This is a genomic window from Parabacteroides sp. AF14-59 (assembly GCF_003479515.1).
GTDB lineage: Bacteria > Bacteroidota > Bacteroidia > Bacteroidales > Tannerellaceae > Parabacteroides > Parabacteroides faecis.
This window is the reverse complement of the sequence record NZ_QUHH01000022.1, coordinates 57672-115342: the sequence shown is the minus strand read 5'-3', so window position 1 is coordinate 115342 and position 57671 is coordinate 57672. Positions and strand designations below refer to the sequence as shown.

Below are 57671 nucleotides of genomic sequence, written 5' to 3'. Positions count from 1 at the left end.
GGCGTCGAGCATTTTCAGCATGACAGCAGCGTTACATTCAACGGGCATACCCAATGTCTTACGGGCTTCACGCAGGTAATTCTTGAACCGCAGCCGCAGCGTGTCGTGATGCGGGTAGGAACACTCGGACAGAATGGTGCAAACCGTCCGCAGTTCATCGACACAACAGTAGCCGAAATACCACGTTACAAGACGCTCGACGTAATGGACGACATGAAATTCCTCCGAAAGCATCAGAAGAAGCAGGAACGGGGTGAAATCCTGGTATTCCCTCGTTATGGGACGGGGTGCTTCGTCAAGCAAGGAGGCGATGTCCCGCATCAGCAGAGAATCTCCCGAGTACGCTTTTATTTGTTCGGAACTGCGGGCATAATCCCGGTAACGCGATATGACCGCCGACAAAGCATTGAACTTCACGGCGTGAACGCCTTCTATAAAGGAAGGGCGAAGACTGTTGTAAATGGATAAGTCGGTTTGCATAAGTCATTTCTATAAAACGGAGCCGCATCCCCTTGTTGCCAAAACTCCGCAAGTCGTTACTTATGAACCGCTTGGAACACGGTACGAATCCTAATTACAAATATATCGCATCTGATAATCCGGAACAAATATCAGCAGGTAAAAATGAAAATAAACCTCGTTATTTTTGATTATTACCTGCAATAATATTATATTTGCAAACAAATAAGAGTTGTTTGACAGCATGAGAAATATAGTGTATCAAAGCACTTTACCAATTTCTTATCCGTTGCCCATTCTCATGCGAGTTTCTTTTAATCTATTTGTAGTCAATTAAATACCTTCAGACTACATCAAATATACGAAAAAAAGGGGGATATTTCTGTCTGTTTAATTATTTTTGTCAGTCTTGGTAGGGGTATTTCTCAAAATTCCGTCTAAAGAATATAAATCAATAGAAGATAGATGGAAAAAGTATTCCAGGGAAGGCTGTTTGCCCCTGTAGCCTTGGCAGCAATGATGATGATTTTAATTTTGTCCGGCATTCAGGCACAGACAAACAGAGTGGATGAAATACGAAAAGTGACGTTGAACAGACAGAAAGTTTCTGTGCGAGAGGTCCTGGATGAGATACAGCAACAGGTTGGGGTGAGCTTTTCTTACGAATCTTCGTTGTTGGACGGATTTCCGAAAGTTACGTTCCGTGCGAACGATGAAACGCTGGAAGATTGTTTGGGACGTTTGTTCGTGCATCTTCCGATAGCATACAGTATGACGGGAAAAATAGTCGTTCTGAAGTATAAACCCAGACAGGTACAAGTCACAGTCAGTGGCTTTGTACGCGACAAGCGGTCTGCCGAATCTCTGATCGGAGCTTCGGTTTATGAGGTGAACAGCCGCGCCGGTACAGCATCTAATAATTTCGGTTTTTTCAGTCTGACGTTGCCTGCCGGAAAAATGAAGATACAAGCTTCCTATATTGGTTATGGTACCCAGGTATATGATTTGAAAGAATTGAACCGGGATACGACTTTGGCAATCGATCTGACGCCAACTGCATCCTTGCAGGAAGTGGTCGTGACCGGTACTTCGGGCAGTAAGCAATCGGTACTTAGCACGCAGATGGGCGCTTTGGAGATTAATCGGAAAACGATAAATGAAATGCCTGTCATGTTCGGTGAGGCGGATATAATCAAAACTCTCCAACTGACTCCTGGTGTCATGGCCGGGACGGAAGGAACCGCCGGTATGTATGTGCGTGGCGGGAATGTGGATGAAAACTTGTTTCTTATCGACGGTAATCCTGTGTATCAGATCAATCATATCGGTGGCCTTTTTTCAGCTTTCAATGGGGAGGCGATTAGTGGAATAGACTTTTTCAAGGCTGGTTTTCCTGCACGTTACGGTGGGCGTTTGTCTTCGGTAGCTGATGTACATACCAGGGAAGGGAATATGCGCGAATACCATGGAAGTGCAACGATCGGGTTAATCTCCGGTAATCTGAATTTAGAAGGACCGATTATAAAAGATCGTACCTCTTTCAATATCGCATTACGCCGTACATGGCTTGATGTATTGACGGCACCGGCTATCGGTATCACTAACCGTATTATAAAGAAAGATGGTTCGAAAGTACGTGGCCGTTATGCTTTTCACGATCTGAATCTGAAGATAAATCACAGTTTTAATGACCGTAGCCGTCTATACCTGAGTGTTTATAACGGTAATGATGTCCTGAAAGGGGGAGGTTCGGAGTTTTCAACTCCGGATGAGGAAGATTACTATAAAGACGATACGGATATCAATCTTCGCTGGGGGAACCTGATGGCAACAGCCGGATGGACGTATGTTTTCAATAACCAGTTATTTGGCAAAGTTTCGGGAGTTTTTACCCGTTATCATTCCAGGTTGAAACATTTGGAAAACAAGGTGAGCGGCGATGAGGAGAGCGAAGACTATTACAATACATTCAATGAAACCTCTACCCAAACGGGAATTATGGATGTGGGGTTACGTACCTCCTTCGATTATCTGCCGTTGGCATCTCATCATGTCCGGTTCGGAGGTGATTACCTGTTACACCGTTTTCGCCCGGAGTATAACCGGGCCGCTTCTTCCGAGACAAATGTTTCCGATACAACGAACATCGGGAAAGTTTTAGCCGATGATTTGTTTTGGGCACATGAAGCCGGAATCTTTGCAGAAGACGACTGGTGCCTTTCGCCAGCCGTCAAGTTAAATGCCGGTCTGCGTATCAGTTTGTTCAATGTACAGAGCAAAACTTATATTGACTGGGAGCCTCGTGCTTCACTTCGCTGGCTGATAAAGAATAACTTAAGTTTTAAAGCCTCTTACGCCTGGATGACTCAGTATGTTCATCTGATAAGTAACAGTTTTATCAGCCTGCCTACCGATGCCTGGATGCCGGTAACAAGTAAGCTGAAACCGTTGGAAAGTGATCAGATGTCGGCGGGATTCTATTATGCATTGAATAAAGAATATAACTTTTCCTTGGAAGGTTATTACAAACGGATGAATAACCTGCTGGAATATCGTGACGGACAGAGTTTTGCTCCTTCGTATGTGAATTGGGAAAAGAAAATGACGACTGGTAAAGGACGTTCTTACGGTGCCGAGTTTATGGTGAGCAAGGAAACCGGACGACTGACCGGCTGGATCGGATATACACTTTCCTGGTCTGATCGTAAATTCCCTGAATTGAACGGAGGTGAACGTTATCCGGCCCGGTATGATAACCGCCATAAACTGAATATTGTAGGCGTTTACAAACTGTCTCACAAAGTGGAATTGTCGGCTGCATGGACATATGCCTCGGGTAATCATGCCACGCTTTCTTTAGAGAATTATGACCAGGCGGCACCTCCGGAGTTAGACCTGCCTTCCGATAATAATTACGATCCGGGTTCTCACGATTATGTTACTGACTGGGGAAATATAGATTATTATGACATCCGCAATAATTACCAACTGCCTGCTTATCATCGCCTGGATCTGGCAATAAAAATCTTTCGTCCGAAGAAAAGCGGAAGATTGGGAATCTGGACGGTGAGTATCTATAATGTTTATTCCCGTATGAATCCATTTATGATCTATAAGTCGGAAAGAAAAGTTCCTGATCCGGACAGTTCCTGGGGCAAATCAGTCCCCGCATTCAAACAGCTAGGAATTATCCCGGTTGTTCCTTCTATCTCTTATACTTATAAATTCTAATTATTAATGAGATCTTTTATGAAATACTGTATTCTGTTTATCTTGTTATCGACACTATTCCCTTCTTGTGTTAAGTATGTCGACCTGGAACATTTGCGACCGGAATCCAAGCTGGTCCTGAACAGCGTGGTGCAGACCGGTTATCCTCTCACTGCCACGGTTACACGTACCTGGTTTTATACAGATAATAATCCGAATGTGACTATTAAAGATGCAAAGGTCAGCCTGTATGTAAACGGACAGTATCTTGAAGATATGCTATGGTATGGGGGGATAAGTGAATATAATTCAATCGGTTATTATTGTTCGGGTTATATTCCTTCCGAAGGTGATAAGGTTCGTCTTGAGGTTAGGAAAGAGGGGTTTAAGGAGGTGTCGGCTGAATGCGAATTACCGGTTAAACCTGAACTCCTGAAAGTCGAAATCGTATCGGAAAGGTCGAATGACGACTTATATGGCTCCAGTTATAATTACCGGACTATTTGTAAGACAACATTCAAAGATGATCCGGAAGAGGGCGATTGCTATTTGGTTCGTGTTGCACGTGGTTCGCCTGAAAGAGAGTATGATTTTGAAAAAGAGGAGTGGGGGTATCCCGGAACATATAGTTGGAGAGAAATTTCAGTAGATTATGTTTATGAACCTGTTTTCAAGGATAAAATAACGATATTAGATGAATTGTTCGGTAATGCGGATTGGCTGTCAGGATACAATGGACGACCTTTTTCCGATGAATTGATCAATGGTATGGAATATTCATTGAAGTTAGGTATCGGCCATAGCGATTATCCCTCTTCCCAGTCTCCGGATAAAGATTCGGACAATACTCCTCCTTCTTATATGAAAGTTTATTTATATACCCTTTCGAAACCTTATTATCAATATCTGATGGCATTGGCGGAGTTGGATGATCATTCTGTGAATAACGACCTGATGGATGCCGGATTAGCCGAACCCGTGCGTGTTACCAGTAACATTATAGGCGGAAGCGGAATATTGGGCGCTGCCAGTGTGGATACTGTTACTGTGGAAATTCCATACGGATTGTGATCTTTCACTTTCTTGCAGGAGAATAAATGTAAAATATGTTTCTTCATTTTATTATTTTTGTCTAGCCCAATAGGGGTATTTAAAAAAAATATGTCTAGTAAATAGATATCAACAAATAACAAGATGGAGAAAGTATACCCTGCAAAACAGTTTGCCCGTGTTACCTTGGTAGTAATGATGATGATTTTTAGTTTGTCCGGCCTTCAGGCACAGACAAGCAGAGTGGATGAAACACGGAAGGTTACGTTGAATATGCAAAAAGCATCTGTCCGGGAGATCCTGGATGAGATACAGAAACAGACCGGAGTAACCTTTTCCTACGAATCATCTTTGTTGAGTGGACTTCCGAAAACTACATTCCGTGCGGATGATGAAGCACTGGAGGATTGTCTGACACGTTTGTTTGTCAATCTCCCGGTTGTGTATAAGATGACAGGAAAGATAGTTGTTCTGAAGCGTAAACCCAAGCAGGTAACGGTCAGTGGTTTTGTGCGCGACAAACGGTCCGCCGAATCCCTGATCGGGGCCTCGGTTTATGAAGCTCATAGCCGTGTGGGAACGGCATCCAATAATTTCGGTTTTTTCAGTCTGACACTGCCGGGAGGGGATATTACGGTCCGTGCCTCTTATATCGGTTATACCAGTCGGCTGTATAATTTTACTGATCTTGACCGTGATACGGTATTGACAATAGAGTTGGATCCTTCAGCATTCTTACAGGAGGTGGTTGTGACCGGGCAAAGTACCAGTAAACAATCTGTATTAAGTACCCAGATGGGGGCGTTGGAAATTAATCAGCAGACAATTCGCTCTACACCTGTAATGTTCGGAGAGGCGGATATTATCAAGACATTGCAGTTGACACCGGGTGTGTCGTCCGGAACAGAAGGTACGGCAGGTATGTATGTTCGTGGAGGTAATGTGGATGAGAATTTATTCCTGATCGATGGTAATCCTGTGTATCAAATCAATCATATCGGCGGTATTTTTTCGGCTTTCAATCCGGAGGCTATCAGTGGAATGGATTTTTTCAAATCCGGTTTTCCTTCACGTTATGGAGGCCGGCTTTCCTCGGTGGTAGATGTGCACATGAAAGAAGGGAATATGAAAGAATATCATGGGAGCGCTACGCTAGGTCTGATATCCGGTAATTTGAATTTCGAAGGACCAATAGTAAAAGACCGTACCTCTTTTAATATATCTCTGCGTCGTACCTGGCTTGATGTACTGTCGGCTCCGGCTCTTGCCATAGCTAACAAGATTACGAAGAAAGATGGAACCCGTACCCGTGCACGTTATGCCTTTCATGATCTAAATCTGAAATTGAATCATATATTTAACGATCGTAGTCGTCTGTATTTCAGTTTGTATAATGGAAATGACGTACTAAAAGGAGGATCAACCGATTTCCCTTCTAAACATGAAGTGGACAATGATTATAATTATGATACGGATGTTTCTTTACGTTGGGGAAATATTATGGCAACTACTGGCTGGACCTATGTATTCAATAACCGTTTGTTTGGAAAATTTTCTGGTGTCTTTACCCGCTATCATTCCAAATTGAGGAGTACAGAACATGATATCGAAGGTCAAGAAGGAGAGAGTGACTATTATGAAAGATTCAGTGAAAGCTCTACGAATACCGGTATTATGGATCTGGGGGTACGTACTTCGTTCGACTATCTTCCGGTTTCTTCGCATCATATCCGTTTCGGTGGAGATTATTTGGTGCATCGTTTCCGGCCGGAATATAACCATTCTTCAGCTTTTGATAAAAGCCAGGATTTTATATCAGAAATCAATAAGGAATATGCCAACGATCTGTTGTGGGGACATGAGGCCGGTGTGTTTGCTGAAGATGACTGGAGTTTATCTCCTTCCGTTCGTATCAATGCAGGGTTGCGTTTAAGTTTGTTCAATGTGCAGGGAAAGACTTATACCGGACTTGAACCTCGTGTATCTTTTCGTTGGTTACTGGATGAAAATTTAAGTTTCAAAGCCTCTTATTCACGCATGAATCAGTATGTACACCTGATTAGCAACAGTTTTATCAGCTTGCCTACCGATGCGTGGATGCCGGTGACACGTAAGTTGAAGCCGTTGCTCAGTGATCAGGTCTCTGCCGGTTTTTATTATGATCTTAATAAGACTTATAGTTTCTCTGTTGAAGGATATTATAAGACAATGGAAAACTTACTGGAATATCGTGATGGGCATACATTTACCCCATCTTATTTGAATTGGGAAAATAAACTGACTGCAGGAGAAGGGCGTTCTTATGGTGCCGAGTTTATGGTACGCAAAGAATCCGGGCGCACAACGGGATGGATCGGTTATGGTCTTTCCTGGGCCGACCGCCAGTTCGATGAGTTGAATCTGGGTAAACGTTTCCCGGCTCGTTTTGATAACCGGCATAAATTGAATATTGTAGTAATGCATAAGATATCCCCGAAAGTAGAGATATCCGCTGCCTGGTCGTATGCTTCGGGTAATCATGTAACCTTGTCTCTTGAGAATTATTTGGAAAACGGTTCTCCGAATTATGTACATAGCGATGGATATAACATGCCTTATAGTGGTTCGTGGGGAATAGATTATTACGAAGGGCGTAATAATTACCAGTTACCGGCTTACCATCGCCTTGATCTGGGAATTAAGATCTATCGTCCCAAGAAAAAAGGGCGTATGGGTATTTGGACGGTCAGTATCTATAATGTGTATTCGCGTATGAATCCGTTTATGATCCATAAAACTGATAAAGAAGTGCGTGATCCGAACAGTGATTACGGATATAAATTTGTGCCTGTATTTAAGACTGTCGGTATTATGCCTATTATCCCATCGATTTCTTATACATATAAATTCTGATAGTTATGAAAGCTGATATGAAATATATTCTTTTTTTTAGTATTCTTTTGCTGATAACTTCCTGTATGAAAGAAGTGGATCTGGAATATTTACGTCCTGATTCTAAATTAGTATTGAATAGTGTTGCTTCCGTAGGGGAACCGTTGAAAGCTTCTTTATCGCGAACCTGGTTTTATACGGAGGATTATCCTAATGTTACTATAGGAGATGCAAAAGTGGAACTGTATGTGAATGATCGTTTACTTGGCGAAATGAGCTGGAATGTAGAAGAGATCGACTATTATGCTGTTGGTAATTATGTTTCATCTTACATTCCGGTGCCGGGTGATAAAGTGCGGATTGAAGCGAAAAGAGAGGGTTTTAAACAGGTCATGGGGGAGGATATAGTTCCGGATAAACCAGCTTTACTTAATCTGTATGCAGAAAGTCACGAGGAAAATTCTTATGGCTATTCGTATACTAAGCGGCGTTTTAAAGTAACGTTCCGGGATAAGCCGTCTGAACAAAACTGTTATCTTATTTCTTTTGCGTATGGCTCTCCCCATTATGAATATGATTATGACGATTGGGAAAAACCTCCTGTTTTTTCCGGTATTTATTCTTGGCGTCCCGAACCGATTGATTATACTTCTGATCCGGTATTTAGTAATAAAGTTTCTGCTTTGGATAAAGTGTTAGGGAATGACTGGCTTTCAGGATATAATGGTCGCCCCTTTTCGGATGAGTTGTTCGATGGGAAGGAATATACAATGACTTTGGATGGTAATTCTTCTTATGGTTATAATCCTGGTTTCACTCAACCGGAGAACAGGCTTCCCGACTCGGCACGGGTTTATCTATATGCCATATCCGAACCTTATTATAAATATTTGTTAGCTTTGGCTAATTTATCAGATGACTCTTTTAATAATAATCTGGCCGATATTGGACTGGCTGAGCCAGTCCGTGTATTTAATAATATCGAAGGCGGTCTCGGAATATTGGGGACAGCTTGTGTGGACAGCCTTACGGTTGCCATTCAGGAATTAAACTGATTCGATGATGATCGAATATCCCTAATCTCCTGATTTATTCCTTGAAAGAGAATCTAAAGAGTCTTTTATTTTGTTGATCCGGTGAATGTCATAACGCATTTAGCCGGTATATTGACAATATACTGACCTTTTTTATCTATTGAATAGTTTTGTGGAGACCAACGATTGTTTTTATCGGTCAGATAACTGATCAGAGTACCTGAGTCTCCCGTCTCTGTTGGCTTTATCCCGGTACGAATGGACCGGGATGAATTGTTGACAGCTACGATAGTATAATTTTTCTCGTTTTTATAAGCTGAAACCAGTAAGCTGTCTGTTGGATTACTGATTTGTGTGCCGATACGCAGACTCCCAGTTGCGATGTAACGGGTGTAATTACCGAAGGTTTCATATCGTTTGGTAAGCGAATAGCCTACACGATCACTGTTCAAAACGATCAAACTTTCATTGTTGCTTGTCGGCATGGCTCCAGCCCACCAAACGAAAGCATTGGCATTAGCTTCTGTCAGAAAAGCGTGGTAGGTGCTTGCCCATTTCAAACCGTCATTGATCGTTGTATCCAAAGGATTTATGTCGCTGATCTCTGTGACCCAGACAGGTATATTGTTTTTTTCAGCCAGTTCGAGCGGAACGATCGGCGTCAGCAAGCTGTCTTTCGGTGCAGGATATGAATCCGGCAGCGTATAGCCATGTCCGGCTGCGATCAGGTTGAAATCTTTGATCTCAGGATATTTTTCCAGTATTGTATTAGTAAAATAGAGGGAGGAAGCAAAATCAGCTTGTGGACTGACGGCAGACCACAACGGGTTTTCTCCGAAAATGATCCGTGCCGGTATTTGCATACGTCTGAAAGTCGGTCCCAGATATCGGGTAATGAATTCTCCCATTTTCTCGGGTGTCCAGAGGCTGGAATTCCAGGGAGCAGCATAACCCGGTTCGTTGGAAGGAGAGAGAGCATAGGGCTCGAGTCCGACAGATGTGTATGCTTTGTAGAATGAAGCCAGGTAATCGGCGTATTCCTGATAGCATTCCGGCTTTAATTCCCCTTGCGACACTTTGCCGTTTGTTTTCATATAAGCCGGTGCACTCCAGGCGGAAAAGAAAAGTTTATCTACATGATATTTGTTTTTAGCCAGTAAGGTCAGCCATAGTTGTCCACGGCGCAGACGGTCGTCAGACTTGCCTTCGAAGAACGGATCATCCAGATCTATCTCCAGATCATCTGTCAGATTAAAGTCTTTATCATTTTTGTTTTCCCAGTAATGAGGAAATATTTCTCCCCGGAGAATATTCAGGCGTAAACCGTCCGGACCAAACATCTCATCCATGACTTTTTCCCTGTTTTTGTGGGAGTATAATTCATCCGCCCATCCGGCCTGTGCTACACCGAAACCGTCGATCGGTTGTTTAATGTCGTTCCATAAAAGTTGTATGGAAATTTCCGGTTGTTTACTTGCTTCTTTATCCCCGATACAACCGGAGATTATGAGTGTGAGAAAAGAGAAGCTCAGGAACAGATATCTATGTATTTTCATATTATAAACATGATTGTGTAAAACGAACGTTTTTATTCTCTTTTGTATTGTTTGTTCCTATCAATCAATTTATTGATTTTAGCAACGGATGCAGCAGACCTGAGTCCGTCTTCCGGGGTGTTCATACAGTAATCTACCAGTATCTCTACGGTAGAAACTGCGACATGCATACGTGTGTCGCTGGATGCGTAGTAAATGAAAACCTTACCGTCCTCGTCTGCAATCCACCCGTTAGAAAACAACACGTTAGATACATCTCCGACTCGTTCGTCCCCTATAGGTGCCAGGAAATAGCCTCCGGGCTGTACAATCACTTTTGTTGGGTCTTCCAGAGCCGTCATGTACAGATAAAGTACATAACGTAATCCTGCAGCACATGCCCTGACTCCGTGAGCCAAATGCAACCAGCCTTTCGGTGTCTTGATAGGATGCGGACCTTCCCCGTTCTTAACCTCCTTGATTGTATGGTAGTAGCGTTTATCTATAATTAGTTCGGAGGAAACTACGGCATTTGTCAAATCTTCAATTAAAGTCCAACCTATACCTCCACCACTGCCGGTATCGATGAATCCATCCTGAGGCCGGGTATATAATGCATATTTCCCGTTCACAAACTCTGGATGTAAAACAACGTTGCGCTGCTGGCTTTTTGTTATCAGGTCCGGAAGTCTTTCCCACCTGATCAGGTCTTTTGTCCGAACAATACCTGCTTTAGCTACAGCGGAGGATAAATCGCCGGGTTTAGCTTCGGGATCGTGCCGTTCACTACAAAAAATACCGTATACCCATCCATCTTCATGGGCTGTCAGGCGCATATCATATACATTTGTTTCATCCGGATCGATATCCGGTAAATTGACCGGTCGTTCCCAGAAGCGAAAATTATCTATACCATTCGGACTTTCGGCAATGGCAAAAAATGATTTCCGATCACAGCCTTCCACACGAACTATTAACAGGTATTTGCCGTTCCATTTAATCGCCCCTGAATTCATGGTTGCATTGACACCAATACGCTCCAGGCAATACGGATTGGTGTCCGGATTCATATCGTATCTCCATTCTAATGGAATGTGATTGGCTGTTATGACCGGATAAATATACCGGGTTATTATTCCATTATCTTCAACTATCGGTTGATTGGGGCGTTCCAGTAGATTCTTTTGTTTCTTACACAGAACATCAAGTCTATTTTGAAAGTTAATTTCCATGAATTGCATAATTTCGTTTGACTGTCGCTATTTGATGCAAAGGTAGGGAGTTGATGAAGGAGAAAACAAGTAGTTTTTTTGCGACATATAATGAATCTATATCAATTTTACAGGAAGATATGGCCTTTTTTAGAATCGTATGCAGAAATAAGGCGGTAATATTTCATCAGAAAGATAAGCAGAGTTAAATGTAAAATCAAAATATTATTAGTTTGTGATAAATTTGTATTGTATTTTATAACGCATGTCAGTGGTATTCTAATGAACGACAATGCCTCCCTACCCGATATATATTCCAGGTGAGGAGGCATTATTATGTTAACTAATTTATGATTCTGATTATTTGACTAGCTGAAACGTTGCCAATACGGCTTTATGGTCGGTAGGCCAGATCCCTGCCGGGGTAATGATCGGATCGGCAGTTTCTTCCGTGACACGTTCTCCGCGGAGGATATCCCCTTTAGGGCCAATGATGGTAACATCTGTCAGGCTTAGTCCGTTGAATGGAGAATACATGATGAAGTCGATGCGATCGCGATCGTCAGCTTCCGGTGACCAGACCAATTTTTTCAATGCAATATCCGGGCAGTCTGCCGGGCAGGTAAATCCGGGGTGAGTGACCGGATCGGGGTATTTTTCGCGATAAGAATCTTTGTAACCTGCTTTTTCAAGTATAACGGATACATCCCAGGGTACAATGAGACCGTAGTGATCGCGCATATCTTTTGTCGCTTCCGTCCAATCCAGATGTGAAGGCTCATTAAAGTCGCCTCCCAGAATAACAATACGTCCGGCTGCTTTATCTTTTTCGGCTTCATTTACAAAACGTATAATAGCGTCATCTCTTACGGATGCGCGGTTCAGGATCAGCAAAGAGTCGAGATTGTTAACTCGTTCTATTTTCTCCCAGTTATTACCATCGTATCCACGGGCATCATAATAAGCACAATTGCGATAATCCAGATGTGCTGTGTAAATGGCAAATTCCTGCCCGCCCTTCTTTGTAACCAGACGATAAATGCTACCTCTATCATCATTCAAAGGATAAACAGTAGTGCTGTCGCTGATCGGATAGCGGCTTAATAGACCTGAGTCTTCCGTATAAAAGGAATAATAAGTCTGTCCTCGTTTTTTCAGAGCTTCGACGATTCTGTCACAAAAGCGGGTATCGTGATAGTTGCGTACTTCACTCAGTGTTACAAAATCCGCATCGCTGCGAATAATTTCATCAGCTACTGCATCAAATCCATTCTTTACTACGGTTCCTTCCTGCCAGATGTTGAATTGCAGGACTTTGAATGTATCAGTTTTCTGACAGGCAGAGAAACTGATGATAATTAACAGCAAGAGTGCTGTAAATAACCCTTTTTTCATGATGGTTGTGTTTTTTATGAGATTTTTTAGTCCCGCGAAATTAGCCAATTTTTCAAGGCGGAACTAAACAATCACCTTCTTTTTTCTATAGTTTTCTCTGAATTCTGTCGGTGGCATTCCTTTTTTCTTCTTGAATATGCGGTTAAAATTCGACAGGTTATTGAAACCGCATGCATATCCGATCTCTGCGACTGATTGGGTGGAATCGATGAGGGCGCGGATGGCAAATCCTAAACGTATATCCGTCAGGAAATCGACAAAACTTTTAGATGTACGTTGCTTGATATATCGGCAGAAGGAGGGTTCACTCATGTTGATCAGGTCGGCAACATCCGAGAGGCGTACCTGTTTATTGTAATTTACGTTCAGATAATCTATGACTTTCCTTATACGTAAATCTTCTTCATGGGTTCTTTCCTGACGGATGAAAGAGTGGCTGGCCAGTTCCCGGAAATCTTCGGAGAGAGACAGTTCATGTAAAATCATCATCAGTTTCATGACCGAATAGAAGCCATCTGTCTCGCAGGTGATCGTTTTTAGCAACGGACGGACTTTCTCTATTGCCTGTACGCCGAAGGCAACTCCTTTCTGTGCACGTTCGAAAAGTGTTTTTATACTTTGAAACTGGTTTCTTTCCAGTAGTTCTTCAGGGAAGGATGAACGGTGAAATTGTATGGTTACCTCATGGATAGCCTGTGACTTGCATTCATGGTTAACCCAGGCATGTTCCAAAGTCGGATTCGTTACTAAAACCAGTTCATCGTCTCCAATCGTTTCAACTGAATCACCGACTATACGTTGGGCTCCTTTTGCATGTTCAATGAAATTCAATTCATATTCAGGGTGTACATGAATGGGGAAATTGAATGTTGATTTAAGGCGCTCTATTACGATGAAGCAGTCTTTTGAAGATAATGGCGATACTTCTTTAAACAATGCGGTTCCAATCATACTTTTTGTATTTCTGTACGCAAATATAGTCAAAGTTTTTATTTAGTTAATGTTACAGATGTTTTACAAGAGTCTTTTGTTATCTTTGCAACAGATAATCAGACACAAAACAGAATATGGACGGTAAGAGAGTATTTGTTACCGGTGGTGCTAAGGGTATTGGTGCTGCCATTGTAACCGCATTTTGCAATGTGGGAGCGCGCGTCGCTTTTTGTGATACAGATGAGAAGGCAGCTTTGCGTCTTTGCGATTTATTGCCTACTTTTGTCCAGTTTTTTCAGACTGATGCCAGTGATCCGGAAGCTCTTCAAAAAGTTTTCAACAAACTTATCAACATGTGGGGAGATGTAGATGTGATTGTTAATAATGTAGGTATCAGTGAATTTACGCCACTGGTTGATACAAGTATTGAACAGTTCGACAAGATCCTTTCAACAAACCTTCGTCCGGTGTTTATAACTTCAAGGGCATTGGCTATTCATCGGAACAATGAAGAAGGAAAACAACGTTACGGACGGATTATCAATATTGCTTCCAGCCGTTATCTGCAGAGTGAACCCGGGTCGGAGGGATATGCCGCTTCCAAAGGAGGCATTGTATCATTGACACATGCACTTGCACTTTCTTTCAGCGATTATAATATTACTGTAAACTGTATCAGCCCCGGCTGGATACAGAATGAGAACTATCAACTATTGAAACGTTCAGATCATAAACAGCATCCTTCAGGACGTGTGGGGCAGCCTTCGGACATTGCCAATGCCTGTCTTTTCCTTGCTGCTCCCGAAAATGACTTCATCAACGGACAAAATATTGTTGTTGACGGCGGAATGACTAAAAAAATGATTTATAATGAATAACATGCCATCGGCATATTTGCCAGTTATTTAGTTGAAACCGATCCTTATATTCTTGTTGTTGAATGCCGGATAGACTAAGAACTGGCGATCCATCCGTCTGTTCCAGGGATTATACTCGTAGTTGATCCCTACACCAACGCGGAACCCTTCTGCTACTTTAACTTCAAAGGCACCTCCTACACTGGTGTGATTATAATATGGGTTCAACAGCATATGCGGATTTGTACGTTCTCCTTTCTGATAAAACGCATATTGTCCCCAGCCTCTCAATGTCAGCCAATCGGAGGCTTCAAAGCTGACAGAAGCATTGACCCCTCCCATGAAATCGGGGCTATAATTGAATGGGGTAAAATACCGTCCTGCAAAAGCTCCTCCTGTAAGTGTCCATCGATCCTGTTGCCATACAAGGGATGAACTTACCCTTGTAAGTCCGCCTACACCGGGCCAGGTGAACTGTTCTCCGACAGTCAGCAAACCGGTTGTTTCACTGATCGGAGTAAAATCGAATTCCTGAAAATCGAGTGCCATAGGAGATATGCGACGTATCATCGGCGTAAATACATTAAAAAACGGACGATAAGCTTGTGACAGAACCTGCATATCCATCGGCCGTTCGTCATGGATTTGCGGAAAGTCTGGGGTAAACTCTCTGAGTTTCTTTTCAAACTCGGTTAGTTTGGATGGGGTATACGTTTTGTAAGATAACTCCGGTATATTGAAATCAAGCGCTTTGAACTTGGGTACGGCCGTAAGTTTCCCTTCACGATTCAGAACAAAATCAAATACAGACTGCGCATGACTATATGATACACACGCCAATAGTGCTATTATTATAAAATATCCCCGCTTCATACACAACATCATTTTATTGACGCTAAGATAGATTATTTGCTTAAAATAAGCTATTTATTCTTCTTGTTTTTACTTAAATAACATATATTTGTCTTATATCTGTTATCAGATAGACCATTTCTTTTACAAATAAAAAAAATATTTTCAATTTTCTCTATCAGCCTGCAACATTGAAAGGACCTTTTTCATCATACAGATAGAGAGTAATATTACCTATGGACGAACAGCTGTTAATTGCCGGATGCAAACGTGGGGAGTCATGGGCTCGTAAAGAGATATACGAGCTGTATGCTCCTGCCATGATGAGTGTGTGTATGCGGTATGTAAATAACAGGGAAACTGCTCGTGATTTGTTGCAGGATGGATTTATCAAGATATTCACGAAAATAGGAAGTTATACGGGGAGCGGTGCATTTCCCGGTTGGGTTCGCAGGGTATTTGTTACTACAGCTCTTGAATATCTGAGAAAAAACGATGCGATCCGGTTAAGCGTTAATTTTGATGATTGCGGGGAATTGGCGGATGAAGTGGATGTATCGGCATTAGAACGTTTATCTGCCGATGATCTGCATGCCTGTATTGCCCGTTTGCCGAATGGCTACCGGACGGTATTCAACCTCTATGCGATAGAGGGATATTCTCATAGTGAGATAGCAGAAATGCTACATATCAGTGAAGTAACCTCGCGAACACAGTTTATTCGGGCGCGGAAGGTGTTACAAAAAAGTGTTCAATCATTAATCAAGCATGAAAATGCGCAGTGATACGGATCATAGAGAACAATTGGATGATTTCAGCGAATTCATGAAACGGAAACTGGAGAACCACCGGTTACCCGTCGATGATCTTTGCTGGGAAGGGATCGAGCCTCGTATGAGACCCCGCGGACAGAAATGGCTGTGGTGGGCCGGAAGTTCTGTGGCTGCAGCTGTCATTGCATTATTATTTTTATTTGCACCTTTTCGGACAGGAGAGATACCCGACGGAAGTCAAAAATTACCGGTGGCTGTTACTGATGATAATAGAGAGAATGTATATGAGGAGAGTCCGGAAGATGTTCGGGAGGAAACAACTTCATTTGTGGGACAACCAGTTCCAAAGGAAAAACTGATTGCTGCTGTTGTTTCTGACGAATCTTCCACTGTTCTGATTGCTGAAAAAGAAATACCGGAAATAGCCGATAGTGTAGAGATACAGGATGAAACTGTTCAGTTAGCCGATGAAGGGAAGAAGGTATCTTCACCTGACCTGTATAGTTATGAGTCAAAAAAACAGACGTATTCTTCAGCTGGCAAGAATAGAAAGGCAGAAGGAAAGTGGTCTGTAAATGCGGGATTCGGAACAGGTGGTCATGTGTCATTAGGGTTAGGATACGATTATGCCGTAGAGGCACCCAATGACCATTTTAATCCAAGTTATCCCGGGACGATTCCGCCTCCGGTTAAACCTCCCTTTTTCGGAAATTCAACTGTTTTGTCATCCGATGAATATACGAGTGTAGATGCAGCCTTGCCTTTGTCTTTCGGCCTGACTGTGCGTAGAGATTTCAATCGTTATATCGGGTTGGAAACCGGATTGGTCTATACCTATCTGGCATCGAATCTGGATAAGTGGGATAACATTCACTACAAGTCGCGGTTAGAGCTTCATTATTTGGGTATTCCGGTAAATCTGGTAGTATCCCTTTGGCAAAATTCTCGGTGGAAAATCTATTTATCCGGTGGTTTTATGGTTGAAAAAGGATTAAGAGCCAAACAGACAGAAACCCGGTATTGGCAGACAGATGTGAAGACTCTGGTAGACAAGGGGGGGATAAACGGCTTGCAATGGTCATTGAATGCGTCTGCCGGTGTTTCCTATCGTTTTTACAAGGATTGGAATATTTATTTTGAACCGCGTATTTCACATTATTTTGATAATAACCAACCGGTAAGCATCCGCACGGAACATTCTGTACTCGTCGGATTGGGGGCTGGTATCCGTTTTGATTTTTAATTAAGAGAGTTAGCATATTAATCCACTAAATTTATTGAAGATGAAAAAACTAATGAGTCTGTTCTGTCTGTCGTTGATCTGTTTGTTTTGCGGATGTAATGATGATATGAAGGTAAAAGAGACAGTTACCTATACGGTGAATAAACCTGTGTATATGTCAGCCAATGCGTTCCGTTCTTCTGTGAAGGTGAATGCGTTGCCGGAAGAAATTACGCAGCAGGGAAAGATTTGTTTCTATGAAGGTTATCTGTATATGTCAGAACCCGGAAAAGGAATCCATATTATCGATAACCGAAATCCTTCGTCACCAGCTTTGGTCGGTTTTATAGAATTAATGGGAAATGCCGACCTGGCTATCCGTAACAATCTGTTATATGCGGATTCGTATGTCGACCTGGTGTGGTTCGATATCACTAATCCGGCTTTACCGATGTTGAAGAGTCGGTTGGAAAATGTTTTTCCACAGAGTTTCCCTCCGATTGAGGATGGTATAATAGATTCCGAAGTTTTTTCCGAAGCAGGAAAAGCCAAAGGTATCGTTATAGGCTGGACACAGGAAGAAGTAACGGAAACCTATGAGTATTATAAAGATGAAATCTACTATAATGATATGGCGACAAATTCCGGTAACAGTAGCGGTGGTTCTTCCACGGGAGTGAATGGTTCTATGTCCCGCTTTGGTCTTTATAAGGATTATCTGTATGTCGTTTTGAATAATCAGATGGATATTTTCGATCTTTCCGGTGAAGAACCGGTTGTTGCAACTGAAACTATTCCTGTCGGATGGAACGTCGAAACGATTTTCAGTTATAAGGAATATATGTTCATGGGAACGCCTACCGGTATGCTGATCTATTCGGTAAAAGACCCGGTAAAGCCGGAGTATCAGTCGGCAATGGTTCATGTGTATGGTTGTGATCCGGTAGTTGTGGAAGATGATATTGCTTATGTGACTGTCCATTCCGGTAATAATTGCGGGCAAAACTTTAACGAACTGATCATTTTAGATGTCAGTGATGTAAAAAGTCCGCAGCCGATCGTAGCTTACACCATGACAAAGCCTAAAGGACTGGGTATCGATAACGGGACTCTTTTCCTTTGTGACGACGGCCTGAAGATTTATAACGCATCAGATCCGCAAACATTGATGGCCAACCGGCTGGCTCATTATTCCGGCATGGAAGGATATGATGTGATTCCACACGGGAATGTCTTGATGATGATGGCTGAAGACGGTATTTATCAGTATGACTACTCTGATCTGAAAGAGATCAGGTTGTTGAGTAAGTTGGCTGTGAAGAAATAAAATAAATATAATGAATAAAAGAGACTTAAAATAGAAATTTGAAAATCTTATAATTCCTGTTTAAGAGAAATCCCCTTGTTCTTGCCTTATGTTGTGCTAAATTAGGGCAAAACAAGGGGATTATAATATTTCAACTTACGAGTTATAAGTAAGGTTGTCTCATTTTTATATGGTAAAACAGACTCTTTTAGTTTTATTTCCAGCCAGTGGGTTGGCTAATATTCGAATTAGCTGTAACTTCATCCTGAGGAAGAGGCCATGAGTCATTTTTAGGGAAAATGCAATTACGTTCTTCGATTGTTACAAACGAATTTGTGTTTGGATTCCATGCTCCCTGGATGGAACCAGACATTGTTTGCGCTCCAATATTCCAACGACGAATATCATCGTATCGTTTCCCTTCGAAACCTAATTCAACACGACGTTCGCGACGGTACAATTCACGAACTTTCTCCTGCGTATTATACACACTTTTGTCCATATTCGGCATTCCAGCACGATTGCGAATCATGTTTATATACTTTTCAACGTCTGGATTTTGCCAATCACCACTTTCAACCAGGCATTCAACGTAAGTTAGCAATACTTCTGCATAACGATATAACATGAAGTCCAAACTTCCGCGTCCACTGGCACGGTCTTGTTCACTTGCAAATTTTTTCAACATATAACCTGAAGCCGGAGCTCCTGTTTTTGTATAATAATCGCTACTATTTATATCAAATGGTGTATAAGTATAATTTTTGAAAGAAGTATTATCGCCAGGCACCATTACTGTTATATATAACCGGGGATCGCGTTCTTTATGAAGTGGATCTTTCTCATATTCAGTTCGTTCATTTGCCGTCAAAGACTGGATTGTTTTACCGTCGATTGTTTCAAATTCATCAACGAATGATTTTAAAACAGCACAAGTTCCTTGACCTCCTAATGACATACTTATACAACGAAACCAGAATTGATTCAGACCGTTTGAAGTAAAAATGATGCGTTCTTTATTTTGTTTTCCTACATAATTAAATAAGTCACGATAATTCTTACCTGGAGCATTATCAGTTGATTCTGTGTGATATAATTCGAATACCCCGGAATCAATCAATTGCTTTGCCGCTGCTTTGGCAATATCATATTTTTGGAATTGTAGGTTTAAGTCCATTTTCAGAGCAAGAGCAGAAGAGCGAGACATACGGTCACGGCGTCCCTCATCCCAAATAAAAGGACATACATTATCGTCTGTAATATTGATTATCGCATCAAATTCTTTATTCAAGAAATCCAAGCATTCCTCAACCGTATTGCGTGACATAAAGTTTTCGGTTGGAGTCAATGCTTTTTCAAGAATAGGTATGCCGTCGTGGCGACCATACCATAAGAGTAACTGCATATGATACCAGGCACGCCACACACGAACATCTGCTTTCATACGGTCACGCTCATATTCAAGTGTAAAATAAGCATTATCAACATGTTCCAGAAAGCGGTTGCAGCGACGAATGTATTCGTAATATTTATCCCATAATTTGCTGATATAACCACCTGAAGTCGGCGTTGCCGAACCATTGCCCAGATTGACTACTTCTGTCTGAAAGTTAGAACGGAAATACTGATTATCCGTCATACCTTCCATATGGATCCATGCGACGTTCGTTACTGTATTACTAGTGAAATAGGAACCGTTAGGCCAGGCTTTACATTGCCCCAATGCACTTTCGCATTCATTCATAGTTTTCCAGAAATCATCATCAGTTACCCCTGTTGGATGGTCTCTTGTCAGGAAATCAGAACAACTACAAAATAAGAGTAGCAGCAACGCAAATGTCCATGTCGTTATTTTATTATTTAATTTCATGATCTTTTTATTTATAGGTTTATTATTAGAAATTCAGACTGACTCCCATTGAATAGGTTTTAACCAGCGGATATGAACTTTTTTGTCCGCGGCTTTCCGGGTCAACCAGTTTTTCCTTTGCAAATGTGAAAGGATTTTGTGCATTTATGTATACACGGATATTGGATATGCCGATTTTTTTTAGACCCATCTGATCGAATAAATATCCTAACTGGATATATTTTACACGGCAATAACTTGCATCAAAATGCCAAAAATCAGAACGATGATTATTATTACCATATGTAGAATTAGGTGCAATACGGGGATAACGTGCATCTGTATTGGTCGGAGTCCAATAGTCTGTTTGTACTGAAAGAGGTGTTTGTCCGTCTCCTGAAGTGCTTAAACCAAAGGAATATGGTTCCGAGTAGTAGGCGTCAACCCCTGAAACTCCTTGAAATAAAACCTCTAATGACCATTTTTTGTAATCGAGAGTTACATTGGCAAAATAATTTAGTTTAGGTTGCTCATCCCCACGAATAACACGGTCATCAGTTGTTATTTTACCGTCTTTATTTGTGTCAAGATAGTGTATATCTCCAGGTTGTTGTCCATCATAAATGATTACACCTTCTTTAGGAGTCCAATTTCCGCTTTCGTCTTTGGTAAAATCACTTTCCTGTAATAAACCGGCTGTCGGGTAAACATAAAAGCTTTTTAGTGCATATCCTACTGCATTTATATTATCTCCGTTATCATATGGACCTCCGTATAAGTCTTCAATTTTATTTTTGTTTTGGGATAAACCTCCATGAATGTTGAAACCAAAATCTTTGGTTAACTGTTTGTTGTAGTTGATATCAAGTTCCCAACCACGGTTTCTCAATTCCCCAGCATTCATAGGAACCTTTTCTATACCGCCGATATATGAAATGGGAGGAGTGATGATAAGATCAGTTGTCAGCTTATCGTAATAGTCAAATGTAATATTGATATCTTTAAGTATTCTGATGTCTGCACCGACGTTAAGCATATTCACTTTTTCCCATGTTATATCCGGGTTTCCATAAGTCGTTTCATTACCGTTTGATGAATTGATCAAAGATTGATATTTATATAGACCGATGTTCTCATTTCCCAGCAAACCGTAAGATGCTCTTAATTTTAATTCATTTAACCATTTTGCGCTTTTCATGAATTTCTCTTCATGCATATTCCAACCTGCACCAACGGATGGGAAAACTCCATATTTATTACCCTTTCCAAAACGAGATGAACCGTCCCGGCGAACTGTCCCTTCTAATAGAAAACGACGATCGAAAGTATAATTAGCTTTACCGAATACAGAGACCATTGACCATTGATCCCAATCTCCATTATTTGTTAATTCCTGATTATATCCTCCGATAACAAATAAGCGGTGTTTGTTTTTCTCAAATGTATATTCAGCAGTGGCACCTATATAGTAGTAGCTAGAGCGGTCTTTACTTGCATTATTAATTGAACTCCAGGTTTCGAGTAAAGCACCAGAAGTATAATCAAAAAAGTTATAGGCTGCTCGTTGGCGATTAGTGGCACTGCTACTAACGCGGTACGAATATTGGCCTCTTAAGATTAATTTGGGAATGACTTCCCAACGAGGTGCAATATTGATACTTACGTTGTCTTCCAAAGCTTTAAATTGTCCACCACGATCAATTAATGCGGCAGGATTACGTTGTTCAGGACGGTTTCCGTAAAATACGATATCGCTTCCTTCTTTCATCGGATAGCGTGCAATTGTATTAGGAGGGGTGCCATACATATAAGAAATGATAGAAGATGTGTATGCTCCATCCCTGTACATGGGTTCCTGACGATTAGTACGGTATGAATTAAAGTCCATATTGACAGATAGGTTATCAAGCAAACTTACAGATGTATTGGCACGTATATTGATACGATCTGAATTCGCTTTTTCAACCAAACCTTCATTTTTAAGATAATTGGCAGTTAATGCGAAGCGAGCCAGGTTACTACCACCGGAAACAGATACGGAGTGACTTTGAACAGAACCTGTTTTGAATAAAAAATCAGCCCAATCCACATCTGGATATTTAACTGGATCTACGCCTTTACGTGTATTGTCTATTTCTTCTTGTGAATAGATTGGGTCACCTCCGATATTTGTGTTGGCAGCATTTAACATATCCATATATCCAGCACCATCAATAAATTCGGGCAGATAGGTTGCTTTCTGGATACCGAAATAACCGTTGTATGAAACATTTACTTTACCAGGGGTTCCGCGTTTTGTTTTTACAACGATAACGCCGTTTGCAGCACGGGCTCCATAGATAGCAGCAGCAGCAGCATCCTTTAGTACAGTAACACTTTCGATAGTATTCGGATCAAGGTTGTTCATATCCATAGGAATGCCATCCACTAATACCAGAGGATCACTATTCGTTGTTAATGAAGATATACCGCGGATTTTAATAGTTGCGGCATCTGCACCTGGCAAACCGGAACTTTGAGTAACATTCAAACCTGTTATACCTCCTTGTAATGATTGGGATAGAGATGTAATAGGTTTTGTAGTCAGATTTTTGTTTATATCCAGAGAAGAAACGGATGAAATAGTATTTAATTTCTTTTCCTCAGAAAAACCAGTTACGATAATTTCATCTAGAGTCTCACTATCTTCACTCAAAGAAACACTTAAGTTACTGATTGCCCGTGAGACAACATATTCATACTCTTTGAATCCCAGAAAGTTGAAAACAAGTATGTCTCCACGTTTTACCTTGATTGAGAAATAACCGTTCTGGTCACTTATTGTACCAAGTTTTGTCCCTTTGATAGAAATGTTTACGCCAGCCATCGGATAAGGAGGTTCCGAATTTTCCAATACCTGACCTTGGACAGTCCAAGGTCTCTCATCAGCCAAGCTGATGAGAGATGATTGTATTTCTTCTTTTGCTTTTTTGGCAATAGCGATATAATCATCTATTTGTTTAAAAGTATATCCGTCTCCCAATACAGCAGACAATGCTTCTTTTATGTCAGATGTTTTTATGTCTACGGACACACTATTGTTTGTAGCTAATTCTTCTGTACTGTAAGCGATTTTAATACCGGATTGTTCCGAAATAGCATCCAGTATTTGTTCCATCTTTGCATTCTTGAACGATAAGATCAAGGTGTAATTTTGTTCGAAAATAGATTCAAATGCAAAGACATTGAATGGAACTGCCAATATAAAGCAATTCAGTAAAGTTATAAACAATGATCGTTTTAAGACTTTTTGTGCTTTACAAAAGTCTTCCGATACTTTTTTTTCCATAAATTTGTAATTTACAGGTTAAACTAAAATGATTTTGTTTTTTTGATCTGTTAGCGGAGGTAGTATCTGATCCATACTGCCTCTGTTGCTTTTCATAATATTATTATGTCATAATTATCGTTCCTCCTTTATTTTTTTGATGTAAATAATGTTATTTGTTCTCTCGAGTTTGATATTGGAAGTATAACTGATTACCTCCAATAGTTGATCTATGTTTGTATCTCTTTCTGCTACAAGTGAGTAGCGATTGTGCTTTAATTTTTCATCTTCGTAGTTAACAGAGAAATCATACCATCGCTGGAGTTTTTTGATAATATCTTCCAATGTTGCATCTTTAAAGATATACTTTCCATCTATCCAGGAAGTAAAGAGTTCAGTATTTACTATTCGGATGGCTGTTTTTGTATTGTCCCTATTATAGATGAATTGTTCAGAAGGAGTGATAGTAACTGTTTTTTTATTTTCTGCTTTAACGGAAACAGAGCCTTCCACTAATGTTGTACTGATCGTATTATCAGCCGTGTAACAGGAAACGTTGAATGAAGTTCCCAATACTTTTATTTCCATACCGTTTGCATTGACAATGAAAGGTTTTTCCTTATTTTTGGCAACCTCCAAAAAAGCTTCTCCTATAAGAGTTATTTCCCGCTTATTACCAACGAATCGGGTCGGATAGGTTATTTCTGTCTCTGAATTTAACCAAATGCGGGTTCCGTCAGAAAGTAATAGTTGATATGTTTTTCCTTTAGGTATGACTAAATGATTATTTTGTATTGTTATTTCTTCCTCTTCTTCTTGTGGCTCATAAACTAGTTTATTTTTTGCATCGTTTTTAATTACCACATGTTTTTCTTGCATGGAAAAAGATTCTTCCGTTAATGCTATTTTTTCTCCATTCTCTAAAAGTAATGTAGGTTGACTAAATTCTTCCATGTTAACTTCACTGATAGTGGATGCTGGTTGTTTTGAAAAATAAATCATGCCGATAAATACAATAATAGCAATCATTGCTGCATAACGTGTCCATATAGGCAGTCTGAATGTTTTCTTTTTGGCGATGGTCTGTTTACGAACCTGTTTCCAGGCGAATTCTGTATTGAATGTTTTATTTTTGTCCCTATACGATACGACTTGATATAATCGTTTTATTTTTTCATATTCGGCCTGGTTTGCATCAGAAGTGTCCAACCATTCCGTAAAGATACGGTGCTCTTCATCTGTAGCCTCGTCTGCTAATATGGAATGTATAATTTGATATATTATTTCAGAATTCATTTTTTCATCCTTTTGTATTAATTACAATTGGGAAGAAAGAAATGGGTAGGCCAAATCAGAAAAAAAATAGAAAAAAAATAAAGGTCAGGTGTTTTAACTCTTCTTTCATGATCCGGAAAGCCTCTCCCAGATGATATTTTACAGTGTTAACCGATATATTGGATATTTCAGCTATTTCTTTGTATTTCAATCCGGTGATACATTTTAGTAAAAAGACTTTTCTGCATTTCTCTGGAAGTTTCTGTAATGCCAACTGCACTTCTTTTTGATAGATAAAATCGTCTTCATCATCCAATTGGAGATTCCATTCTTCTGTCAGTGAGACTATGAAATCTTCTTTTATAATTTCAGACTTATAATAATTGATACAACTGTTTTTAATTGCCCGATAGGCATAAGGGAGAAAGATTTCCTGAGTAACAGTCAAATGCTTTTTTTCCCAGATTGAAATGAAGAATGTTTGAACAATATCTTCAGCAACCTGACTGTCAGCGATATATCTGCAGGCATAGTTACATAAAAGGGAGTAGTGATCCCGAAATAGTTTTTCAAAGATTTGTTCGTTGGCTATCTCCATAAGTTTAAATAATCTGCAATGTTCGAAAATTTTTTGAAGAAATACAAGTTTTATGCCAAATGAATTGAATAGTGGATAGTCCTTTTCTTTTGAATTCTTGAGAACTATCAGTGAATGAATTTGTTATTTAAATAGAATCATAAATACATAAAACAATGAAATTTTTTATCGACACGGCGAACCTGGATCAGATTCGGGAAGCGAATGATTTAGGTGTATTGGATGGTGTTACGACCAATCCGTCCCTGATGGCTAAAGAGGGGATAAAAGGAGTAGAAAATCAGCGGGCACATTATTTGAAGATCTGCGAGATCGTGGATGGGGATGTAAGTGCTGAGGTGATATCGACCGATTATGAGGGAATGATAAAAGAAGGGGAGGAACTGGCTGCCCTGAATCCGCATATCGTGGTGAAAGTCCCTTGTATAGAAGCTGGGATCAAAGCGATCAAACATTTTTCCGATGAGGGAATCCGTACTAATTGTACGCTGGTCTTTTCGCGTGGTCAGGCTCTTTTGGCTGCAAAAGCAGGAGCCACCTACGTTTCACCATTTGTAGGACGTTTGGATGATATTTCGAGCGACGGGATTGAATTGGTAAGAAAAATCGTAGAGATGTATACTTATTATGGGTATGAGACCGAAGTGCTTGCCGCTTCCATTCGCAGTACACAGCATATTATCCAGTGCATTGAAGCCGGAGCCGATGTAGCGACTTGTCCGTTATCTGCAATAAAAGGTTTGTTGAAACACCCGCTTACCGATAGCGGACTGGCAACCTTCCTGGCCGATTATAAAAAGGTGAACGGATAGGCCGCTAATGACAAATAATATTTTCTTTATTTTATAGGGGGCAAAAAAAGTTTGTCACTGTTAACATTTGAAAACATATAGAGCCTGTCTGGTATATCACCGGGATGATATTGGAATGCGCCCCCGGTGGTAATAAAACGTCACCGGGATGGCATTATACAAAGGCTATAGCTTTCGGGTTTAGAAGCTATAGCTTTTGTCCTTAAAGTAAGTAGCTTTTGGGCTTAGTTGTTATTCACTTTTTAATACTTCAACCGGGTTGCCGGATGCAGCTTTGTAACTGTGCCAGCTGATAGTCAACAAGGTGATGAACAGCACGAAAATACCACTCAATAGAAAATGGAAGACCGATATGTCGGTATGATATACAAAATTTTCCAGCCATTGGTTCAGAAAAAGCCAGGTAATGGGAACAGCTATAACGAAAGCTATTCCGATCCAGCCGACGAATTGTTTGTTTAACAACAACATGATCTTTAGAGTGCTGGCTCCATTTACTTTTCGTATACCTATTTCTTTCGTGCGTTGTTCCGTTGCGTATAGAGCCATTCCGAACAGGCCGAAACAAGTCAGGAAGATACTGATCAGCGAGTACATGATCATTAATTCGGCCAGCTCGGTGGTCCTGCTATTACGCTGCATAAACTCCTTATAGACATCCTGGTAAGTGAAATATTTACCCGGATTCATCCTTTCCCATACTTCTTTAACGGCAGCGATTGTTTGCTGACGTTCTTTGCCCACTTTGATTTCTGCAAAAGCATATCGTTTATCATCATCCTGGCCAATGTAAATGATACTGGGGAAAACATCTTCTTCAAGTGAAAAGGCAAATATGTTCTCGACAATACCTGCAACGACCACTTTTGGGTTGTTGCTGTCCTTTTCATATTCTTTGCTGTCTTTGTCGTATTTACTCAGTTGCTGACCGACCGGATTTTCTCCCGGCGGAATCAGTAGATCTGCATATTTCCGGGTGATATAGGCCGGATTCTGGAATTGTTCGAGTGCCTTATCCGGCTCAACTCCCTGTATGATGTCGATTTTTAATGTTCTCAGGAAATCACGTCCTCCCATGTATTGCGCTTTCATATAATGGCTTTCACTTCCATCCTGTTTTTTGATATCCACGGGAGTTATCCCCATGTTTAGTAAAGGACCACCTGTAAGTGTAACATTTTCTACGCCGGGTATTTTTCTTATTTCACGTGCGAAAGCCGGTAAGTAGGAATTGTCTGCTCCCCAATTGCCCACCTCGATTAATCCGTGATATCCTTCCGCTCTGTTTTGTATAAAATGAAGTTGGCTGTTTACTGTAAGTGTTGCGATGATCAGTCCGATAGAGACTGTATATTGGGCGATCGAAAGAGCCGTTACGATCCTTCTTTTCTTGTTCCCGGTGAAAAACTCGCGGTAGCCGGAGGCCGATAGTTTGGATATTTTCCGGCTGATATAAACAGAAGGGATGATTGATAACAGGAGTATGAACAGTGTGATAACCGGTAATGCCTGTCTGTTAAAGAAAAAAGAAGTCTCTATCTTTCCGGAAGTGATCGAATTGAATATCGGAATCAGATCGTGTGTTATCAGCAAAGATAACAGAAAGGCTACAATGACAGTCAGGAATGTATCGATAAATAGCTGGTGGTTTATATCGGTTTTTGTCGCGCCCATCAGTTTTTCCGTATGGATCATCCGCACTTGTTGCAACAGGCGGGAGAAGTTGAGGTTGATATAATTGAAACAGGCGATCAGCAGGATAAGAATGGCGGAGATCAGCCCGACGTAAAGTAATGTCTTTTGACGACTGTTCATGAAGAAGTAACTTTCTTGTGTGTATTTCTTGAAATAACTCTCTTGTAGAGTGTACATACGGTATTTTCCGTCGGGAACAAAGGTTTGTATGCCGTCTTTATGGATTTGTTCGGCAAACTTTTTCGTATCGATCGGGCGGTTGGTCATAAACAAACATAATCCTCCGGGGATTGGCCCGTCATTTCCGATTACGGCATCGAAGTCGATATAAGATTGTTCACGCGATTTCAGCACAGCGGCAATCTGATAGGTCGTTTCATTTTTCCCCTCTTCAATCGTACCATCTTCCAGTACACGGGTCGTTACATTGTTTTCACCGGTTATGATCGTTTGGCCGATCGGATTCTCTTTGCCGAAATACTTTTGGGCGCATTTTTCCGATAAGGCGATTTTATTCGGTTGTGTCAGCACTTCGTTCAAATCTCCATACAATACTTTATAAGGGAAGAAATGGGGAAACGAGGCTTCTGTTGTCATTATTATGATGGGGTCGAAACGGGTATTGTTTACTTTTATGTAATCCATTCCGATATTATTGAGGCATACATGATCTATAATCTCCGGGTATTTCTCTTTAATTTCGGCCGCAATGCCACCGGCAGTGAAACAAACCCTTTCACCCGGTTGGATCGGCGAATCCTGGTCCATCATATAAATGGTCTCCCGGTGAGGATTGTCCGCCTCCAGGTTATACTCATGGATAACAAAAATAGCCAGCAAGTTCGTGCAGGCAATGCCGATTGCCAGGCTGATGATCGATATGATTGAAAATGTCTTGTTCCGCCACCAGCTTCGCAGGACGAGTTTGAATGCGATTGCTTTCATTTTGTAATTCATAATAGGGTTATTCACTTCTTAATACTTTTACCGGATTGGCTGAGGCTGCTTTGTAACTGTGCCAGCTGACGGTAAGCAATGTGATGAACAGGACAAAAAGCCCGCTTATCAGATAGATGCCGATACTTATATCCGTACGGTAGACAAAGTTTTCCAGCCAGCGGTTCAGCAGTAACCAGGTGATAGGGATGGCGATGATGAAAGCAATCCCTATCCAGGTGATAAACTGGCGGTTGAGTAGCAACATGATCTGTGGAGTTGTTGCTCCGTTTACTTTTCGTACACCGATTTCTTTCGTACGCTGTTCGGTAGCATAGAGGGCCATTCCGAACAGGCCGAAGCAGGTCAGAAAAATACTGATAACGGAATACATCAACAAGAGCCTGGAAAGTTCAGTTGTTTTCTCGTTCCGTTGGAGAAAAGTCTTATACACATCCCGATAAGTGAAATATTGGCCCGGATTTACCTTGTCCCATACTTCCCGGATAGTGGCAAGTGCCTTTCCCTGATCGCCATTAAGACGTATATAGATATAATTGAAGGCATTATCCGGACTGTTGTTGATCTGGATAGTGATTGGGTTCACCTCCTTTTCAAGCGTGTTGGTATATAGATTATCGACAATCCCGGCAATGGTGGAGGTCGTTTCGTTTTGCCCTTTGCTGAGATCTTTATCCATTAAATTTAAAGGTTTGCCTATAGGGTCTTCTCCTTTAGTGACCAGGAGTTCTACAAATTTTTCGTTGACGTAGGCCGGACGTTCATATTTCTCTATCGCCTTGTCGGGGGGAAGTCCTCTGCGCACTTTCAGTTGCAACGCATCCAGAAAATCAGATTCGCCGAAATAATCGATTTGCGAGGTGTATTTTTCTTTACCGTTTTCGTCGGTGAGGACCACCTGTTTTATCCAGCTGTTCAGAACGGAACCACCGGCGATAGATACATGTGCTATTTCCGGATACTTTTTCAGTTCGCGTACAAAAGGACGTATATATGACCCATCCTCCTCCCAGTCTCCCATCTCGATAAGATTCTTATAATTATCGCCTCCTTGGCGAATGAAATGGAGTTGGTTGTTTACCGTTAGTGTTGCGATGATCAGTCCGATAGAGATGACATATTGTGCTATGGATAAAGAAGTCACAATCTTTCTTTTCTTGTTCCCGGTAAAGAATTCACGATAGCCGGAACCGGATAATCCGGATATTTTCCGTCCCATATAAGCCGCCGGCACGACAGACAACAGTAGAATGAAGCCACAGATAACAGGCAATGTTTGCCAGTTGAAGAAGAAAGAGGTGTGTAACCGACTGTTTACTATCGAGTTGAATGCAGGCAACAAGTCATGTGTAATCAGTAAAGAACAAGAGAAGGCAATGATGACCGTCAGGAACGTATCCAGGAAAAGCTGCCGGTTGATTTCCTGTCGGTTGGCACCCATCAGTTTTTGTGTGTGGATCATCCGCATTTGTTGAAGCAGACGCGAGAAGTTGAGGTTGATATAGTTGAAGCAGGCAACCAACAGAATGAGAAGGGCTGAGATAAGTCCCACATAGAGCAATGTCGGCTGCCGGCGATTGAAGAAGGGTTCTGTTCGTTGTACTGTTGTCTGGAAGTAGCTTTCCTGTAAAGAGGTCAGGCAGTAACTTCCGACATCGCCTTGCAAAGTGGGGATTTTATCTTTTTTTAATTGGGCTTCAAACGTTCTCCGGTTGATCTCCTGGTTCATAAGTAATAAACAAGGACCACCGAAAAAGGAGTCGGTTATTCCGGTTACTGCTTCCAGATGTAAGAAAGACTGTTCCCGGTCGGCAATAATGGCGGCGACCTGATAGGATTTGTCTGAGGGAGCAAAATGGATAATTTTACCAATCGGATTGGCGTTTCCGAAAAGTTTTCGGGCTGTTGGTTCCGTAAGAGCCAACTTATCAGGTTGTGTCAATGCCTCTTTTAAATTTCCACTCAGTATCTTATAAGGAAAAAAGTCGGTCAAAGAGGAATCTGTGACCATTAAACAGATAGGAGCATGTTTAATATTATCGATAGAGATATATTTGACCGTTGGATTGGATATTCGGAGGATACTTTTCACTTCCGAATAATTCTCTTTTAGCATAGGTGGGATGGAACCGTCGGCATACCATATTTTCTTTCCGGACTCCATCGGCGAATCCTGATTAAGCATCCAGATACGTTCCTTATTGGGATTTTCGTTTTCTATGCCATATTCGTGAATAGTAAAGACGGTTAGCAGGTTGGTGCAGGCAATACCGATCGCCAGGCTGACGATAGAGATTATAGAGAATGTCTTGTTTCGCCACCAGCTACGGAATACAAGTTTTAATGCGACTGTTTTCATGTGGTAAAATATTTCCCGTAAAACTATTCCCTTTTCGCTTGCAAGACAAAAAATAGATGGAAATAATCCCGAAGCCACGGAGAAACGTCTAATAATTGGACAGTAATATATTTCGCGTGGAGTCGGTATAAAGTTTGAGATTATCCTTTTATCTTTGCTTCTGTTATGAGAAACGGGAAGATTATAGTTGTCGACGATAATGAGGCAGTGCTTAAAACATTGCGGACGATCCTTTCGCGTGAGTTTAAGACGGTGGTCTGTGCTTCGGTGCCGACTTTGCTACCCGCCTTGCTCCGGGAAGACGATGTGGATGTCGTTCTGTTGGATATGAATTTCGGGACCGGAAAGCAGAGTGGAGGAGAAGGACTTTTCTGGCTGGACCATATCCGTGAACGTCCGAATCCGCCGGAAGTGGTGCTCATCACGGCTTTTGGAGATATCGAACTGGCTGTGGCTTCACTGAAAAGAGGGGCGGCGGACTTTATAGTGAAGCCCTGGGATAATGATAAATTATTGTCTACTGTTATAGCCGCCTGGAATGCTCGTTCCGGGAGAAAACAAAATTCCTTTCGGAAGGAATCCGAATTTCTTTCGGAAGAAACAGATTCTGTCGTTACTTTGCTGGTCAACTCCCTTCTCCGGAAATATGCGACGGCATATGGAAAACCTTTTCCCTGTATTACCCCTGATGCATTGCGTAAATTATCGGATATAATACTTAGCGGCGATCTAACCCTCTTACAGCAAACGATAGAACGTGCCGTGCTTCTTTCAAATTCACCGTCGCTGGACAGCAGTGATTTTTATCTGGAAGATCCCTCTGCCCCGGCATCTCATCCGGTGACTTTGGAGGAGATGGAGAAGCAGTTTATCAGTGAAGTGCTTGCCGATAAAAAAGGAAATCTGACTCTTTGTGCACAGCAACTGAATATAAGCAGGCAGACGCTTTATAATAAAATGAAGAAATATGATCTTTCCTATTGATCAGATAGTTCTTTTATTACTTGACTACGATCATCACATATTGATTTTCCTTTATCCGGGTATTATCGAGTAACTCCAGCAGTTTCTGTTGTGCCGGAGAGCCCGTTCGTTTTACATTCATGCGCATTTCCGTCAGGGTACGGATCATATAAAGATAATTGTCCGTTTGTCCGTCCGGCCAAAAGGTAAGTCCGCCGTCCAGGTCGTTGATGAAGCCTTGCTCTCGGCGTGGAAGTACAAATGTTTTACCTTCCTCTTTTAGATAAACGGCCTGGTAACTCAGTGTCGGTTTATATTCATATTCGTATCCCAGCCAGCTTACAAGTTTTGGCCCCTTTTTCTGGTATATGCCCATAAATAATCCCTTGGGATTTTCATATAATGTACGTAACCACATTTTTCCGTCTTTCACTTCCTGTCCTTCTTCATAATCGGAAAGAACTCCGGATTTCCCGAAATGGATATTGTAGAGCGGAACGACCGTTTGCGGATCGCGTAACTGATATACCGTATCGCAGAAGGGGATCATAAATGTCATTTGATCCTGTGCTTCATTCCACCAGGAGGTCTGGAAGAACGGGATATTGTCCGTCTCTTTCCTGGAGAGTGCCGATTGTTCTTTCAGCATGAACTTGCAGAGAGTTTCTCCTTCCAGATTAAAGGTCAGCAAACTATTCGGAATACCTGTTGAGTCTTCATAATGACTTAGCATATATCCGGAAGAAGAGAATCCCAGAAGTTTATCGTTTTGCAGGTTGATCGGGTATTTTTTTTCTACTATTTCCGGAAAAACATATCTGTTGATTGTCAGCATAGTATCCAACGGTGGGAGTTCGGCGATCTGCGGATAATAAGGATCGTCGGTTCCCCGGTTATTTTGATCTTTACCACTCAAGGCACAATACATGCGGGTAGTCTTTTTGTCATAGAACAGGTTGTGCCCGTTCATTTCATTGTTCCATTTGTAGGCCAGTGCTTTGAATCCGTAACGTTTACTCGGTTTCCCTATTTTCCGGTAATAGAGCCGCGGATTGTTGAATGTCAGAAAAGCGTTACTATCCGGTATGGCTATGGCCTGTGTAACTGTATAATTTGCATCTCCGACAATATGATACTCTATTTCTGATGCGATCTGGCTGAGTTTCAATGGTTCTTTGTCGCCCTCGATCGTCTTTTCCAGGTCGATGGAGATTGGAGTTGCCGTATAATCCACCTTCCCTTCGTATTTGGGCGGAGTGACCGGACGGATATTCTTTTCTTCTTTTCCTTTACAGCTGCCCAGGATACTGAGACATACGGTACAGATAGCGATCAGAGCAGAAAGCGTTTTCATGATATGCGTTGTTTTAATAGATTGCATCAAAAATAAGGATAATTTGTTTAATTGTACTTATTCGGTACGGTTTTATCGTTTATTTACGAAAAAATAGTAATATTATTGCTTTTCAGCAATTTAATTGCTTTATTTGTATATACTAATCTAAATACCAAATCAATATGAATGCAAGTTCGAAACTTTTGGGTGGGTTGTTGATCGTTTTGACAACCGTTTCTTGTATTACAGGAAATAAACGTGACAGCGGGCGTAAAAACCTTTTGAAAGATTGTCCGGTTGTGGCCGAATATGTTCAAGTGGGTGACGATAAGGTTTTATCATGCGACCAAAAACTTCTGGCAGATACGATCCGGCTCCCTCTCAGTTTCTTTGCTGAAGATCTGGAAATTATCAAACTGGATGGGCGGGATACGGCATTGGTTACCCAGTGCGGAGTCAGTCTTTCTGATAATTATATATTGATACATAGCGGATATCCGCCTACGGCATTTAAACTTTTCGATCGGGAAGGAAATTATCTGACGGATATAGGATCTGTAGGGCAGGGACCCGGTGAGTATAACTTTGTGTATGATGCCCAGATCGATGAAAAAAACAATCGTGTTTATCTGATGCCCTGGCAGACAAACCAACTATTGGTCTATGATCTGCAGGGAAATGTATTGGATCCGGTGCCGTTGGGCATTCGTTGTCCTAAAGCAAATTTCAAAGTCGATCCGGATAGGGGGACAGTTACTGTAGCTGTATTGCCGTTCCCGAATACGTCGGCTGTTGTCTGGACACAGGACCTGTCGGGCAAGCATCTGGCGGAGGTTGCTCCCGGACATCTGGAAGTTCCGTGGACATTCAATAATGAGGTGATGTGTAATTTCAATATTCCCGGTGTATTTGATTTCGGTATTTTGTGCATCGACCCGACCCGTCCTGATTCATTATATCGGTATGACATCGAAAATAACCGGATATATCCTACTTTCACATTCAAGCATACAGCCACCGATCCTATTCCCTGGCACGGTTATAATGAGTGGCCGGATCATTTTACCGGACAATATTCAGGTCCCCCTGTCGTTCAACAAGTTGAAACCGGAACAGTTGCAACGCCGGGAGAAACAGTTCACTATATAGTCGACAAGAACACTTGCAAAGGTGCTTATTTTAAGATGTATAACGATTATTTCGGTGATCAGGAGATCGATTGGCCTAGTTCGACTTTTTTTAACGGACATTTTGTTCGTAACCTTGAACCGGGGAATTTATTAAGCGATATCGAAAATTTGTTGAAAAAAGAGGCTCTTTCCGGTGAGATGAAGAAAAAACTGACGGACCTGCAACATTCGATAAACGAGAATGATAATAATTATTTGATGATAGCACGGCTTAAAAAATAAGATATAAGTAAAAGCTGTATTAGGGAACGCTTTCTGTGTCGTTAGCGTACCCTAATACAGCTTTTGTGAAATTATTTAATTACGATCATGACGTTCTGATTGTCCGGCAGATCACTGAGGAACTTCTTTAATGATTCCTGTTTAGGGGAACCGGTCAGCTTGATTCGTTGTTTCAGGTCTTTTGCCGGGCGGATCATGTACATATATTCGTCTGTTTGTCCATCAGGCCAGAAAGGCAAGCCACCATCCAGGTCGTTTGTCATTCCTGTGGCTTTCAGAGGCAATGCTTTGGTCTGACATTTGTTCTTCAGATAAACCATCAGATAGTCTTCAGAAGGGAAATCCCGGTTTTCTTTGTTTTTATTATCCAACCAGCCGGATTTGCTACTTTTTCCTTCCCGATGGACTTTCAGGAATACACCTTTCGGATTTTCTTTCAGATCATCCACCCATGCTTTGTTTCGTTTATCTCCACGATGGAAAATATAGAGGGCCGATGCCCTGTATTTGCCCAGGTGGATATTATAGACGGGGGTAATGGTCTGATGATCTGACAGACGGTAGACCGTATCGCAATAAGTAGCGGTAAACGTCACTTTGTTGTCATATAAATAGGATGTACTGTAAAGTACAAAATTGTAAAAGTTATCATCCTTGATTATTCCGAAAGAATCGATTCCGGCATAGAAGTTACAAAGGGTATCATTTTTCAGATTGAAGGTGGTCATCCCATAATCGAATCCGGTCCCTGGATAACTGAACCGTCGGGCATATATCTCCGGAGTGAATATCTCTGCCCAGTCTTTCAGAGGATAGCGGTTCGGTACCGAATCCGGATACAGGTAATGTTTCCGGGCTAAGACGCTATCCAAAGGAGGTAATTCAGCAATGAACTTGGTTGAATATCCTGTTTCCGGATCCAGTTTTTTTAACTGCGCGTACAGCTTTGTTGTTGCTTTGTCATAATAGAGCTTATGGTTTGAGAAAATAGCCATTTTCCAATCGCCGTATTTTGTTTTCAGTCCTACACGTTTCCGTTTTTGTCCTTGCCTGTAAAGATACAGTTTCGGTTGGTTCAGGGCAATGAAACCTCCGTCAACGGCAACCACATCGGTGACCGGATATTTATCATCTCCCACCTGAAAGTACTCGATAGTTGAAGCGACCTCGCTTAATCGCACGTCAGAGGATGTCGAGATGGCAGATTCGACATCTATCATCTCTACAGGTTTTGTCCGGTCATACCTGGCTGTATATTGAGGCCCGGTCGGCTGATGCGAAATCTCTTCTGTAGGTGAATAGTTTTTATCTTCACCCTTTTGCTTACAACCGGATAGAAGGATCAGGAAAGCAAAAAACAGGCTGTATGATATATCTTTCATTTATATCAATGTTTTAATTTCGCTAATATGACGATATTATTATCGTTCTCATGGAGCGATTGTGCCAATGTTGTCAGTTCCTGTCTTTTTTCTTCTGATAATCCGTCGGATTTTAGTGTTTCTTCCAACATGTTTTTCAGATTTGCCGGTTCCATGTTTTTGTAAAAATAGCCATTACAGAAAGAATAGAGTGCTCCTCCGATTTCAGACCCTCCTAGAAAGTCGTTATACAAACGGAAGAATGCCCCTTTTCCGGTTTTTTTATCCACAATATAATAGGCGGGAGGCGAAGAAGTGAAAGTATTGGCCGATTCTCTCACCGGGTAAGATGCATCACCCATGAAATGATTGGGAAGTTCGACGTAGCCGTGCCAGGGTATAGGATCTTCATAGAAGTTCAATGTGAAGCAGGGACGTAGACGGTTGTTCCGGAAATCATAATGGTAAAGACTGTCTACACGTGTAGGCATAATACAAAGGATATTTACATCAAAAGTACCTGCTATATTATTATTAGTGATTACTTCATTGCTGAAATCCTGTGGAGTCTGGAGATGTCCGGGTTCTATAAAGTTAATTCTATTCCCCTGGAAATCCTGTGTCCAGGCTATAGCCGGTATCCCTTGAAAGGGTAGTAAGACTACAGCGACAGTAGAATCCTGAGGATTCACCTGAAATGTCCCTTTGGGTACTCTCAGGCAAAGGGGAATAGGAGGTAACGGGTTACCTTCCAGGTCATAGACCAATATTTGGGCGCTTTGCCAGGGTAAGATATAAATGCGGTTGTTCTTTTCATCCAGACTGGCATCATATACATTCAGGTATTCATTGGGACCTTGGCCATAGGCTCCGATCGTAGTAAGGAATTTACCTTTCCGGTCGAAGAGTTTGAATGGGTTTTGTTTGTTATTCCAGATAAGTATATAATTATCGGAAGCAAGTAAACGGCTGTCGCTTACCAATGCTTCATCCCGATTGTCCAGATGAATGATCTCTGCTTCTTCTGTTAGGAAACTGAGCGGCAAACGTATGGAATCTGTTAATAGCTTCTGATCGCATGCAAGGACCTGATCGTCCCCGACTTGTACAAAGGTTCCGACAACTGGTGAATTTTCCAGTCCGTTACTGAATGACATGTTATTGCTGTTTTGACAGGATCCGGCCAATAACAAGCAGAGTGAACCGATAATAAGATTTCCAAACTTCTCCATAATAATGTTGCTTTGAATGATGTTGGAAGCAAATATATCCTTTAATATTGATAAAAGAGGAGAAAGTGAATTGACATTTTTAAAACAAACATTCGTTGTATATTGCTGAAGTGTAATTGTTTACTATTTTATCGTAGATAAAAAGCGTTGACATTTTCTGTTTCATGTCATTAAAATGTATTCAAAATCTCATCCAGTGTCAGGTTCTCGTCTTCCATTCCGAATTTTTCCCGTTTCATTCGTGCTTTTTTCTGGCTGATGGCGGAGGGAGTGATATAATAGATGGATGCCAGGTCTTTTGTACTGATACCGCTTTTCAGTAAGCAACAGAAAGCAATATCCTTCGTTCTGAGTAGCGGATAAGTTTCTTTCAGGCGTTCGGCAAATCCCGACCATATTTCATTGACGGTTTGGATCAGTTCTTCTATTTCTTCTGTTGTCAATTTCGATTTACTCTCCTCCGTACTCTCTTTGGTTCTACCGGTCAGAGAAGGGATTTTCTGGGAAGCGGAGAGACGGCGGAACAGTTGTTCGCGTAAAGCCGTGGCCCTTTCTCGCAGAGATATCAATTCCCGTTCTTTTTCAAGCTGGGCTACCTGGTTTTTCAATTCCTGTTCCTTGAGTTGTTGTTCACTGATTATTTTCTTTTTGCGTAAACGGCTGTAAATAATATACCAGATGGTGCAAGCCGTGATCAGTGCCAGACATAAGGACAGGAGGTAAATGTCCTGTTGTTTCTTTTTGAGTTTCAGTTCATTGTTCTCGTTTTTCAATAATTCCTCCTGATACCTTTGTTTCATTATTTCAGAATGAACTTCACCGGAGATATTATTGAAGCTTTGCCTGTAATTTCTCCAGGCATAGTATATCTGTTCGGCTTTATTTCCCTGCTCATATAAATGGGCTTGCAGCTGATAGGCCCGGGTGGCGATGTAAGGGTTGGTGCTCTGTATCGCATTTTTCAGATATATCCCGGCTGAGTCAATTTCTCCGGCAGCTATATATATTTGTGCCTGTGCGAGCATATGGTACGGATAGCTTGTACGTCTGTAACCAAAATCTATGGCGGACTTCAGGGCGGTAGTGGCACTTTCTATATCTCCTTTTTCTTTTTCTATATCACTTATTTTTTCGTAGAAAAAGGCTGTCTGTTCTGTCGAACCGGCCTCTACGGATTTTAGGATCGCTTTCTGGTAATAAATGATTGCGCTGTCCGGTTGTCCGGTATACCGGTAAGCCTGTCCTATGTCTGCTAAGACAGCTGCTTTCCCAGGTATTGAAATGAAAGCCGTGTCTTGTAAGGATTGTAAGTGCTGCTGCAATGCCTGCTCCGGTTTCCCATTACTCAGAAGAGAAATACCGCTATATTCGTATAGCCTGGTGCGCAGTGTAGCATCGGGAGCAAATGGGATGCCGCGGACAAAGAAAGAATCGGCGCGTACATAATTATCCGCATTCATATTGATGAGTCCAGCCCAAAAACATGCTTTAGAGGTATTGACAGAATCATTGTTGGCGATGAATATATCGATCGCCTCCGATATCAGAGAATCTGTCCGGATCCTGGTTCCTTTCTGTATTTCAGCGACTGTGTGATACAGATTGTATTTTGCCTTAGGATAGTTCGCGAGTTTGTCGGAATTGTTGATTTTGCGCAATAATATCAATGTACTGTCCGGTTTATTGTTCAGATGACTTTCTGCTTGCTCTAACCAATAGTTTGTTTCTCTGCCTGTACAGGCAGAGAAGGATAGTATAATAATGAACAGCAAAAAGTCATTTCTCATGATATGTATCGGGTTATATACAAAAACTTGTATTATTTAGTATCCTAATTTGAACTCCTGATCGACAGCCGGAATACCTTCGCTCATCCATTGAGGCATCGGCTGGTTATTCAGGTAATGCTGGAAGAACTGGAACATACGTTTTTGAAAATCGATACGATTTGCCAATCGCATCGGCCAATGGATCTCACCGGTGTAATTAAGTAACCAAACCGGCTTCTGCAGGCGTTTAAGAGCTACAAAATATTCGATTCCCTGATACCAGGGCACATGACCGTCGTTATCGTTGTGCATGATCAGGATAGGCGTCTCCACTTTATCCATGGTGAATAATGGTGAGTTCTCCATATATTGCAGCGGAGAATCCCATAAGGTGCCGCCGATACGGCTCTGTCCGTGCTCATATTGGAAAGAACGGTTCAATCCGGATCCCCAACGTATTCCTCCGTATGCACTGAACATATTCACTACCGGCGCACCGGATTCGATGGCTGCAAATAAATTGGTGCGGGTGGCCAGATAGGCAACCTGGTATCCTCCCCAGCTATGTCCTTGTGCGCCGATTCCTTTCTCATTTACATACCCTTTGGCGATCAATGATGTGATTCCCGGCATTACACAGTTGAAGCAACTTTCTCCGGGATAACCGTCAACGTAGCGTACATCCGGATTAAAGATAATATATCCGTTGCTGGTATAGAAATGATAATCGATGGTGGAACGATGAGGTTCCGGCATATGGTAAGCGTAGAGTGTTTCCGAATTACGTTCGTAGAAATTAACGATGACCGGGTATTTCTTTGCCGGGTCGAAATCTGCCGGTTTATAGACTACCCCTTCCAGAGGAACACCATCCAGAGAAATCCAGGACACAAGTTCTGCCGTACCCCAGTTCAATTTATCTTGCTGGTCTCCTCCATGTGTCAGTTGGATGGATTTTTTGAAGCTCAGATCGGATAGCCGTATGTCCGGATATTGTTCAAATGTTTCTGATGTATAAATTACGGCATCTGCATTTTTAGCTTTGACCGGAGTTTTCAGCATAAAGTTTCCGGCCAGTAATGTCTTGGGTACGGCAGGAGTAGAAAGAGATGCATTGTAATATCCCGAACCTTTTGTTTTCTCGTTGAAAGCCAGTAATAACTGCGACTTTTTGGTATCGATGAATTTATCTTCTTTATCCAATTGTATCAGACGGTAAGAAAGTTGTTCCTTCCGTCCGTTGATTGTGAGGTTGACAGGAGCGACCTCAGCCATAGGGTCGAATTTCCATATATCATAACGGTCATATAGTAAGATATTACGATCGTCTGCTATCCATCCGGCAAGGCCGTGCGGAGACGGAAAATCCGGAACATCGTTATCTTCGTCCCATGCCGCAAATGTCGCAGGAGTGGTCAGGCGGTATTCTTTTCCGTTTCCTATGGAATAGGTATACCAGGAACTGTCTTGAACGCAGTACCAGTAGGCATAAGAACCTTTCGGGGAAAGGCGCATATTGGTGTTTGCTGCTTCCTTTATCTGTTTGCGGTCTCCTGTTTCCATATTTATCGTATAGATGTCGTAACGGCTTCTGCCTTCCCACATTTGTTCCGTAGCGTATGGTAAATTGGTTGATAGCAAGGCGATCGGGGCATTTCCTTCATCGGCTGTCAGCAGATTCGGGATATTTTTGTCTGCGAGCTGGAATGACTTATTACTGTTGATATTATATACAGCAGTATACGTCTTTTTCAAGTCTTTTTGTTTGTTATATACCTGCTGGGTGTATTGAATATCTTCGTCCCATTTCCATATCTGTACGTCCGGACGGTTTTCGTCCAGTTTTGTAGTGTCTTTTTGTAGTGGGGCAGGTGCTGTTCCGAAGAAAATACGTTCGGAGTTTTCAGAAAAACGCAGGTCGCCGTTTCCGCTGATTACCCAACCGGCAGGGAGAAAGTTGTCTTTTTTATCTGCGATCGGGCGTGCTGATGTGTTGTTTTCAGCCAGATAAAGTGAGTATAATGTATTTGTGGAATCTTTGTCCGGGCAATGAAGAAAAGCTATTTTATTTCCTGTTTCATTGAATGTTACTTTTGAGATAATACCTTTCCCCTCGAAAATCAGAGAACTACCCTTGTCAGGATTGTAGGTGCATAATGTCGAATCGGTCGAATAATATAGAATATTACTTTTCCTGGCGAAACCGAATTCTTTTACATCTGAAAACGACATCTCTTTACTTCCGTCCAGTGCACGGACATGTAATACCGTATCCGATTTACTGTTTCGTCTATAAGCGATCCAGTCTGCACTTTCGGATAGTTTGTATGATTTCAGCGAGTCGATCGTCTCCTTTTTCTCCCGGAGATTGAAAATGACCAGTTCGTCCGAAGGCATATCTTCTTCTTTCGTCTTTTTTAGTTTCAGTGCTTCTACTTTTTCGAGTTCCGGCTTTTTGGTAACCAGCAGATAGCCGGAAGAGGCAGAAAACTCGGCATGGCCCGCAGGAAGAAAAGAGGCGGTCATCTCTCCTTTGGCATTATAAACGAAGAGGCTGGCATCTCCCCGCCAGGGTTCCATTTTACAGGCAACCCATTTCCCGTCGCGGGATATTGTCTGTTCCGTGATGCGTTTCCAGTTAACCATTTCGTCGAAGGTCATTGCTCTTTTCGCTTCTTGTGCGGAAACACTGCAATAAGCGCTCAGACAAATTAAAAGTACCAGTTGTTTAAGATATCCCATATTATCAATAAGTGTGTAATGTTTATGAATGCAATATTACGATTTTTTGATTTTATCACAAAAAAAAGCGAAGACCTTTGCTGTGTCTTCGCCTTTATAAAGTGCTATATCCTGAAAATTTTACTTATCCAGTTCTTTGTCGATCATTTCTTTCATCTTGTCCACTCCCATAAAACCGACCTGGAAATGGACCGGTGTACCGTCTTTTGCCACTACCATATAAGATGGGACACCCTGGATACCGAATTTCTTTCCCCAATATTCCCATTGTTCCCCGGTAACACGGTAATGTTCGCCTTTGATATCCGGGATCATTTGCTCCCAGGCACCCTTCGGTGAATTTTCGGCGGCAAGATAGAGGAATACGACGTCTTTTCCTTCATAATCCTTTTTCACCGGTTCCGTTTGCTTCATTGCCATCCGGCAAGGGCCGCACCAGGTTGCCCAGAAATCGACAAAGACAACTTTTCCACGGTAAGGAGTCGTGATCGCATTGAATAATTCCTCAGCCGGAATATCAGCCGTATTCACACGATCCACTACATAGCCCGATTTTTTCTTGTTTTCTTCGATTGTCAGCTTGAGCCTATTGTTCATATCGGTCAGGATATTTTTGATTACCGGTGATATCTTATCGGCTTCCGCCAACTGGTCGTCGGTAAGAGGTTGGAACTCCTGGATCGGGAGAGCCAGCTTTTGTGCTGCTATAAGGTCGAACAGGAATCCTTCGTTCGTTCCCATCAGTTTGGCTATGTCAGCTGTATTGTCAGGAAGTTCTTTGATATCTTTCGGCAGTGGTTTACCTGATAAATTGGCATATTGGAGACTGCGAATAATATAAGTTAAATCCGAACAATAAAGTGCGATCGGTGAATTGGGGATAAATTCAGGAATGAAATCGTAGTAAGCTGCGGTGATCTCCGGTTGTACAAATCCGGTAGCAGCTGAATCCCGTGGGATATTGTTAATCTGCCGATAGGCATATTCAAGGATATAAGTACCCATTAACTGTTGGGCTGTTTCCATATCTGCATTCATTAACAGGATTTTACGGTAAGCGTCGCTGATTTCCGGATATTTATCCAGTTCCTTTATTCCTTTTTCCCTGCGGTTCAGCCAATATTGTTTATACTGATCGATATTCATCGCAGCCACATCTTTAAACATTTGTTCATAATCAGCCTGCGAATTGATGCCTACCGGCAGTACGCGGAGCGGTCCGTTGCATATCTCATTATTCAATGCGGCCAAACTGCCGCTAAAGTAATATTTTTCACCGAGTGACGGTTTATCTTTTTGCAGTTTCGATTGTGCCCGGCATATTTCCGGAAAATTGATTTCGACAGTGGTCGTTTCTCCCGGTTTCAGATAAACCTGTGTCTGCATGAAATTAGCTGATATACCTACAATAGAGATGTGATTGAGAGGAAGTTCCAGTTTGAAATTCCCTTGCGCGTCCACTTTGATCGAATTTTCATCTGTATTGCCGGTGATCGGATTGAAAGTCCAGGTAGAGCCTGCCAGTTTCATTTCCGGACGGTATCCGGCAATATGTCCTTTCAGAGTGGCAATACCGGCTTTTAATTCAGGTGTTTCCAATACCGGTGTTTCTTTCGGATTCTTTTTTCCGGCCAGTGAGGAAGAGGCCGGTTTGCCATCCAGATGGATTCCCCAGATGCTGAAACCACCTTCTACATCTCCTTCCGAGAAATCGACTGTCTTTGTATTTTCCGGTAGCGGCGGGAAAATCATCTGGAAAGAGTAAGTACCCGATTCAGGCATCCATATTTCTTTATCCAGTTCCATACCGACTCCCGACAGTATTTCATATTTTTTACCGTCTGCCTGCAGATAACTACCCGTAGCAATTTTGATCCAATTGTGAGGACGATAGAAAGCGTCGATGTATACGATAGTTGCCGTATCGTTCAATACCACTTTCTGCACTTCAAGGGATGTGGAACTCCATGCGTCGAAAGCGGGCAGTTCTATTACGCGTTCTTTTGCCTGTACGATCGTACAGTAAAAAAGAACAATGAAAGATAAGAATAACTGTTTCATGGATGATTGGTTTAGAGTATCAGATTACAGTTTCCGTCACAACCTGTCCGTCGAACAGATTGATGATGCGTGAGGCATATCCGGCATCGTGCTGGCTATGGGTTACCATAACGATGGTCGTGCCCTCTTTATTTAATTCGTTGAGCAGGTTCATCACTTCCTGTCCGTTCTTACTATCCAGGTTACCTGTCGGCTCATCGGCAAGTATCAGTTTCGGATTGGCAACGACAGCACGGGCGATGGCGACACGTTGTTGCTGACCTCCGGATAATTGTTGCGGAAAATGCTTTTCGCGGTGGACGATCGCCATACGTTCCATTGCCTCTTTCACTTTCTGCTTGCGTTCTGCGGCTGAAACTCCCATGTAAAGCAGGGGCAGTTCTATATTTTCATATACATTCAGTTCGTCTATCAGGTTGAAACTCTGAAATACGAAACCGATGATCCCTTTACGCAGTTTGGTACGTTGAGCTTCCGTGAATTTAGACACTTCCGTTCCATTGAGGTAATACTCACCGGCGCTTGGATTGTCCAGTAATCCCAGGATGTTCAGTAGTGTAGACTTACCGCAACCGGAAGGTCCCATAATTGCTACAAACTCTCCTTCTTTCACTTCTATATTCACCTTGTTCAAGGCCCATGTTTCCACTTCTTCTGTGCGGAAGATTTTCTCTAATGCTACTGTCTTAATCATGAGTATAAGAATTTTAATTTGCTATATAGAGAACAAAAGCTGTGCCAATTTTGTAAATAGCTGATATGTATGGGTATATGGGCTTTGAGGTGCTCGTCGCTTGTGCATATCCGCACGAATCTGGTTCGAAAACGCACGGAAAAGGAATTGGATAAGTTTTGATAGCTGGAAATATCAAAATGTAAATATAAATGAATGTTTTGTGTAATTTCTGATACGTTAAAAAATATTAGTCGCGGAGGTATTTTCATTTACCCGCTATACTAATCCGATTTACCCGCTATATTATTATCATTTTGATAGTTTGAAAAAGATAGATCCGTATAGCTCTTACCGTTGTTTGAATGGGGGGAACGATTACTCTTTGAGACGGGGTGTTTATAAAATATCCTCATATAAACTATATAACCTTTTCCGGAGGAACAATATCGCATATCGTTTTCTGGAAATCAGCGTATTGACCGGTATTCCGGTCGATTCCGCTATTTCTTTGAACGGGATACCTTCCAGTTCTGTCAGTTCAAAGACAGTCCTTTGCTCACCCGGTAATTCGAGCAGGGCATTTTCCAGTTCCTCCCAGACGGTGGAACGGATGAAATCCATTTCCGGCGATTGGTCTTCATCGGGCATTAACTCGGAAAGTTCTTTCAGGAAAGTACCGTCATCCTCGTTATTGGAAAGATACGGCATTTCTTCCTCCCGATGCTTCCGGCTTCGGTCGATGATCTGGTTGCGGGCAACCGAATATAACCAGGCGGCGATCTGTTCAATCGGGTTATCCTCCTGGTCACTTTTCATGAACTGGTAAAATACGTTTTGCAGGATATCTTCACTATCTTCTTTGGATGAAACACGTTTGGCTATGAATCCTTTCAGTTGTGCCTGATATTTCCGGAAGATATCCGCAATCCGTATATCCCGTTCTGAATTGGCTGATGTATTTGTAGATATCTCTTTCATTCGGGTGTATTACCGGAGGCCGGTTCCTGCATATCAAATCTACCGTTACGAAAATCAGCCATGTGCTTGCGTATATGTTCCCGACGTTCTTCCCATGACATATTCTTCATTCGTTCTTTAAACCGGGCATCCCTTTCCTGATTACCGAAGAAAAAGCCTTCCGGTTGGCGTCCGAATTGACCGAATTTTCCGATACCACCGAATAGAAGGCGGGTAAGTATCATAAAACCGGCAGCCTGCCAGTAAGTGATGGCCGCCCAACCGATAACGGAAGGAACCAGCAGATTCCATAAAAACATGACAGCCAGTGTCGCTAAAGCAAATATACCTACAAAGAACAGGAAAGCGAATCCTCCTTTGAATATTCTTGAATTTCTCATTGTGATATAAATTATATTGTTTATTACTCTGTTATTAATTCGATGGCGTGCGTTTGGCATACTTTTACACAGTTCCCGCAACCAACGCAATTTTCCGGATTGCTCACTGTGGCATAACTGCAACTACCGTTATTCACCATCTTCAAAACATCTCTACGGCATCTTTTTGCACAATATCCGCATCCACTACACTCATACGCAAAGACTTGTAAAGATATGACTTCTTTTCTTTTTCTTCCGAACATTTTCTGTTTCCATTTTAATAATTAAAAATCTGTTTAGTAAGACATGCCTTCTGTTCTTGTAGACGATTGACACGGAGGAATATTTTAAATAGAACTATTTTTTTGAATTATATCTTGCATTAGTCTGTATATTTGTGCGTTCAAAAGTAAAAAGTGATGAGCAATGTAAATAATGCACCTGTGTACTGGTTTATTTTTTTCAACGACCAGTTACTGTTGAAGAAAGAAGGTGAAACCTATACAATCCCTTGTAGTATCGATCCTCCTGTCCCGGTAGAGAATGTATTGGAAGTCTGTTCGTTCCGGGATGTACCCTGTCGGACAGCTGCTGTCGGAATACCGTTGGAAGAAACCGCTGGTTTCGTACCGATGGGATTACGGGCATCGTACGATTATCTCGATGGAACGTTGCATACTATAGCCGGTAAGGCTTACGAATTGATTTATTGGGACTTGCACAGCCGTTTCTGTCCTGCCTGCGGGACACGAACAGTTCTGCAGACTGCTATATCCAAACAATGCCCTGCCTGTAAATATGAGATATATCCGGTTGTTTCTCCGGCTATATTGGTCCTGATCCGTAAAGAAGATTCGATATTGCTGGTTCATGCCCGGAATTTTAAGGGATCTTTTCATGGGCTGGTTGCCGGTTTCCTGGAAACGGGAGAGACCTTGGAAGAATGTGTAAAACGGGAAGTGATGGAAGAAACTGGGTTGGAGATCGCCAATATCTCTTATTTTGGAAATCAACCGTGGCCATATCCCAGTAACCTGATGGTCGGGTTTATTGCCGATTATGTCAGTGGAACGATCCGTTTGCAGCATGAAGAACTGAGCGAAGGCGCTTTTTTCACAAAAGAAAATCTACCGGAACTTCCCCGGAAGCTCAGTCTGGCGCGTAAGATGATCGACTGGTGGCTGGAACAGAATAAATAATGTTACATAATGGCACAATATGAATAGTGAAATTGAGCGTTATTCATATTCATATTGTGCCGTGAAATCAGCCAGGGAACTGTATGAGACAAGTTCCTTCGACTCCGAACGGATAAGGTTATAATTGCTATCGTATGTGTTGATAACTTTTCTGATTGCTTCTCCTGTTGAGGAAAAAGTGACCGACCGGGTATTCAGTCCGTCGGTAAAAGAATATTGTATATAATTGATCAATTGATTATTGGCCGCATAATAGCGTTCCAGAATCAATTTGCCGACCTTATCATAGGTATATGTCGTATAACTTTCCAAAGCTCCGGAAGTACCGTAATGTTCTTTCCGGTCCAGCATATTATTCTTGTATTTATAGACATCGTATTCAGATTGCGAAATAACCGGATAATAAGTGATACTCTTTTCCATTTTTCCCTCTTTTGAATAGATGTAGACTTGTGTCTGCAGGTTGATAAATCCTGCCGGTACATTTTTATTTGCTGTAAAATTGGAAGTAAGTATCAACCGGTCTTCCTGGTCGTATTGATAAATATTATATTCAGTTGTATCGGTCACTGTCGTCCCGTTATACATACAGCCGGAAATCCGGGATAATTGTCCTTCGTTGTTGTACTCATAAATTTTACCGGAATAAACGGAATCGAACGAACCGGGTACGACCCGCTTCAGACGTGCGTTATTAAGAGATAACCTTTGAGGAACTTCATCATTGACAAATGTTACTTCCGGGTTATCGTTTACCGGCAACTTATCCAGATCTGAAGAATCACAACTGACCATCCCGTTCGTAAATAACAGGATACAGACGAATATTGTCCATATATGTTCAGTTCTTTTCTTCATGAGGGACGCTACGATATTATTTTATTGATTATCCAGTGTATCTACCCATATATTCAGACATAGCTGTGGATATAGGTAAAAACTTTCTTCCAGTGTTCCTACTGATTTCATTTGCTCTGAGATCTGATCCATGATCGCAGGCTGTGAAGCCATAAGAATATCATGGATGATATAAGAGAAAAAATCTATTTCTTTTTTCAGGAATTTATCCATCAACAAATAAGATACGTTGGGAGAGGAAGAAAGCATGAATTCTTTAAAATCCTGATATTCCGGTGTCTCCATACAAGTATATGGATTACTTGCATAAGATAACTCATCACATTTCTCTATGAACCGGTCGAATTTCTCATTAAATATTTTTCTGTCGGATTTAGTGGTCGATTTCATACCCTGGTTGATCCTGAGACGCAAATCAGGTGTTATCTTATATACATCCGGCTCCTGGAAGCTCTCACTTTCGCAGGAGGTGAAGAATATTAAGGCGATCGAGGCAAGCAAAAGTGCCAATATCTGTAATTTAGTCATAAATGTCCGCTATTTTTTTATTTTATTTCTTAATCGAAAGACGCAATATTTCAATGAAATGCTGCATCTGATCCGATTAATTATTAATGGTCTTTATAATAAAACGGACGAGATCTTAAAATACTGCATAGCAGATGAAAAAAATTATAATTTAATGCTGCCGATAACAGTTTGTTCGGTTTCGGCAAAAAGTTCGGCAAAGGGTTTGGCTTTCACAGGAATAGGATCGTGGATGATAAGTTCGATACGATTACCGAGTCCTAAAGGGAAAGATCCCCATTTGGTCATCTTCCATGCGTTGTTAATAGTGACCGGTACCACGTAGGCAGACGGCGCATACTTACAGAGAATTTTCAATCCGTTTTCGGCAAAAGGGCGCGGCCTTCCTGTTTTGCTTCGTGTCCCTTCCGGGAAAATTACTGCCGAGCGTTTGTTGGTTTCAATATATTCAGCCATGACGCGGATAGCTGTCAATGCTTGTTTCGGATCTTTCCGGTCGATAAGTACAGAACCGCCATGATTAAGGTTGTATGAAATACTGGGGATACCTTTACCCAGTTCGATTTTGCTGATAAACTTGGGATGCACTTTGCGCATAAACCAGCAGATGGAGGTAATATCGTACAAGCTCTGATGGTTCGAGGCAATTATCAGAGGAGTGTCGATTGGGAGCTTCTCCAATCCGCTCACTTTGTATCTTGTTCCCAGTACGTACGTATTGGCAACCAGGAAAAAACTCAAAACATCTACACTTTTTTTATGTGCTTTGTAACCGAACAGATTGAAGCATATCCACTGCACTACATGAAAGAATGCCAGTGTAGTCCCAAACAACAAATAGTAGATGGCTGAAAGCGGATACGAAATGATTTTCTCCATTTTATCCTTTAAATTGTGTATTTATAAATTCGACCTTATGTTTATTAATAAGGTAACAAAAGTATAAAAAATTATTCTACTACTGTAGTTACGGATAATTATTGTAATATTTCTGAGTCTGCCAGCGTTGTGCATTTTTTCTTTTGTGGCGTGCACTAGGCATGAATACCTGTTGTAACAGATCATCGAAAGAGATGCCGGATGGCTTTTGGGCTTCGGCACGGATATTCGATGAAACCTGGAAAGAACCTAGCATTCTAACTCTGGGTAATGGCTTATTCATCCCGTATAACCTGAATACAGAAGGAGGAAGGTCTTTCAATGCTACTTTACGGTTGGGATTATGATCTTCGCTATCTTTGGAACGGACGAACTCGGTAAAATCTTTTTGGATGGATTGTGCGGGAGACTGTTCCGGCGCCATGATCATCTTGGAAGCCGGTTCTTCCGTATTGATCAGTGTGCCTGATTGGATCGCTTTCAATGCTTCGGGATTAAGTTCCAGTTTCTCTTTGCCTGAGAGAATCTTCTGAAGCCATACCGAATCCTTTTCTGTCCATTGGGCATATAGATAATCCGTATTGCTCAGGCAGATCAAAAATAATATAATAACTTGTTTACTCATCTAAAATATCAACTTCCCGTACATAATCTATATATTGAAATGTGCGGGAAGTCGAAATACTGCACCGTGTTTAGGTTTATTTTGTTTCGATCACTTCTTTTACCTTTGCTTTCAGTCCGTCGCCACGCAGGTCGCGTGCTATGATCGTGCCGTCGGGACCGAACAGGATGATATGAGGTATGCCGTTGATTCCGTATAGTTTAGTCGGCTTTTCACCGGCGTTCAGTATCTGTGGCCAGGTTATTTTCAACTCTTCTATAGCTTTCTTCGTGTTTTCAGGGCTATCCCATACGGCAACGCCTAAAACTTCCAGTCCTTTATTTTTGTATTGGTTATACACCTCTGCCAAAACGGGTGTTTCTGCCCGGCATGGACCGCACCAGCTTGCCCAGAAATCGACCAGTGTGTATTTCCCTTTGCCGACATAGTCGGATAAAGATACTTTGTTTCCGTCTTCCGTCTCGATCGTGAAGTCAGTAAAAGGTTTACCCTCGGCGGTCTTTTCCAATGCGTCGAAGCGTTGTAGTCTTTCCTGCATGTTGGGTGTGTTACGAACCGCTTCGCTCAATAAGGATAGTTTTGCTTTTATCTGATCGGTCGAAAGGTAGCCATCCATATAGTTCAGTGCCATTCCTCCGATCGGGTTATTCAGGTTTCTGTTGAAGAATCCGTCGAGCATGGCCAGATAAGCCGGTTTCCATTCATTCTGGAAAAAGTCTTTCTGCAGTTTCATACGTTCTTCTTTATCTTCTGTTTGTTTCATGAATTCCTGCCGTTTGGAATCGATCAGGTCCGACATGCTGTCCTGTGCTGCGAAAAAACGTGCTATCTCATCGTTCAAAGGACTTCCTGACGGAGATACCGGCTTACTCAGATCGAGATTGATCGTTCCGTTCTCAAGAATGAAATTGACATAATATTCACGGCTGGCATCGATACGGCAGTAAGCGGCTGTATCCATCTTGCCGGTAAAAGTGAAAGTGGTTCCTGTAACAACCGTACTGTCTATATAGAGATTGTTATTGTCACGGTTATAGATATAGATCATTTTCCCGTCCAGCGAATTATCGGGAATAGTACCGTTTACGGTATAAGTCGTGGCTGACTTTTCCGAACAGGCCGTGAAAAGCAATAGTCCGGTTAACATGGTGAATAAAAAGTTTGTCTTCATATAGTTGATAATTATAATATATATATATTCGGTTAAATGAATATACGAAAGTAGGAAAGTTTCTTTCATTTCCGGCATAACTCCTTCACTAGAATTAAAATATTAATTCTTTTTGGGAAGTGCCGGTGTCTGCGTAACTTACTCTGCTTTTACTGACTCTGCCGGATTTGCTTGTGCTGCTTCTTTTACCTGGCGGAAGATGGATAACAGGACAATCATACAGGTGATGAAAAATACGGCAATGAAAGGCCATATAGTCAGAGTGATATGATTGGCATAGGTTTCCAGCCAGCGTTTCATCAGGATATATCCTAATGGGAGGGCAAAGAAGTTGCTGATAATAACTAATATCAGATATCCCTTGAAGAACAGTTGCAGGATATGAGAGAAGGTGGCACCGTTTACTTTACGGATGGCGATCTCTTTTTTACGCTGCTGGGCTGATAAGCTGACCAGCGAATAGATTCCGAAGGTGGAAATCAGGATACAGACGACTGCGATGATACTGAATACGCTGAAGATCACTTTTTCGGGGCGATTGAATTTGTCTACCAGATCGGATAGTTTTATACACATATTCTGGCTGGTTACTCCATGAGTATTTAGTTTTTGTGTTACTTTTGAGATATGCTCCAATACTTCTTTTTTATGTTCCGGGATGTAGCGGATATAGAAATACTGAGCAGGAATATAGTCTGTTACATCTTTGTCCGTATGTAATCGGAAGAAGGTTCTCCCGACCGGATATTGCATAGGGGAATAAATATAATCTTCAATGATTCCGCATACTTTCCGGTTAGTAACGCCTTCTCTATTGTACATTGACCGTTGCAATAAATCGTTATATCCTAAATCTTTGAAACCTGTTTCATTGACAATGTAATCATTCGGATTACTGTCATCGATCCAGCTCCCTTGTTTTAAAGTCAGTTCAAAGAATGAAAAGAACTCTTTGCTGACAAGCATTACGCGATCTTCCCTTTTGGGATCCGGATCGGCAGGGTCGAATGCAAAATGGGTAACGTAGGCACCGTACCAATCCCCTTGTTCTGTAAATATATTGGCATTCGTAGCGGTATAGCAAACATCGGTTATATACGGATGATTTTGCAATTCAGGCATTAATACTCTAATATCTTGTTCATAAGCATTTTCACCTCCCATATCGACCTGGATTACGTTTTCATAATTTAATCCCTTGCTCTTGGTCAATATAAAATTCAACTGTTGGAAAAGGATAAGTGAGGTAATGAAAAATAACGAGCCGATGAATATCTGACCGACAATTAATCCTCGCTTAAAGAATATGGGATTTGTTTTCATATTGCATAAGATATTCCGCATAGGAAGAAGGGTCAATAACCAGAAAATAAACATGCTTGCTATGAGTGATATGATAGCATTGAAGAATAAAGCAGACTTGTCGATGTGCCGCGATACACCTTCATAAATTCCGTAATGATTCCATGCCGTATAACTTTCATAATAAGGAAAGATAACCTCTATCAGGCAAAAAGCGAACAGGTAAGCAATAGCCATCGGGAGGAATAGCTCGGTCCAACCTTTTAATAGCATATCTTTAGGAGAAGCACCGATACATAGATAAGTTTTGTTTTTCGTTTGTTTGCGTTGTTGTTGACCGATAAATAGAACTAACAGGTTCATTAATGCACTCAGGAAAGCCATGAAGCCTGCTAAAGCCAGAATATGGATATTGCGTATTCTGTTTTCCAGTTCCGGATGGCAATATAAATGAACTTCCGGAAGTGTTCGTAGGTTGATCTTCCACTGGTCGATATTTTCTGTTCCCCATGGGTCTTCCGCATGACTTTTGTATGTAGCGAGTTTTTCTTTGATCTTACTGACATTTGCACCTTTCAATAAACGGACATATGTAGTGTTCCGCTTAACATGGCGTAAGGGTTGTACTTCGTCGATCAGCAAAAACTGGAATAGCAGGTCTGAATTATCCGGATAGTTTTTGATGACTCCCGCAACGACCGGGCGGGTTTGCTCACTCAGCTCGAACACTTTACCGACACAGTCGGTTGTTCCGAAAAACATCTGTGCCATACTCTCGGTGAGGATAACAGCCGTACCGTCCGGATAAGTCCCTTTATAGGTTCCGGCGATGAAATTGGCTCTGAAAAAGTCGAAGAAGGAGTGATCGCAGACCAGACCATATACCCTCAGAGTACTGTTGTTTTTCTTTACGCTATAACAGAGATTGCTGAAAGTGCATACTTTTTCGATCTCCGGCACTAACTTCTTTATCTCTGCCAGGTCGTTGACATGTAACTGGTCCAGATCGGCATCGGCACCTGTCGCTTTTTTCACCAGTCCGGTAGTAGTCAGGCAATAAATCCGGTCTCCGTCCGGATGGAAGTTATCGAAATGGGTCTCCCACCACAGCCAGTATCCGCCCAGGACAAAAGCGGTGAAGCCTATTGCCAGTCCGATGATGCTGATAACCGACTGGGTTTTATATTTGACTAATTCCCGAAAAGTAACTTTAAAGTAGTGCCGTGTTTTGTTGTGCATGATTTTATTCGCTTTTTATGACTTCTGCCGGGTTCGTTTCAGACGCTTTGAGAGTCTGGTAAAGTACGGTAGATATGATCAGGATAATTGTTAATAACAGAATGGTGATGTACATCCATAAATGGATGCTGATCCGGTAAGGATATTGTTCCAGCCAGCCGTGCATGAACAACCATGCCAAAGGAAGAGCTACCAGATTGGCAATGAGTGCGATCGACAGGTATTCCCGGACAAACATGCTGATAATAGTCCGTGAGGTAGCTCCCATAACTTTGCGGACAGCTACCTCTTTCCGTCGTTGGGCTATATTACCCGAGGATATGGAATAAAGTCCGAAGATGGATATGAGCGTGCAGAGTATTGCCAGTAAAGAGAATAGTTGCAGGCTTGCATCTTCCGACCGGCTTAACTCTTTCAGTACATCGTTTACTGTTGTAATTTCCGGTTGTTGGTCGTGGGGGAATGCATGTTTTTTATAAGCATTCCGGATCGCTTTGATGGCATTTTCTTCATTCCCCGGATTTACTTTAGCATAGTAAAAGTAGCTCTTCCATTGGGAAGGATTTAATATAATGATAACGGGAAGAATCGGATTTCTCAGGCTGGTAGACTGGAAATCTTTTACTAAACCGACAATTTCTACGTCTTGCTGTTGATTGTTCCAAAAGCTGAGTTTTTTACCGATCGGATCTGTATATCCCATGATACGTGCCGCTTCTTCGTTAATAAGTGCTTTAGAACTCATAAGACGTCTTGTTCCTTTAACAAGATCAGTATCTTCCAGCTCCCGACCTTTTAATAAAGGTATTTGGAAAGTGGACAGAAAGTTTTTACTGACTTCCAGTATATGGAAATTAACTTTAGTATTCGGGCCTTTCCCTTCCCACTCTACTTCCGTTAATGAAAAAGGCTCATGCATGATAGAGAAAAACGATGCTATCACCAGTTCTTTAACAATAGGAAGGGAGACAATTTCATGTGCAGTACCATCCCTGTCATCATTCAGCATGGTAATCTGTATCAAGCCTTCTTTTTCGAACCCGAGATTCTTGTTTTTCATCAAAGAGGTTTGTTTGAGCAGGATGAAAGCGCACATCAGAAAAAATACGCAGATACCCAGTTGGGTTGTCATTGCTATTTTGCGGAACCAACTTTTCCGATGAGGCGCAACCCCTCCGGATACTAACAGTTGGGAGGTTCGGATAAACTGCAGAGACAGCGGGAGTGAGATCAAAATAGTTATTATCCAACTGAACAGTGAGATTTTTATCATATCCGCATATAAATCCTTATTTCCGATTGCTGTATGAAAAACATGTCTGAACAAAGGTGATGTGACCTCCATTAAACTCCATGCCAGTAAAGTCGCAATGAATATCATCAATGAATATTCCAATAATAAGAGGCAGATCAAATCTTTTTTTCCTGCTCCGATTGCACTGCGCAGCTTCATTTCCCGAATTCGTATATAAGTCCGGTTGATCTGTAGATTGATAAAGTTGAAAAATACACAGAGTAGCAATAGAAATCCGGTTATTGCAAAAGTCCGTATATAAGTAAGGTTAAAAGATAGTTCGGTACCGAACGTATGCCGTACGTCTGTGATAGGAATTAACTTCAAAAAGATAGTTTCATTGTATTTATGGGTAGAGGTGTAGTCTGTTATCTTTTTTTCGAATGCGTCGATATGCGTGTTTTTATCTAGTAACAGATATATTTTAGTATTTAGATACATCCATTGATTTGCTTCCGGTATCTCTTGTTCTGCCTTTCGTGCATGCCGGTCCAGTTCGAAAGCTTCTCCGGCAAACATGGAGTTGTCGGGTGTATCTTCCAGTACAGAAACAATTCTGAGACTTTTCTCATAACCGCTACTTAATACTTTATTGAATGCTTCTTCCGGAGTACCAAACAGCTTAACTGCAAAAGAACGGGTTATCGCAATATCGTTTAATGATTGCAGGATATTATCTTGCCTTCCGCAAATTACTTTTTGCGGGAAGAAAGAGAAGAAATTTTCGTCGATAAAGACTTCGTCGGGATTAGGCACACGCTTTTCATTGTAGGAAAAATCAGATGCGTACTTCCCGTATATTTGAGTAGTCTCTATTACTTCCGGGAAATCCTGTTTTAACCTTCTTGCCAGTATAAGAGGTAACTGCTCTGTTTTCTTTCCGGTCTGTTTGTCTACCCCATAGAGCATGTATATCTGTTTGGATCGGGGATAAAAACCGTCGTATGAAGTTTCATATTTCAGCCAGTTGATCCCATACGCAAAACATACCAATCCGATTGCCAATCCGGCAATACTGATGACGGTCTGTAATTTGTATTTGACAAAATTACGTATGGCTATAATTATATAGTGTTTCAACATGGCTGATGACAGTTTTTAGTAATTTATTTTGTTATTCGCTTTTTATGACTTCTGCCGGATTTGTTTCTGATGCTTTTAATGTCTGATAGAGAACGGTACAGATAATCAAGGCACTTGTTACTAATAATACGATACCATACATCCAGAAACCGATATTGATGCGATAAGGATATTGCTCCAGCCATCCGTGCATAAACAGCCAGGCTAGTGGGAGGGCAATGACGTTGGCAATGACTACGATTGTCAGATACTCTTTGAAGAACATGCTGATAATTGTTTTTGACGAGGCACCCATCACTTTGCGCACGGCTACTTCTTTTCTGCGTTGTGCAATATTACTGGATGAAACGGAATAGATTCCGAAGATAGAGATCAAAGTACAGAGTATCGCCAGTAAAGAGAATAGCTGTAGGCTGGCATCTTCCGACTGATTCAACTGGTTGAAAACATCTGTCATTGTTTGTATTTGGGGAACTGTATCTCCTTCTTTTTTGTATTTTTCGAAAACTGTCCGTATGGCTTTAATGGCAGCTTGTTCATTTTGGGGTTTTACACGGGCGTAATAGTAGTAACTATTCCATTTACTTCCGTCGAGTGTGATAATCATCGGGAGTACCGGGTTACGCAGACTGGCCGCCTGGAAGTTTTTGACGACGCCTACTATTTCCATCTCTTTTTGTCCCCTTTTTCCGTCGTGGTAAATGACGCCGTTCCAGATACTGATCTTTTTTCCGATCGGGTTGTCCATTCCCATGATCCGGGCTGCTTCTTCATTGATGACGGCAGTGTTGCCCGGCGTGGTCCAGTCTTCCGGGTCCGAATTACCTTCGTCTATAAAATTACCTTTTAATAAGGGGATTTTGAATGCATCCAGAAAATTACTTCCTACTTTGATTACCTGGAAATTCGGATTGAAATCGTCCGGCTTTCCTTCCCAATGCACTTCATTCTGTGTATAAGGTTCGTGGGTGATAGAAAAGATGCCGCATTGAACAAATTCATCGATTATCGAAAGAGTTGCCAGTTCGTGGGTGATTCCGG

Annotated in this window: 42 protein-coding genes (2 of these 42 cut by a window edge); 12 read left to right on the top strand and 30 right to left on the bottom strand. The window is 41.6% G+C overall.

The annotated features are described in order from the left end of the window. A protein-coding gene (locus DWW23_RS27070; RefSeq protein WP_004294809.1) for a helix-turn-helix transcriptional regulator crosses the window boundary here: on the bottom strand, positions 1–480 show its 5' portion. 378 nt of this gene lie to the left of the window's left edge; the window shows 480 of its 858 coding nt (coding positions 1–480); its start codon is at positions 478–480; its stop codon lies beyond the left edge, outside the window. 444 nt (positions 481–924) lie between these two features. Between DWW23_RS27070 and DWW23_RS20170 the strand changes: the two genes are divergently transcribed. From DWW23_RS20170 to DWW23_RS20155, 4 genes are all read left to right on the top strand, one after another. Next, positions 925–3690 (top strand): TonB-dependent receptor, encoded by a 2766-nt coding sequence (locus DWW23_RS20170; protein ID WP_122355544.1) that lies wholly within the window; start codon positions 925–927, stop codon positions 3688–3690. 18 nt (positions 3691–3708) lie between these two features. Next, positions 3709–4740, top strand: a complete 1032-nt coding sequence (locus tag DWW23_RS20165) for a DUF4249 domain-containing protein (RefSeq protein ID WP_158583214.1) — start codon at positions 3709–3711, stop codon at positions 4738–4740. A gap of 123 nt (positions 4741–4863) precedes the next feature. Beyond that, positions 4864–7611, top strand: coding sequence for a TonB-dependent receptor (locus DWW23_RS20160; protein ID WP_122355540.1), 2748 nt, complete (start codon positions 4864–4866; stop codon positions 7609–7611). Positions 7612–7628: 17 nt separating this feature from the next. After that, entirely contained in the window at positions 7629–8645 is a 1017-nt protein-coding gene (locus tag DWW23_RS20155) for a DUF4249 domain-containing protein (protein WP_233564400.1), read from the top strand. A 65-nt stretch (positions 8646–8710) separates the two neighbouring features. Here DWW23_RS20155 and DWW23_RS20150 read toward each other — a convergent pair whose 3' ends face one another. The 4 genes from DWW23_RS20150 to DWW23_RS20135 all read right to left on the bottom strand — a co-directional run bounded on the left by DWW23_RS20150 (position 8711) and on the right by DWW23_RS20135 (position 13716). Beyond that, positions 8711–10180 (bottom strand): glycoside hydrolase, encoded by a 1470-nt coding sequence (locus tag DWW23_RS20150; protein WP_122355536.1) that lies wholly within the window; start codon positions 10178–10180, stop codon positions 8711–8713. A 32-nt stretch (positions 10181–10212) separates the two neighbouring features. After that, the gene (locus DWW23_RS20145) at positions 10213–11391 is read right to left on the bottom strand and encodes a glycosidase (protein WP_122355554.1); all 1179 of its coding nucleotides are present in this window, start codon (positions 11389–11391) and stop codon (positions 10213–10215) included. 339 nt (positions 11392–11730) lie between these two features. Next, positions 11731–12765: an endonuclease/exonuclease/phosphatase family protein gene (locus DWW23_RS20140; protein ID WP_122355534.1), complete on the bottom strand. Its 1035-nt coding sequence runs from the start codon at positions 12763–12765 to the stop codon at positions 11731–11733. Positions 12766–12828: 63 nt separating this feature from the next. Beyond that, positions 12829–13716, bottom strand: a complete 888-nt coding sequence (locus DWW23_RS20135) for an AraC family transcriptional regulator (RefSeq protein WP_122355532.1) — start codon at positions 13714–13716, stop codon at positions 12829–12831. 116 nt (positions 13717–13832) lie between these two features. Between DWW23_RS20135 and DWW23_RS20130 the strand changes: the two genes are divergently transcribed. After that, positions 13833–14576: an SDR family NAD(P)-dependent oxidoreductase gene (locus tag DWW23_RS20130; protein WP_122355530.1), complete on the top strand. Its 744-nt coding sequence runs from the start codon at positions 13833–13835 to the stop codon at positions 14574–14576. 27 nt (positions 14577–14603) lie between these two features. Here the strand turns inward: DWW23_RS20130 and DWW23_RS20125 are convergent, their stop codons facing one another. Further along, positions 14604–15428 (bottom strand): hypothetical protein, encoded by an 825-nt coding sequence (locus DWW23_RS20125; protein ID WP_122355528.1) that lies wholly within the window; start codon positions 15426–15428, stop codon positions 14604–14606. Positions 15429–15643: 215 nt separating this feature from the next. Between DWW23_RS20125 and DWW23_RS20120 the strand changes: the two genes are divergently transcribed. Genes DWW23_RS20120 through DWW23_RS20110 form a run of 3 tightly spaced genes read left to right on the top strand, consistent with a single transcriptional unit; the run spans position 15644 to position 18729 of the window. Next, positions 15644–16192: an RNA polymerase sigma factor gene (locus DWW23_RS20120; protein WP_122355526.1), complete on the top strand. Its 549-nt coding sequence runs from the start codon at positions 15644–15646 to the stop codon at positions 16190–16192. Beyond that, complete coding sequence (locus tag DWW23_RS20115) at positions 16176–17423, top strand: porin family protein (protein WP_233564399.1); 1248 nt, start codon at positions 16176–16178, stop codon at positions 17421–17423. Before DWW23_RS20120 ends, DWW23_RS20115 begins: the two co-directional genes overlap by 17 nt. Positions 17424–17463: 40 nt before the next feature. Next, positions 17464–18729: an LVIVD repeat-containing protein gene (locus DWW23_RS20110; RefSeq protein ID WP_122355524.1), complete on the top strand. Its 1266-nt coding sequence runs from the start codon at positions 17464–17466 to the stop codon at positions 18727–18729. 193 nt (positions 18730–18922) lie between these two features. Here DWW23_RS20110 and DWW23_RS20105 read toward each other — a convergent pair whose 3' ends face one another. From DWW23_RS20105 to DWW23_RS20090, 4 genes are all read right to left on the bottom strand, one after another. Next, a complete protein-coding gene (locus DWW23_RS20105) occupies positions 18923–20578 on the bottom strand; it encodes a RagB/SusD family nutrient uptake outer membrane protein (RefSeq protein WP_122355522.1) in 1656 nt (551 codons plus the stop codon). A 25-nt stretch (positions 20579–20603) separates the two neighbouring features. Continuing rightward, positions 20604–23885, bottom strand: a complete 3282-nt coding sequence (locus DWW23_RS20100; protein WP_122355520.1) for a TonB-dependent receptor — start codon at positions 23883–23885, stop codon at positions 20604–20606. A gap of 114 nt (positions 23886–23999) precedes the next feature. Beyond that, on the bottom strand, positions 24000–25160 hold the full coding sequence (locus DWW23_RS20095) for a FecR family protein (protein WP_122355518.1): 1161 nt from the start codon (positions 25158–25160) through the stop codon (positions 24000–24002). A gap of 55 nt (positions 25161–25215) precedes the next feature. Then, positions 25216–25737 carry an RNA polymerase sigma-70 factor gene (locus DWW23_RS20090; RefSeq protein WP_122355516.1) on the bottom strand — a complete coding sequence of 174 codons (522 nt, stop codon included), beginning with the start codon at positions 25735–25737 and terminating at the stop codon, positions 25216–25218. A 155-nt stretch (positions 25738–25892) separates the two neighbouring features. On the opposite strand from DWW23_RS20090, the gene fsa reads away from it, so the two are divergent. Continuing rightward, complete coding sequence (gene fsa, locus DWW23_RS20085) at positions 25893–26549, top strand: fructose-6-phosphate aldolase (protein ID WP_122355514.1); 657 nt, start codon at positions 25893–25895, stop codon at positions 26547–26549. Positions 26550–26780: 231 nt separating this feature from the next. Here the strand turns inward: fsa and DWW23_RS20080 are convergent, their stop codons facing one another. Continuing rightward, positions 26781–29201: an ABC transporter permease gene (locus DWW23_RS20080; protein ID WP_122355512.1), complete on the bottom strand. Its 2421-nt coding sequence runs from the start codon at positions 29199–29201 to the stop codon at positions 26781–26783. A 7-nt stretch (positions 29202–29208) separates the two neighbouring features. After that, complete coding sequence (locus tag DWW23_RS20075) at positions 29209–31560, bottom strand: ABC transporter permease (protein ID WP_122355510.1); 2352 nt, start codon at positions 31558–31560, stop codon at positions 29209–29211. 165 nt (positions 31561–31725) lie between these two features. Between DWW23_RS20075 and DWW23_RS20070 the strand changes: the two genes are divergently transcribed. Then, the gene (locus tag DWW23_RS20070) at positions 31726–32544 is read left to right on the top strand and encodes a response regulator (protein WP_122355508.1); all 819 of its coding nucleotides are present in this window, start codon (positions 31726–31728) and stop codon (positions 32542–32544) included. A gap of 16 nt (positions 32545–32560) precedes the next feature. Here the strand turns inward: DWW23_RS20070 and DWW23_RS20065 are convergent, their stop codons facing one another. Continuing rightward, complete coding sequence (locus DWW23_RS20065; protein WP_122355506.1) at positions 32561–33877, bottom strand: DUF4933 domain-containing protein; 1317 nt, start codon at positions 33875–33877, stop codon at positions 32561–32563. A 164-nt stretch (positions 33878–34041) separates the two neighbouring features. On the opposite strand from DWW23_RS20065, the gene DWW23_RS20060 reads away from it, so the two are divergent. Then, positions 34042–35271: a 6-bladed beta-propeller gene (locus DWW23_RS20060; RefSeq protein WP_122355504.1), complete on the top strand. Its 1230-nt coding sequence runs from the start codon at positions 34042–34044 to the stop codon at positions 35269–35271. Between the two features lie 71 nt (positions 35272–35342). Here the strand turns inward: DWW23_RS20060 and DWW23_RS20055 are convergent, their stop codons facing one another. The 9 genes from DWW23_RS20055 to DWW23_RS26960 form a co-directional block, all read right to left on the bottom strand. After that, positions 35343–36653 carry a DUF4933 domain-containing protein gene (locus DWW23_RS20055; RefSeq protein WP_122355502.1) on the bottom strand — a complete coding sequence of 437 codons (1311 nt, stop codon included), beginning with the start codon at positions 36651–36653 and terminating at the stop codon, positions 35343–35345. Between the two features lie 5 nt (positions 36654–36658). Then, positions 36659–37864, bottom strand: a complete 1206-nt coding sequence (locus DWW23_RS20050; RefSeq protein WP_122355500.1) for a 6-bladed beta-propeller — start codon at positions 37862–37864, stop codon at positions 36659–36661. Between the two features lie 170 nt (positions 37865–38034). Next, the gene (locus DWW23_RS20045; RefSeq protein ID WP_122355498.1) at positions 38035–39651 is read right to left on the bottom strand and encodes a tetratricopeptide repeat protein; all 1617 of its coding nucleotides are present in this window, start codon (positions 39649–39651) and stop codon (positions 38035–38037) included. A 36-nt stretch (positions 39652–39687) separates the two neighbouring features. After that, on the bottom strand, positions 39688–42375 hold the full coding sequence (locus tag DWW23_RS20040; protein ID WP_122355496.1) for a prolyl oligopeptidase family serine peptidase: 2688 nt from the start codon (positions 42373–42375) through the stop codon (positions 39688–39690). Between the two features lie 120 nt (positions 42376–42495). Further along, positions 42496–44436, bottom strand: coding sequence for a TlpA disulfide reductase family protein (locus DWW23_RS20035; RefSeq protein WP_122355494.1), 1941 nt, complete (start codon positions 44434–44436; stop codon positions 42496–42498). Between the two features lie 19 nt (positions 44437–44455). Beyond that, on the bottom strand, positions 44456–45130 hold the full coding sequence (locus DWW23_RS20030; protein WP_122355492.1) for an ABC transporter ATP-binding protein: 675 nt from the start codon (positions 45128–45130) through the stop codon (positions 44456–44458). Between the two features lie 378 nt (positions 45131–45508). Further along, positions 45509–46090 carry an RNA polymerase sigma factor gene (locus DWW23_RS20025; RefSeq protein ID WP_122355490.1) on the bottom strand — a complete coding sequence of 194 codons (582 nt, stop codon included), beginning with the start codon at positions 46088–46090 and terminating at the stop codon, positions 45509–45511. Continuing rightward, positions 46087–46470, bottom strand: coding sequence for a hypothetical protein (locus DWW23_RS20020; protein WP_122355488.1), 384 nt, complete (start codon positions 46468–46470; stop codon positions 46087–46089). Before DWW23_RS20020 ends, DWW23_RS20025 begins: the two co-directional genes overlap by 4 nt. A gap of 23 nt (positions 46471–46493) precedes the next feature. Continuing rightward, positions 46494–46715: a 4Fe-4S binding protein gene (locus DWW23_RS26960; protein WP_122355486.1), complete on the bottom strand. Its 222-nt coding sequence runs from the start codon at positions 46713–46715 to the stop codon at positions 46494–46496. A 156-nt stretch (positions 46716–46871) separates the two neighbouring features. Here DWW23_RS26960 and nudC point away from each other — a divergent pair, with 156 nt between their 5' ends. Then, entirely contained in the window at positions 46872–47651 is a 780-nt protein-coding gene (gene nudC, locus DWW23_RS20010) for an NAD(+) diphosphatase (RefSeq protein ID WP_122355484.1), read from the top strand. 39 nt (positions 47652–47690) lie between these two features. Here nudC and DWW23_RS20005 read toward each other — a convergent pair whose 3' ends face one another. From DWW23_RS20005 to DWW23_RS19970, 8 genes are all read right to left on the bottom strand, one after another. Then, positions 47691–48509 carry a hypothetical protein gene (locus DWW23_RS20005; RefSeq protein WP_122355482.1) on the bottom strand — a complete coding sequence of 273 codons (819 nt, stop codon included), beginning with the start codon at positions 48507–48509 and terminating at the stop codon, positions 47691–47693. Between the two features lie 21 nt (positions 48510–48530). Next, a complete protein-coding gene (locus DWW23_RS20000; RefSeq protein ID WP_122355480.1) occupies positions 48531–49037 on the bottom strand; it encodes a hypothetical protein in 507 nt (168 codons plus the stop codon). 144 nt (positions 49038–49181) lie between these two features. Further along, positions 49182–49916 carry a 1-acyl-sn-glycerol-3-phosphate acyltransferase gene (locus DWW23_RS19995; protein ID WP_122355478.1) on the bottom strand — a complete coding sequence of 245 codons (735 nt, stop codon included), beginning with the start codon at positions 49914–49916 and terminating at the stop codon, positions 49182–49184. Between the two features lie 88 nt (positions 49917–50004). Continuing rightward, a complete protein-coding gene (locus tag DWW23_RS19990; RefSeq protein WP_122355476.1) occupies positions 50005–50541 on the bottom strand; it encodes a DUF4858 domain-containing protein in 537 nt (178 codons plus the stop codon). Positions 50542–50617: 76 nt separating this feature from the next. Continuing rightward, positions 50618–51712 carry a TlpA disulfide reductase family protein gene (locus tag DWW23_RS19985; protein ID WP_122355550.1) on the bottom strand — a complete coding sequence of 365 codons (1095 nt, stop codon included), beginning with the start codon at positions 51710–51712 and terminating at the stop codon, positions 50618–50620. 138 nt (positions 51713–51850) lie between these two features. After that, a complete protein-coding gene (locus DWW23_RS19980; RefSeq protein ID WP_122355474.1) occupies positions 51851–54253 on the bottom strand; it encodes an FtsX-like permease family protein in 2403 nt (800 codons plus the stop codon). A 4-nt stretch (positions 54254–54257) separates the two neighbouring features. After that, positions 54258–56630, bottom strand: coding sequence for an ABC transporter permease (locus tag DWW23_RS19975; protein WP_122355472.1), 2373 nt, complete (start codon positions 56628–56630; stop codon positions 54258–54260). Between the two features lie 31 nt (positions 56631–56661). After that, positions 56662–57671 carry the 3' portion of an ABC transporter permease gene (locus DWW23_RS19970; RefSeq protein WP_122355470.1) on the bottom strand. It continues 1387 nt past the right edge of the window, so the window shows 1010 of its 2397 coding nt (coding positions 1388–2397); the start codon falls outside the window, past its right edge — the gene reads right to left on this strand; it ends in the stop codon at positions 56662–56664.

Excerpts from the sequence above, each read along its gene's own strand:
- DWW23_RS20170 (WP_122355544.1), top strand. The coding sequence starts at position 925 with ATGGAAAAAGTATTCCAGGGAAGGCTGTTTGCCCCTGTAGCCTTGGCA.
- DWW23_RS20165 (WP_158583214.1), top strand. The coding sequence starts at position 3,709 with ATGAAATACTGTATTCTGTTTATCTTGTTATCGACACTATTCCCTTCT.
- DWW23_RS20160 (WP_122355540.1), top strand. The coding sequence starts at position 4,864 with ATGGAGAAAGTATACCCTGCAAAACAGTTTGCCCGTGTTACCTTGGTA.
- DWW23_RS20155 (WP_233564400.1), top strand. The coding sequence starts at position 7,629 with ATGAAATATATTCTTTTTTTTAGTATTCTTTTGCTGATAACTTCCTGT.
- DWW23_RS20150 (WP_122355536.1), bottom strand. The coding sequence starts at position 10,180 with ATGAAAATACATAGATATCTGTTCCTGAGCTTCTCTTTTCTCACACTC.
- DWW23_RS20145 (WP_122355554.1), bottom strand. The coding sequence starts at position 11,391 with ATGGAAATTAACTTTCAAAATAGACTTGATGTTCTGTGTAAGAAACAA.
- DWW23_RS20140 (WP_122355534.1), bottom strand. The coding sequence starts at position 12,765 with ATGAAAAAAGGGTTATTTACAGCACTCTTGCTGTTAATTATCATCAGT.
- DWW23_RS20135 (WP_122355532.1), bottom strand. The coding sequence starts at position 13,716 with ATGATTGGAACCGCATTGTTTAAAGAAGTATCGCCATTATCTTCAAAA.
- DWW23_RS20130 (WP_122355530.1), top strand. The coding sequence starts at position 13,833 with ATGGACGGTAAGAGAGTATTTGTTACCGGTGGTGCTAAGGGTATTGGT.
- DWW23_RS20125 (WP_122355528.1), bottom strand. The coding sequence starts at position 15,428 with ATGAAGCGGGGATATTTTATAATAATAGCACTATTGGCGTGTGTATCA.
- DWW23_RS20120 (WP_122355526.1), top strand. The coding sequence starts at position 15,644 with ATGGACGAACAGCTGTTAATTGCCGGATGCAAACGTGGGGAGTCATGG.
- DWW23_RS20115 (WP_233564399.1), top strand. The coding sequence starts at position 16,176 with ATGAAAATGCGCAGTGATACGGATCATAGAGAACAATTGGATGATTTC.
- DWW23_RS20110 (WP_122355524.1), top strand. The coding sequence starts at position 17,464 with ATGAAAAAACTAATGAGTCTGTTCTGTCTGTCGTTGATCTGTTTGTTT.
- DWW23_RS20105 (WP_122355522.1), bottom strand. The coding sequence starts at position 20,578 with ATGAAATTAAATAATAAAATAACGACATGGACATTTGCGTTGCTGCTA.
- DWW23_RS20100 (WP_122355520.1), bottom strand. The coding sequence starts at position 23,885 with ATGGAAAAAAAAGTATCGGAAGACTTTTGTAAAGCACAAAAAGTCTTA.
- DWW23_RS20095 (WP_122355518.1), bottom strand. The coding sequence starts at position 25,160 with ATGAATTCTGAAATAATATATCAAATTATACATTCCATATTAGCAGAC.
- DWW23_RS20090 (WP_122355516.1), bottom strand. The coding sequence starts at position 25,737 with ATGGAGATAGCCAACGAACAAATCTTTGAAAAACTATTTCGGGATCAC.
- fsa (WP_122355514.1), top strand. The coding sequence starts at position 25,893 with ATGAAATTTTTTATCGACACGGCGAACCTGGATCAGATTCGGGAAGCG.
- DWW23_RS20080 (WP_122355512.1), bottom strand. The coding sequence starts at position 29,201 with ATGAATTACAAAATGAAAGCAATCGCATTCAAACTCGTCCTGCGAAGC.
- DWW23_RS20075 (WP_122355510.1), bottom strand. The coding sequence starts at position 31,560 with ATGAAAACAGTCGCATTAAAACTTGTATTCCGTAGCTGGTGGCGAAAC.
- DWW23_RS20070 (WP_122355508.1), top strand. The coding sequence starts at position 31,726 with ATGAGAAACGGGAAGATTATAGTTGTCGACGATAATGAGGCAGTGCTT.
- DWW23_RS20065 (WP_122355506.1), bottom strand. The coding sequence starts at position 33,877 with ATGAAAACGCTTTCTGCTCTGATCGCTATCTGTACCGTATGTCTCAGT.
- DWW23_RS20060 (WP_122355504.1), top strand. The coding sequence starts at position 34,042 with ATGAATGCAAGTTCGAAACTTTTGGGTGGGTTGTTGATCGTTTTGACA.
- DWW23_RS20055 (WP_122355502.1), bottom strand. The coding sequence starts at position 36,653 with ATGAAAGATATATCATACAGCCTGTTTTTTGCTTTCCTGATCCTTCTA.
- DWW23_RS20050 (WP_122355500.1), bottom strand. The coding sequence starts at position 37,864 with ATGGAGAAGTTTGGAAATCTTATTATCGGTTCACTCTGCTTGTTATTG.
- DWW23_RS20045 (WP_122355498.1), bottom strand. The coding sequence starts at position 39,651 with ATGAGAAATGACTTTTTGCTGTTCATTATTATACTATCCTTCTCTGCC.
- DWW23_RS20040 (WP_122355496.1), bottom strand. The coding sequence starts at position 42,375 with ATGGGATATCTTAAACAACTGGTACTTTTAATTTGTCTGAGCGCTTAT.
- DWW23_RS20035 (WP_122355494.1), bottom strand. The coding sequence starts at position 44,436 with ATGAAACAGTTATTCTTATCTTTCATTGTTCTTTTTTACTGTACGATC.
- DWW23_RS20030 (WP_122355492.1), bottom strand. The coding sequence starts at position 45,130 with ATGATTAAGACAGTAGCATTAGAGAAAATCTTCCGCACAGAAGAAGTG.
- DWW23_RS20025 (WP_122355490.1), bottom strand. The coding sequence starts at position 46,090 with ATGAAAGAGATATCTACAAATACATCAGCCAATTCAGAACGGGATATA.
- DWW23_RS20020 (WP_122355488.1), bottom strand. The coding sequence starts at position 46,470 with ATGAGAAATTCAAGAATATTCAAAGGAGGATTCGCTTTCCTGTTCTTT.
- DWW23_RS26960 (WP_122355486.1), bottom strand. The coding sequence starts at position 46,715 with ATGTTCGGAAGAAAAAGAAAAGAAGTCATATCTTTACAAGTCTTTGCG.
- nudC (WP_122355484.1), top strand. The coding sequence starts at position 46,872 with ATGAGCAATGTAAATAATGCACCTGTGTACTGGTTTATTTTTTTCAAC.
- DWW23_RS20005 (WP_122355482.1), bottom strand. The coding sequence starts at position 48,509 with ATGAAGAAAAGAACTGAACATATATGGACAATATTCGTCTGTATCCTG.
- DWW23_RS20000 (WP_122355480.1), bottom strand. The coding sequence starts at position 49,037 with ATGACTAAATTACAGATATTGGCACTTTTGCTTGCCTCGATCGCCTTA.
- DWW23_RS19995 (WP_122355478.1), bottom strand. The coding sequence starts at position 49,916 with ATGGAGAAAATCATTTCGTATCCGCTTTCAGCCATCTACTATTTGTTG.
- DWW23_RS19990 (WP_122355476.1), bottom strand. The coding sequence starts at position 50,541 with ATGAGTAAACAAGTTATTATATTATTTTTGATCTGCCTGAGCAATACG.
- DWW23_RS19985 (WP_122355550.1), bottom strand. The coding sequence starts at position 51,712 with ATGAAGACAAACTTTTTATTCACCATGTTAACCGGACTATTGCTTTTC.
- DWW23_RS19980 (WP_122355474.1), bottom strand. The coding sequence starts at position 54,253 with ATGCACAACAAAACACGGCACTACTTTAAAGTTACTTTTCGGGAATTA.
- DWW23_RS19975 (WP_122355472.1), bottom strand. The coding sequence starts at position 56,630 with ATGTTGAAACACTATATAATTATAGCCATACGTAATTTTGTCAAATAC.